Raw genomic sequence first — 56,417 nt, forward strand, 5'->3', positions numbered from 1 at the left:
AGTCACCAGCCTGCGACTGACAAACTTGCCGAATATGAATGTGGTTTTCCCGCATTCGAAGCGCCGCGTAATCAGTTCGATGTGCGCTTCTATCTCGTCGCGATCCTGTTCATCATCTTCGACTTGGAGGCGGCGTTTCTGTTTCCATGGGCAGTAAGCCTGGAACATACAGGCTGGGCCGGGTGGATCGGCATGATGGTTTTCCTGTTCATCCTTGCGGTGGGCTTTGCATATGAATGGAAGAAGGGAGCTCTCGAATGGGAGTGAACGAAAACATCCCCGCAGCACAACCCGGTGAGGTAAAGCAGCCTGACACGGACTATTTCAACGCGCTCCAGACAGAGGTGAATGACAAGGGATTCCTCGTCACCAGCACCGAAGATCTGTTCCAGTGGGCGCGTACCGGCTCCCTGTGGTGGATGACATTCGGTCTGGCGTGCTGCGCGGTGGAGATGATCCACGTCAACATGCCGCGTTACGATATGGAACGTTTCGGCATCGCCCCGCGCGCCAGCCCGCGCCAGTCTGATGTGATGATCGTGGCAGGTACGCTGTGCAACAAGATGGCGCCCGCACTTCGCCGTGTTTACGACCAGATGTCGGAGCCGAAATATGTGATTTCGATGGGCAGCTGCGCCAATGGCGGCGGCTACTATCATTACAGCTATTCCGTAGTGCGCGGTTGTGATCGCATTGTGCCGGTAGATATCTACATTCCCGGGTGCCCGCCAACGGCAGAGGCGCTGCTGTACGGCGTAATGCAATTGCAGCGCAAAATCCGCCGCAGCGGGACGATTGAACGATGACGGTCGTTCATTCCGCCCCCAGGATCGCTTCCAATGAAGGTGTACGCGATGCGCTGACAAAAGTGCTTGGCGCGCATGTGTTGGGCTCTTCCGAAAATCACGGCGAGATCATCATCACCGTGCAGCGCGATTCCATAGAGGACGTGCTGCGCACCCTGCGTGACGAGCACGCTTACCAGCAACTCGTTGAAATCGCTGGTGTTGATTTTCCGGGCCGGACAGAGCGGTTTGAAGTAGTCTACATGCTCCTCAGCCTGACCAAGAACCACCGTGTCATGGTGAAGGTCAGCACGGACGAAGATACGCCCGTTCCCACTGTCACAACGCTGTGGCCGGTGGCTGGATGGCTGGAGCGCGAAGTGTTCGACATGTTCGGCGTCACTTTCGACGGCAACACTGATTTGCGCCGCATCCTCACCGATTACGGCTTTGAAGGGCATCCTTTCCGCAAGGACTTCCCGCTGACGGGGTACACCGAACTGCGCTATTCCGAGGAGGAAAAGCGCGTTGTTTATGAGCCGGTGGAACTGGCGCAGGATTTCCGCACTTTCGATTTCACCTCGCCATGGGAGGGTGCCGATTACGTCCTGCCGGGCGATGAAAAGGCCGATATGCCGGATGTCGATAAGCCCAAGACGACCGAAAGCGAAAAGCAGACCGGCGCGGGCGCGAAAACCGATGACAAGGCGGCGGAAGGCACCAAGGCTGATCCGCCCGCTATGATGACCAAGGGGGACGGCAAATGAGCGGCCTCACACTCGAAGAATCGCCCACCACAGACGGCGAGGAAATCTCCAACTACACGATCAACTTCGGCCCCCAGCACCCTGCCGCGCACGGCGTTTTGCGCATGGTCATGGAACTGGACGGCGAAATTATCGAACGTGTCGATCCGCATGTCGGCCTGCTGCATCGCGGCACCGAAAAGCTGATCGAATACAAGACCTATTTGCAGGCGCTGCCGTATTTTGACCGGCTCGATTACTGTTCCCCGCTGGCGCAGGAATACAGCTATGTCCTCGCCATCGAGAAGCTGCTGAATGTCGAAGTGCCCGAACGCGCGCAATATCTGCGTGTGCTGTTCGCGGAGCTGACGCGCATCTGCAATCACATGCTCAATATCGGCGCGCATGTGATGGACGTTGGCGCCATGACGCCAAACCTGTGGGTGTTCGAACTGCGTGAGGACTGCCTGAACTTCTTCGAACGTGCCTCCGGCGCGCGCATGCACTCTGCCTATTTCCGTCCCGGCGGCGTCCATCAGGATGTGCCGCTGAAGCTGCTGACCGACATCGGCGACTGGGTCGATACGCGCCTACCCGAACTGTTCGGCGATGCGATGAGCCTGGTGATCGACAACCGCATTTTCAAACAGCGCAATGTCGATATTGCATTGGTTTCGAAAGAAGACGCGATTGCCTGGGGCTTCTCCGGCCCGATGATCCGCGCGGCCGGCGTGCCGTGGGACCTGCGCAAATCGCAGCCCTATGATGTGTATGACCGCATGGACTTTGAAATCCCGGTCGGCACCAATTCCGATTGCTACGACCGCTTCATGGTCCGCGTGGAAGAAGTCTACCAGTCCGCCCGCATCATCAAGCAATGCCTCGCCGAAATGCCCGAAGGCCCGATTGCGACGGACGACCGCAAGATCGCTCCGCCCAAGCGCGCCGAGATGAAGCAGTCGATGGAAGCGCTGATCCATCACTTCAAGCTCTACACCGAAGGCTTCCACGTTCCGGCGGGCGAAGTCTATGTCGCGACGGAAAGCCCAAAGGGCGAATTCGGCGTCTATCTGGTGAGCGACGGGTCAAACAAACCCTACCGCTGCAAGATACGCCCGACCGCGTTCTCGCATTTGCAGGCGATGGACTTCATGACGAAGGGCCACATGCTGCCCGACGCAACGGCTATCCTCGGCGCGATCGACGTGGTGTTCGGGGAGTGTGATCGGTGATTCTTGAGCGTTTAGATCGTGCTCGTCACATTATTTTCCCTCTCACTGCAGTCGTTGCTTTGCTGGCAATGCATGACGTTACCGGGGTAAGTCGCTGGATATTGATCGTTCCGGTTCTATTGGCAACTTTCGCGCTCGTTGCGGTGTGGGATCGTGTCAAATGATCCTCCGCGAATTCTTCATTATCGTCGCAGCTTTCGCCGCATTCGCATCGGCCACTGCCGCATATCTCGCGGTCTTCCACGGGGAAGCGCCGCTCAAGGAAATCCTCTCCACCGCCTTTGCTGCGGTGATCGGCCTGTATGTGGGCCGCTATATCGAACGGAGACTGGCACATGGCCGGTAGACATATCGCCCCCGACACACCCGAATTGCGCGCGCAGTTTGGTGGCTGGACTTTCACGGATGCAAACCGTGAAAAGGCCGACTGGCATATCAAGAAATATCCCGAAGGCCGCCAGAAGAGCGCGGTGATGCCGCTGCTCGATCTGGCGCAGCGCCAGGTGGGCGAAGAGACGAATACGCAAGGCTGGTTGCCGCTCCCGGTGATCGAATATGTCGCCGAATATCTCGATATGCCGGTGATCCGCGTGCTGGAAGTCGCGACGTTCTACATGATGTATAACCTTGTTCCGGTTGGCAAATTCCACGTGCAGGTATGCGGTACCACGCCGTGCATGCTGCGCGGTTCGGACGAGATCATGGCGGCTTGCGAGTCGCGCGGAATGGATTTCGGCAAGGTGTCCGAGGACGGTTTGTGGACGCTCAGCGAAGTCGAATGCATGGGCAATTGCGCCACTGCGCCAATGGTCCAGATCAATGATGCCAATTACGAAGACCTGACTGCTGAACGTCTGGACGCCGTGCTAGATGCGCTGGCCGCAGGCGATCAGCCAAAGGAAGGCACGCAAGAACCGGGCCGGCACACGTCTGAGCCTTCGGGCGGCGTGACCAGCCTCAAGGAAATGGTCGACGCCAATCACGATTACCGGGAGGAGTGGTGATGGCCGTCACTCCTAAAAATGGTATGCAGGGCGTAGGGGTGATTTTCATCATTCTGGCGGCCGTGCAGATGTTGAAGGGTGATAGCTGGATCGTCTGGCTGATCCTCGGTTTCCTGTTCGGCGGGTTCGGCTATTTCTCTTCCAAGAAGCCGGGGGGCGATTTGTGATGGACCAGATATTCCCCATCATCATCGCGCTGATCCTCGTTTTCATCGCGTGGAAGGTGCTCAAGGGCATTATCAAGACAGTCGTTCTGGTCGCAATTCTCGCGGCGGCGGCAATTTACGTATTCGGAGTTGGCGCATGAGCCTTCAGGACAAGGATCGCATCTTCACCAACGTCTACGGCTTTCAGGACTGGGGCCTGAAAGCTGCTGAAAAGCGCGGTGATTGGGACGATACCAAGGCGCTGATCGCGCGTGGGCAGGACGCCATTATCGAAGAGATAAAGGCGTCGGGCCTGCGCGGGCGCGGTGGTGCTGGCTTCCCCACCGGCATGAAATGGTCCTTCATGCCCAAGGAAAGCAAAGATGGGCGTCCGTCATTCCTGGTAATCAATGCCGATGAATCGGAGCCGGGTTCGTGCAAGGACCGCGAGATCATCCGCCACGATCCGCACAAATTGATCGAAGGCGCGCTGGTCGCCGGTTTCGCCATGCGAGCGAGGGCCGCCTACATCTATATTCGCGGCGAATATATCCGGGAAGCCGAAACGCTTCAGGCCGCGATTGACGAGGCATATGACGCAGGCTTCATCGGCAAGAATGCCAGCGGCTCCGGCTTTGACTTCGATGTGTTCATGCACCGCGGTGCGGGCGCGTATATCTGCGGCGAAGAAACCGCGATGATCGAAAGCCTCGAGGGCAAGAAAGGCCAGCCACGCCTTAAGCCCCCGTTCCCGGCAGGCGCTGGCCTGTATGGCTGCCCAACCACGGTCAACAATGTCGAAAGCATCGCGGTCGTCCCCACGATCCTGCGACGCGGCGCGAGCTGGTTTTCCAGCTTCGGACGTGAAGGAAACAAGGGCACCAAATTGTTCCAGATCAGCGGGCATGTGAACAACCCATGCGTCGTTGAAGAAGCGATGAGCATCACCTTCGAAGAGCTGATAGAAAAGCACTGCGGCGGTATTCGTGGCGGGTGGGATAATCTTCTCGCGGTAATTCCCGGCGGATCGTCGGTTCCGCTCGTGCCTGCCGAGCAGATCCGCCACGCGCATATGGATTTTGACGGCCTGAAGGAACTTGGCTCCGGCCTTGGTACTGCGGGTGTTATCGTGATGGACAAGTCCACCGATATCGTCCGTGCGATCAGCCGTCTCAGCTATTTCTACAAACATGAAAGCTGCGGCCAGTGCACGCCTTGCCGTGAAGGCACAGGCTGGATGTGGCGCGTGATGGAGCGGCTTCGCACAGGTGAAAGCAGCTCTGAAGAAATCGACATGCTGTATCAGGTGACAAAGCAGGTTGAAGGTCACACGATCTGCGCGCTGGGCGACGCCGCAGCGTGGCCGATCCAGGGTTTGCTAAAGCATTTCCGCCCTGAGTTGGAGCGGCGGATTGCAGAGCGTGATGGCGTTTTGCAGGAGGCGGCAGAATGATCAGAATTCTTCATATCGCCATCGCGGGATTTATCGGACTCGCAGTCGCAGCTCCGGCACAGGCGCAGCAAGAGCGCAGCGAACGGATGCAGCGCCTTGCAGTTGCCGCGTGGACCGCCTGTATCGCTGACGAGTTTCCACAAGATGTGCACGATCTGCTGATCCTTGATTATCGCACAGACCGTTATCGCAGCCTTATTCGCGAGCTTGGCGAGCGCCGGGTGAGCGAGGAATGCTTCAACGCCATGCCGCGCGCCTATCGCCGGATCGAACTGGGCGGATTGCCATTTGCGGGCGGCCTTGCGGAACAGATGATCGAAATGGAAGCGCAAGAGCCTCTCGTCAAACGGCTTTCCATGGCTGTCATCGGCGAGCCGGTGACAACGCATTCCTACACTGATCAGGTTGCCAGTTGCATGGTGCTCGGCGCACCAAATCTGGCGGCGGACCTGTTTGCTACCGCGCCTGCGTCGGACGAGGAGACGGCTGCGTTTGCCCAGCTGGAACTGGTACAGGCTATCTGCACGCAGAGCGGCAGCGCAATCGAGGCAACGCCTCTGGCCATGCGATCGATGCTGGCCACGGCGAGCTTCCGTATTCTGGCAGCGCAGAACAGCGCTCCTGCAGAAAGTGACGACGATGCCTAAGGTAACCGTAGACGGACAGGAAATCGAGGTTCCCGCAGGCGCAACCGTGCTGCAGGCGTGTGAGCTGGCGGGCAAGGAAATTCCGCGTTTCTGTTATCACGAACGGCTAAGTATCGCTGGCAACTGCCGGATGTGTCTGGTCGAAGTGAAGCCTGGACCGCCTAAGCCGCAGGCTTCCTGCGCTTTGCCAGCCACCGAAGGCCAGGAAATCCGTACGGATTCCGAGATGGTAAAAACCGCGCGCGAAGGCGTGATGGAATTTCTGCTGATCAACCATCCACTTGATTGCCCGATTTGCGATCAGGGCGGCGAGTGTGATTTGCAGGACCAGGCGATGGCCTATGGCCGGGGCGGCAGCCGATATCACGAGAACAAACGCGCAGTGATGTCCAAGAACATGGGCCCGCTGATCAAGACGATCATGACCCGCTGCATCCACTGCACCCGCTGCGTCCGCTTCTCCGAAGAAGTGGCCGGTGTGGACGAAATCGGCGCGCTTTACCGCGGCGAAGACATGCAGATTACCACCTATCTTGAGCAGGCAGCCAAGCATGAGCTGTCTGCCAATGTGATCGATTTGTGCCCCGTCGGTGCGCTTACCAGTGGGCCTTACGCCTATGAATCGCGACCGTGGGAGCTGAAGAAGACGCTCGGCATCGATGTGTCGGACGCGGTTGGCTCCAACATCCGGATCGACAGCCGCGGGCGTGAAGTGCTCCGCGTGCTGCCCCGCATCAATGATGATGTGAATGAGGAGTGGATCTCGGACAAGGCGCGTTATCAGGTCGATGGCCTGACGCGCCGCCGTCTCGACAAGGTATTCCTGCGTAAGTCTGGCAAGCTCGTCGAGAGCACGTGGGACGATGCATTCAAGAAAATCGCCAAGGCCAAGCCAGGCAAGGCCATCGCTGCAATTGCGGGCGATATGGTCGATTGCGAAACAATGTTCGCGGCCAAGGCCCTGCTGAAGGCGAGTGGTTCTTCTCTGATCGAAAGCCGCCAGACCGGCATGGATTATGACGTATCCAGCCTTGCCGGCGTCAATTTCAACAGCAGCTTTGCCGGGATCGAGGAAGCGGACGCTATCCTTATCATCGGCAGCCATGTGCGCTGGGAAGCGCCGCTGGTGAATGTCCGTATTCGCAAGGCGGTGAAGCGCGGCGCGAAGGTGTTTTTGGTCGGGCCTGAGTGGGACACGACCTATAAAGCAGAATTCCTTGGCAGTGATGTCGGTATTCTCGGCAATTTGCCTGCCCATGTTCAGGATGCGCTGAAGGGCGCTGAAAAGCCTGCCGTCATTATCGGCGGGGCAGGGCTGGTTGCGGGTGCGCACGGCGCTGCGCTGCGCATCGCGCACGATTTCGGCATGGTGAAAGATGGCTGGAACGGCTTTAACGTGCTGCACTTCTCGGCCGCCCGCATGGGCGCGCTGATGCTCGGTTTTGCGCAAAAGGGCGGCATGGCGGATATCGTCAAGGCGGGGCCAAAGGTTGTTCTGGCACTTGGCGCGGACGAGGTGGATTTCACTAAGTTCCCCGATGCGCTGAAAGTCTACATCGGCCACCACGGTGATAAGGGCGCGCACGCGGCGGATATCATCCTGCCTGCCAGTGCCTACACCGAAAAGCCCGGCACTTATGTAAACACCGAAGGCCGCGTTCAGATGGCCGACAAGGCGATTTTCGCTCCCGGCGATGCACGTGAAGACTGGACGATCCTGCGTGCACTGGCCGATTCGCTGGGCGTGAGCGTCGGCTTTGACAGCTATCACGAATTGCGCAGCGCGATGACGGCGGAAGTGCCTTCGTTGGGTAATGAGGGCGAGATCGCGGATTATGGCGCTTTGCCCGCTGCTCCGGCAGGCTCGGCCCCTTCAGGCGAAATTAGCGGCTACCCGGTCAAGGACTTCTACCTCACCAATTCAATCGCTCGTTCGAGCGCGGTCATGCAGCAGTGTTCTGATGAATTGCTCAACGGCGATATGCTGAAGGAGGCTGCGGAATGACCGAATTTTTCATCTCTCAAGGCATGAGCGCGGGCTTTGCGCTCGTCCTCGCCTCCGTGATTGGCATTCTCCTGATCGCTCTGCCGGTGATGTTTGCCGTTGCCATGGTGATCTATGTCGACCGCAAGGTGCTTGGCGCAATCATGCTGCGGCGCGGGCCGAATGTGGTGGGTCCGTTTGGCCTGTTGCAAAGCTTTGCTGATGGGCTGAAGGTCTTCTTGCAGGAAACCATCATCCCCAGTGCGGCGAACAAGGGCATTTTCCTGCTCGCACCGATCATCACTTTCACCGTGGCACTGGTGGCGTGGGCAGTTATCCCGTTTTCCGAAACATGGGTGCTGGCGGATATCAATGTCGGCCTGCTGTACATTCTCGCGATCAGTTCGCTGTCGGTATACGGCATCACGATGGCGGGCTGGGCGAGTAACTCCAAATACCCGTTTTTCTCCGCCATGCGCGCCGCCGCGCAGATGATCTCTTACGAAGTTTCCATCGGCTTTATCCTGGTGTGCGTGGTGCTTTTTGCAGGCACGTTCAACCTGAATGACATCGTGCGCGCGCAGGAAGGCTTCGGACTTGGCGTGATTAACGCCTATGTCGTGCATCCGCTGCTGTTCCCGATGTGGGTGCTGTTCTTCATCTCCAGCCTTGCGGAAACGCAGCGCACGCCGTTCGACCTGACTGAAGCGGAAAGCGAGCTGGTGGCCGGTTATCAGACCGAGTACAGCTCCATGGCCTTCGCGCTGTTCTGGCTGGGCGAATATGCCAACATCCTGCTGATGTGCAGCCTCAACACGCTGCTGTTCTTCGGTGGCTGGCTGCCTCCGATTGACTGGGCGCCGCTGTATTATGTGCCGGGCTTCATCTGGTTCCTGCTGAAGACCTTCGTGTTCTTCTTCATGTTCAGCTGGATCTGGGCGACCGTGCCGCGTTACCGATATGACCAGCTGATGCGGCTTGGCTGGAAAGTGTTCCTGCCGATGAGCCTTCTGTTCGTCGTTCTTATTTCCGGGTGGCTGATGCTGACCCGTTATGGAGGTGCGGCATGACCGCTGCCCAACTTATAAAATCGTTCACGCTTTGGGAATTCCTCAAGGCCCACGCGCTGACGCTGAAGTATTTCTTCAAGCCGAAGGTGACGCTCAACTATCCGTTCGAAAAGAACTCGCTATCCCCACGTTTTCGCGGTGAGCACGCACTACGCCGTTACCCCAATGGCGAGGAGCGCTGCATTGCGTGCAAGCTGTGCGAGGCGGTGTGTCCCGCGCAGGCGATCACCATTGAAAGCGAACCACGTGATGATGGCAGCCGCCGCACCACGCGATATGACATCGATATGACCAAATGCATCTACTGCGGCTTCTGTCAGGAAGCTTGCCCGGTGGATGCTGTGGTCGAAGGGCCGAACTTCGAATACGCAACCGAAACGCGCGAAGAACTGCTTTACGACAAGACGAAACTGCTGGCGAACGGGGACAAGTGGGAGCGGGCGATTGCCGCAAACCTTGAAGCCGACGCGCCCTACCGCTAACCGCGCCGCAAGACTCGATAGGGGCATAATTTGACCGCGTTCGCTTTCTACCTGTTTGCCATACTCGTTATCGCCTCCGCGGCGATGACGATCCTTGCGCGCAACCCGGTGCATTCTGTGCTCTGGCTGATCCTGGCGTTCTTTAACGCGGCGGGCCTCATGGTCATCATCGGGGCCGAATTCCTCGCGATGCTGCTGGTCGTCGTTTACGTTGGTGCGGTCGCGGTATTGTTCCTGTTCGTCGTGATGATGCTCAACATTGATTTTGCAGAAATGCGCGCCGGTTTCATGAAAAACGCGCCGCTCGGTGTGGTGGTGGCGATCATCCTGCTGGCAGAGCTGGTGCTTGGTATCGGCGCATACCGCGCTGGCAAGCTGGATCTTGGAACGCCGCTGGGTGATGCAGCTCCGATGGCAGGAGCGAGCAATACCGAAGCTCTCGGCGTGCTGATGTACGGCAAGTATCTGTTCCTGTTCGAAGTGGCGGGCATCATCCTTCTGGTCGCCATGATCGGTGCGATTGTGCTGACCCATCGCGGGCAGCGCAGCACTCGCGGCCACCAGAACATCGCGAAGCAGAACGCGCGCCGTCCCGAAGACGCGACTATCAATGTGAAGCCGGAAATCGGCAAGGGGGTCGAGCTATGACCGGGATTTCAGGTATCGGTATCGAACATTACCTCGTCGTCAGTTCCATCCTGTTTGTGCTCGGTGTGCTGGGCATTTTTCTCAACCGCAAGAACATCATCGTCATTCTTATGGCGATCGAACTCATCTTGCTGGCGGTGAACATCAATCTGGTCGCGTTCAGTGCCTTTCTGGGTGATTTGAGCGGACAGGTTTTTGCCATGTTCGTTTTGACCGTTGCAGCGGGTGAAGCTGCCATTGGCTTGGCGATCCTCGTCATCTATTTCCGTTCGCGCGGCACGATCGCGGTGGACGATGTAACGCAGATGAAGGGCTAGGATCTTGCAGACCTCCATTCTGATTATCGTCTTCGCACCATTGCTCGCGGCTATCATCGCCGGCCTGGGCAACCGTATGCTCGGCAATTTTGCTTCCAAGCTGATCACAACGGGCGGGCTGTTCCTCGCCTGCGCCTTGAGCTGGCCGATCTTTATCGGGTTCCTCACCGGATCCGAAACCGCGACTGTTGTACCCGTGATGAAGTGGGTCGAAAGCGGCGCGATGAGCTTTGACTGGGCGCTACGCGTCGATACGCTCACCGCTGTAATGCTGGTGGTGGTGACCTCGGTCTCCGCGCTCGTCCATCTGTATAGCTGGGGCTATATGGAAGAAGACCCGGATCAGCCGCGCTTCTTCGCATACCTTTCGCTGTTCACTTTCGCCATGCTGATGCTGGTGACGGCCAACAACCTCGTCCAGATGTTCTTTGGCTGGGAGGGCGTGGGCCTTGCGAGTTATCTGCTGATCGGTTTCTGGTTCAAAAAGCCGAGCGCCAATGCCGCCGCGATCAAGGCTTTCGTGGTCAACCGCGTGGGCGACCTTGGCTTCATGCTCGGCATTTTCGGCACATTCCTGGTGTTCCAGACAACCAGCATTCCCGAAATTCTGGAAATGGCTCCGGCAATGAAGGGCGCAAGCTCCATCGGCTTCATGGGCATGCGTCTGGACACGATGACGATCCTTTGCATCCTGCTGTTCATCGGCGCGATGGGTAAGTCTGCACAGCTTGGCCTGCACACGTGGCTGCCGGACGCGATGGAAGGGCCAACGCCCGTCTCCGCATTGATCCACGCTGCAACCATGGTGACCGCAGGCGTGTTCATGGTGTGCCGCCTGTCACCGATGTTCGAAGCCGCGCCCGTGGCGCTTGCCTTCGTGACGGTGATCGGTGCCGCCACGTGCTTCTTCGCCGCGACAATCGGCACGACGCAGTGGGACATCAAGCGCGTAATCGCTTACTCCACCTGCTCGCAACTGGGCTACATGTTCTTCGCCGCAGGTGTGGGCGCATATGGCGCGGCGATGTTCCACCTGTTCACGCACGCCTTTTTCAAAGCGCTGCTGTTCCTTGGTGCAGGCAGCGTGATCCATGCGATGCATCACGAGCAGGACATGCGGTATTACGGCGGTTTGCGGAAGCAGATCCCGTTCACCTTCTGGGCGATGATGGCGGGTACGCTCGCGATTACAGGGGTTGGCGTTTATCACCTTGGCGCAGGCTTTGCCGGTTTCTGGTCCAAGGATGCGATCCTTGAGGTCGCCTATGCTTCAGCCGGTGCGTATTCCAACATGGCGTTCTGGCTCGGCACGTTCGCTGCGCTGCTCACCAGTTTCTACAGCTGGCGCCTGATGTTCCTGACCTTCTGGGGCAAGCCGCGCTGGATTGAGAGCGAGCACATCCAGCATGCTGTACACAAAACGCCTGATGAGGCTGGTGAGGACACGACTGGTGGATATCATCCGCACGAAAGCCCATGGACAATGCTGGTGCCGCTTGGTGTGTTGAGCGTCGGTGCGGTTTTCGCTGGCCAAATTTTCCATGACGCGTTCCTCGATCAGGAAAGCTTCTGGAACGGCTCTATCGCTTACAACGCAGCCCTGATGCACGCGATGCATGAAGTGCCGCTTCTGGTAAAATACGCAGCGTTCATCGTGATGATCCTAGGCTTTGTCGGCGCCTGGTATGCCTACATCCGCAACACGGACGTGCCGCGCCAAACCGTAGAGCAACTCGGCCCGATCCATACCTTCGTTTATCGCAAATGGATGTTCGACGAACTGTACGACAACATATTTGTGAAGCCCGCCTTTTGGCTCGGCCGCTTCTTCTGGAAGCGCGGCGATGAAGGCACGATCAATCGGTTCGGCCCTGACGGGGCGGCGTGGGTCGTGCTGCAAGGCTCCGGCCTCGCGAAGAAATTCCAGTCCGGACTTCTTACGAGTTACGCTTTGATCATGCTTATCGGCCTTGTCGCCGCTGTCACCTGGGTGCTGTTCTAATGGGCGGCTTCCCGATCCTCTCCGCCATGCTTGCCGTGCCGCTTATCGGCGCGATTGCCTGTTTGTTCGTCGGCGCGAATTCGGCCCGCATGATCGCCTTGGTCGCCACGCTGGCAAACCTCGCGCTCGGTATTGTGCTGTGGGTGAATTACGACATCGGCGGGGCGCAATGGCAGTTCCAAGAATATCACGCGATCTTCGCAGGCTTTGCGTATGCCTTGGGCATTGATGGTATTGCGCTGATGCTGATCATGCTCAGCGTGTTCCTGATGCCGATCTGTATTGGCGCAAGCTGGACCGCGATCACAAAGCGTGTCGGCGAATATATGGCCGCATTCCTGTTTATGGAAACGCTGATGATCGGCGTATTCGCAGCGCAGGATCTGTTCCTGTTCTACATTTTCTTCGAAGCCGGCTTGATCCCGATGTACCTGATCATCGGCGTGTGGGGCGGCGACAACCGGATTTACGCCAGCTACAAATTCTTCCTCTACACGCTGCTCGGCTCCGTCCTGATGCTGATCGCGATGCTGTGGATGGCGAATGCGGCGGGCACGACTTTCATACCATATCTGATGGAATATGACTTCGCGGCAGAAGCACAGACCTGGCTGTGGCTAGCGTTCTTCGCCAGTTTCGCTGTTAAGATGCCGATGTGGCCAGTCCACACGTGGCTGCCCGATGCGCACGTTCAGGCGCCGACTGCTGGCTCCGTAATCCTTGCGGGCGTCTTGCTGAAGCTGGGTGGTTACGGCTTTATCCGTTTCAGCCTGCCGATGTTCCCCGATGCAAGCGCGCAGTTCGTGTGGCTCGTCTGGGGCCTCTCCATGATCGCGGTGGTTGTCACCAGCCTGATTGCGCTGGTTCAACATGATATGAAGAAGCTGATCGCCTATTCCTCAGTCGCCCATATGGGCATCGTGACGGTCGGCCTGTTCGCTTTCAACGTGCAAGGGATTGAAGGCGCGATGATGATCATGCTGGGACACGGTCTGGTGTCAGCGGCATTGTTCCTGTGTGTTGGGGTGATTTATGATCGGCTGCACACCCGGGAAATTTCCCGCTACGGCGGCCTCAGCATCAACATGCCAGCCTATGCCACCCTGTTCCTGCTGTTCACCATGGCCAGTGTCGGACTGCCGGGGACTAGCAACTTCGTCGGTGAATTTCTGGCGCTAGCGGGCATCTATCAAATCAACAGCTGGGTCGCCTTTGTCTGCACCACCGGCATCATTCTGGGCGCAGCTTACATGCTTTATCTCTATCGCCGTGTCTGTTTTGGCCAGCAGGTCAACGACGATGCGGCCGCTATGCCGGATTTATCCAAACGCGAATATCTCCTTCTGGCCCCAATCGCTGCGGCGGTATTGTGGATGGGCGTGTATCCTGAAAGTTTCCTCGCTCCTATGCGGGCAGATATCCAGTGGCTCGACGAGCGGCTTGCTGCGGCAGAGCCAGAGAGCGACGCACACCTTGTGGTTGGCGAGCCGCTTCCGGTGACTGAAACCGAGCACGATGTCGCTGAAGGGGAGGCGCACTGATGGACTTTGCACCTTCCTTCGCGCTGATCGCGCCTGAGCTGGTTCTCGGCATTACCGGCCTCACGCTCGTGCTGGTTGCTGCCTATGGCGGCGATAAGTTCGCGCGCCTTTCCAGCATCATCGCTGCTGTCGCCTTTGGCGGAGCCTTTGCTCTGGTCGCTCCTGCCGTTTGCGCTGGCGCTAGCGGACCGGATACGCTTGCGTTTGGCGGGCTGTTCCGCGCCGATGCCTTTGCCGGGATCGCCAAGCTGATGATCTTCGCTGCATCCGGCGCAACGTTGGTGATTGCGCCGCGATTCTTCGAGAAGATCGGGTGGATGAAGACGGAATTTCCGATCCTGATCCTGTTTGCAGCGCTTGGCATGAGCATCATGGTTTCGGCAAATGATCTGCTGACGCTGTACATGGGCCTGGAGCTGAATTCTCTGTCTGCTTATGTGCTTGCTGCCATGCTCCGCGATGATGAGCGTTCTGCCGAAGCGGGCCTGAAATATTTCGTGCTGGGCGCGCTCGCCAGCGGTATTCTGCTGTTCGGGATGAGCCTGATCTACGGCTTTACCGGGACGACCAATTTCGAAGGCATCGCTGTTGCGGTATCGGGCGGGCTTAACACAGGCATGCTGTTCGGTCTAATTTTCGTGCTGGCAGGGCTGGCATTCAAGATCAGCGCCGCGCCGTTCCATATGTGGACGCCCGACGTTTACGAAGGCGCGCCAACGCCGGTGACGATGTTCTTCGCCAGCGCACCAAAGGTTGCCGCAGTGGTATTGCTCACGCGCGTTTCCATGGAAGCGTTCGGAACGCAGGCCGCTGCATGGCAGCAGGTCGTGATCGCGGCTGCCTTGCTCTCAATCATCATCGGTGCATTGGGCGCGATCGGCCAGACCAATATCAAACGGTTGCTGGCGTACTCCTCCATCAACAACGTCGGCTTTATCCTGATCGGTCTTGCTGCGGCGACGGCTTCCGGCATTAGCGCGCTGCTTGTCTATCTGGCGATCTATGTCGTGATGACAATCGGCAGTTTTGTCGCAGTGCTGCTGATGCGCGATGCAGACGGCAACCAGCTTGAAGGCATTTCGGATCTTGCCGGTCTTGCCACAACACGCCCGGCGCTTGCCTGGTCGCTGATGGCGCTGATGTTCAGCCTTGCTGGCATTCCGCCGCTGTTCGGCTTCTGGGGCAAGTTCGTGGTGTTCCAGGCTGCTGTTCAGGCGGACATGCTGGCGCTCGCTGCCATCGGTATTGCAGCCAGCGTGATTGGTGCGTTCTATTATATCAAGATCGTCAAGGTGATGTTCTTTGATGAGGCTGCGGACACGATCAAGGGCGAGGGCGACAGACCCCATTGGGCGCTGCTTCTGATCTGCGCTGCGATCATTTCGCCTTTGGGCTACTTCCTCACACCTTGGCTCGGCAATCTGGCGGACATGGCGGCGACATCGCTGGCGCTACCTGCGTAAGGCAGGCCCCCGCTTGATAGAAACTGTTCCCGAAACTGGCAGCACGAATGCAGATCTGCTCGCGCGTATTGCGTCGGGGTCAGGCATCGAAGAAGATTTCTGGCTGAGGGCTGAGCGGCAGACATCGGGCCGCGGGCGAATGGGCCGTAAATGGGTCAGTTCTCCGGGCAATCTTTTTTGCAGCACTGCCATAGTCATCGCGCCAGGTGATCCTTCACCAGCCAGCTTGTCTTTTGTAGCGGGGCTGGCGCTCCACGATGTTGTCAAAGGGTGCCTGTTCGATCACACGCCCATGCTGCTGAAATGGCCGAATGACCTGCTTGTGCGGGAAGCCAAAATTGCCGGCATCCTGCTGGAGCGGCAAGGCGATCATGTGGTTGCCGGATTCGGTGTTAATGTGTCTCATGCCCCCGAGATCGCTGACCGCAAGACAACGCATATCGGCTATGAAAACGGCAAATTTGGCAATGGGCCGGATGGTGTTCTTGATTTGCTCGCGCCCGCGATGGCGCAGCGCCTGCAGGACTGGCGCAACTTGCCGTTATCCCACACGCTTGCAGAATGGCTGGTGCGCAGCCATCGCTTTGACGACCGTTTGCGTGTGGTCGATAGCGATGGAGAGGTTCTGTGCGGCAGTTTTCGCGGTCTTACGCCAGACGGTGCCTTGCGCTTGCAGCCTATCGGCGCGGCGGAATGCGCGGTACACGCAGGCGATGTGCTGTTGGACTGGCACGATAACAATGAGGACAGATAATGCTGCTGGCGGTTGATGTCGGAAACACCAATGTGGTTTTCGCCCTTTTCGAAGGTGCCGAGATCAAGACGCGCTGGCGCATTGCGACCGATCCGCGCCGTACGGGCGATGAATACGCCACGTGGCTGATGCAGCTGCTGGCGATGGAAGGACTGGATCGCAGCTCTGTCGACCAGATAATCTATTCCTCAGTTGTCCCGCGCGCGGACCACAATCTTACGGTGCTTGCGAACAAGTATTTCAACGTGGATCCCATGTTTGCGGGGCAGGGCGCTGCAGCATGGGATTTCGAGATCGACGTCGAGCAACCAAACACGCTTGGGGCCGACCGCGCGCTCAATTGCATAGCCGCGCACGAATTGGTCGGCGGCGACATGATCGTGGTCGATTTCGGCACTGCGACCAAATTCGAAGCAGTCGATTTCAATGGAGCCTACAAAGGCGGGATCATCGCGCCGGGCATCAATCTTTCGCTGGATGCTTTGGTTGGCAAGACTGCAAAGCTCCCGCGCATCGCCATTCGCGCACCAGATAACGCCAGTGTAATTGGTCGAAATACCGAAGACCAGATGTTGATAGGCGTATTCTGGGGCTATGTTGCGATGATGGAAGGCCTGATTGAACGTATGAAAGCGGAAATAGGTAGGCCTGTAACGGTTGTAGCGACGGGCGGGCTCGCCATATTGTTTGATGAGAAAACTGACATCTTCGATCGGATAGATGCCGATCTAACAATTCGCGGCCTGCAGATCCTTGCAGACAGGGCTTCCCGCCGCGCAGGAGCATAATGAAAAAAGATTATACCCCGCAGGACGAGCTCCTGTTTCTGGCTTTGGGCGGATCCGGCGAAATTGGCATGAATGTCAATCTGTATGGCTGTCAGGGCAAATGGCTGATGGTCGATCTGGGCATGAGCTTTGGTGCTAATGAATACCCCGGTACCGAACTGATGTTCGCCGATCCGGAATTCATCGAGGAACGGGCAGACGATCTGCTCGGTATCGTGCTGACCCATGCGCATGAAGATCATATTGGCGCGATTCCCTATTTCGCGGGCGAATTGGGCGTGCCGCTTTACGCAACGCCATTCACCGCCGATCTGATCCGCCGCAAGCTGGACGAGGCGGGGTTGACCAAGTCCATCGAACTGAACGTGATCGATGATGACCACGGTAGTTTCGATATAGGGCCATTTGGCATCACCTACTTGCCGCTCGCCCACTCGATTGCAGAAGGCAATGCCCTGCTGATCGAGACGCCGTACGGCAATGTGTTCCACACAGGCGACTGGAAGCTGGACGAAGAACCTATCATCGGCGAACCAACCACTGAAGAAGAACTGATAGAAATCGGTGACGACGGCGTTCTTGCGCTGGTGTGCGATTCCACCAATGTCTTCAATCCAGAACCCTCTGGCAGTGAAGGCGCGGTCTATCGCGGCTTGCTTGACGAGGCGAAGAAGCACGGCGGCAAGCGAATCCTGGTAACAACCTTCGCCTCCAACGTGGCGCGATTGCAGACTTTGGGTGAGGTGGCGAAGGAAACCGGGCGACAGCTGTGCGTTGCCGGACGTTCGCTCGACCGGATTATCGAAGTGTCCAAGGCTAATGGTTATTTGCGCGACTTCCCCGATGTCGTGCGGTTCGACGAAGCGATGGGGGTCCCGCGCGGTGAGTTGATGATCCTGGCCACCGGCGGGCAGGGCGAGCCGCGTGCGGCGTTAAGCCGCATCGCGGATGACAATCACCCGCTCAAACTGGTTAGAGGCGATGTCGTGCTGTTCTCAAGCCGTGTGATACCCGGCAATGATCTTGCGATCGGGCGGGTCCAGAACCAGCTGGCGGAACGTGGCATTCAGATGGTGACTGATCGCCAAAGTGAAATTCATGTCTCCGGCCACCCGGGAAGGCCTGAACTCGAAGCACTGTATGGCTGGCTGCGGCCGGATATCCTTGTGCCGGTCCATGGTGAAATTCGTCATATGCAGGAACAGACCCGCGTTGGCCGAGCTAGCGGCATCGAGCACAATGTTTTCCAGAAAAACGGCGATATTGTTCGCCTTGCCCCTGGCAAGCCTGAAAAACTTGCACAGATCCACACGGGCCGGCTTGTGCTTGACGGCGACATAATTGTGCCTGCCGATGGCGATGCCGTGACAATGCGTCGGCGGCTTTCTCGCGATGGTATGTTGATCGTAGTGCTGGACGGCGAAGGCGGGGTGGAGATCGAAGGCGTCGGTCTGCCGCTCGATGAAGATTATCCCAGCTTCGTGGCTGAGGCGAAGGCCGATGTTGTCGATGCGCTGTTGAAATTGCGCAAGGGCCGCAAGGATGACCCTGACGCGATAAAGGAAGCCGCGCGCCTCGCGGCGCGCAGGGCAGCCCAAAGGTGGTCTGGCAAGAAGCCGCAAACCCGTGTCATTGCCCTTGGCGAACAATAACGGGTACTTCGCGTGAAGCTGACGTCCATAATTGCAATTTATGCCCTGTTCTGGGTGATGAGCGCTTTTCTGCTGCTGCCTTTTGGCGTGCGTACGGCGGATGAGGCGGGCGAGAAGAAAGTGCCAGGCCAGGCAGATAGTGCGCCTGTAAATTTCCGTCCCGGCAAGATCGCCTTGCGCGCCACCATTCTGGCGGCTGTGCTTTGCGCTCTGTATATCGCCAATTATTTTGAAGGTTGGATCACTGTGGATGACATCAACATATTCGGTACACCGCCAGGTTACGGCTCTCCCGAGAGCTGAACCGCGTTAGTTGCGCAGCCGTTCAATCGCCTGTGCAAGCGCGACGTAAAGCTTACCGGTGTCACTTGATAACAGCGTAACGGCAAGCGCATTGCCGTCGCGGGTGGACAGAACTTCCCGCAGCATCGCCTCGAAATCATGGATGAAGCGATTGACCGTTTCACGGAATTCGCTGTCCTCGCCGTAAACCTCTGCCACATTGCGTGAGTCATGACGGCTGAGAAGGCGCACCGCACGGCGCGTGAAAATACCCCGGTCACCGCGCAGGTAATTGGCCCATTGCGTGTCGGAAACCTCTGTGTCGAAGGCCTTTGCGATGTCGATGGCTGACGAATTCAGCGATTCCGTGATCAGCGCCATCCGCCGGGAGAAATCACTGTCGATCTTCTCCTCAGCCCGTTCTCGCGCCGTCGTGATGCGCTGCTCAAGATTACCAGTCAATTCATTCACCAGCGCGAGCTGATCGCGCAGGTCCACAGTGGTTTCGCGCCCCCGCGCGGCTGCCTGAGAGACAGCCTCTTCCAGTTCTTCTATCGAAGCGGTCGTGTGGTGCTGGATGGCTTCTGCGACGCGGATACGGCTGTCTTCAGCGATGCGGTTTGCGATCTCTTCAACAACTTCGCGGTGATTGTCGCGTAAGCTCTCGATTGCATGGGTGGATGACCCTGCCAGCAGATCAATCGCTTCGCGCAATTGCCCCGAAGTATGATCGGCCAGTTTCGCGCTCTCAGCGGCGACGAGCCCGATATGCGCTTCCAGCGCCTGCATATCTGCCAAAGTCGATGCGCCGCTTTGCTGCGCGGAACCAATATGCGATGCCAGAGATTCTCCGCGCGCCTCTGCCTGGGTGACCAGATCGTGCAGACGGCTCGCCTCTTCACCAAACCTTGCCAGTCGCGCTTCAGCTTCACCAACTGCGTCTGACAATGCGCCTTGTGAATGATCTGCACCGGAGCGAATGATTTCCAGAAGACGAACACCATCGTCGGTCAGGCGGGCAATATGGGCTGTATTTTCGTCAAGCAATTCACGGCTTTGGGTAAGGCGCGCTGCAAAAGATTCGGCTGCTGTATCAAGAGAGCCAGTGGTATCTTCCCCATCCTGCGCGAGCCTGCGGAGATCGGAGTCGATCCTATTGATACGAGCGGCAAGCTCTTCACTGCGCTCACCCAGCGAATTCAGCAGAGCAAGATAGTCGTCCTGCCGCCGCGCCAGCTTCGCATCATACGTTGTCAGCCGCGACTCCATGTCGTCCAGCGCTTCTGTCTGCATCCGAGCGGCCGATTCCCGCCGGTGCTGCAATTCGCTATCGAAAGACACAAGGCTTGCCGATATGCGCATTTCGACTTGCGCGGCTTCTTCGGACAAGGCGGCAAGGCGGCGGCGTGCGCTTTCCATCGCCTGCTCATCCGTTTGCGCAACTTCGGCAATGGCTTCTGCCATGCGCGTTTCAAGGGCGCTGACCGCTTCGCTCCAAGCACTGACCGCATGTTCGCGGCCATCAGCAAGCGCGCCGAGCAACCGCTCCCCTTCGCCGGTAAGCGTGGCGATCTGGTTGCGTAACGCGGCCAGTGCGGCATCCTCTGCCTCCCGCTGTTCTGTCTCCCGTTCTGCCAGCAGGCCCGCCATTTCGTCAGCGCGGACCCGAATGGATTCGAGCGCAGCATCCTCGGACTCGACCATGTCGGTGCGGAACGCCTCGCTTACATCGCGGAGCTTCCCGAAGCGCGCCTGTGTAACCTCCCCCAAGGCAGCGATCTGCATATCGAACGCATCGAGAGTTGCAGTGACCTTTGCGCTGATGGTTTCGACGTGTTTCTCGCCAGCTTCGCCAAACTGGTTGAGCCGGTCAAACCCGCTCACCAACGCTTCTATCTGGCCATGAGCAACATTTCCGGCGTTGCCGATCTGGTTGCTCATATCCCGCGCTGCGTTTGAAAGCACGGGCAATTGATCGCGCAGACTTTCCATGTTGGCCAAGGCGCTAGTGCTTACCGAACCGAGGGTTTCGACCTGCGCACCATTATCGCTGATGAGTTCCTGCAGCCGTGCTGCATTGGTAGATAGCCGCTCTGTCGCGACGCGGCCGAGAGACTCAAGGTCACGCGACTGGGAAGCAATGAAATCCCTTGCGAGACTCAGCTCTCTGTTGACGATCGTCAAACGTGTTTCAAGCTGACCTGACTCATATGCAAGCGCACGGGCCGCATCGGTAAACCGGTTGGCTTCGCGGCGGCTGTTGCGCATCGCCAGCAACCATAAACCGATCACGAGAAGAACTGGCACCGACCACGTTGAAATCCACTGAGACCACTGCTGGGCACTAGCACCTGCAAGTATTTCCTGATGATGGACCCAGCCAAAAAAACCTGTCCAGCCAAGCACCGCAGCAATGGCCAATGCAGGAACAATCCATGTGCCACGCGGACTGGCAGGGATTTCCTCTTCATCCCAATCAGCTCCAGCTGGTTCTTCGAATGCTATTTCCGCATTCGTCAATTCCAGAGTTATTTCGTCTTCGTTCCGGCCGAAAGTCGGCTCGATATTGATATCGTTTCCCTCTTCAGAGGGCAGGATGCTGCGTCGTCGTGTCATAGCGGGACAATTAGCACATTGAAGGGTGCATGAAACCCCGCCTTAACCGGTTCTGCCCCATGGCTTTACGAATGGCATATGCACACGGCGATTTCGAACTGACACTCACCGCTGCCGCTGGGGATGATCCAGCGCTTTTTGCGGAATTGCGCGCCTGTTTCGTGGAGAGCCTCGCGATCCAGATCGATTTGTTGAAACGCGCGCGGTGTGACGGGAACTGGACAATGGCGGCGCAGCGCCTGCGCGGACTTGCTGCCAGCTTTCATTCCGGCGACCTCGTGGCGCTGGCTGATGAAGCCCTGGACGGCGCCCCTGGCGATCCGGCAGTGTTGCGCAAACTCGGCGCTTTTGCCGACGGATTTTCTTCACAGTCATAATCACACCGCTTGGCAGCATGGAGCGCGATCACTAGCTTGATGGCTCAAACCCGCTGTCAGGAGCATTACCACTTGCGAGCCGCATTGATCAGCCTGCCGCAGCCGGGGGAGGACGCGCAGCCCTCCCTCGCAGGCAAAACCATCGCACAGCGGCAATTGCTGTTCGCGCGGGAGTGCGGCTGCACAATGGTAATCGCTCACGGTGGCGGCGCTTCGGAGGATGCTATTGCCATGCGCCACGCGGCAGAAAAGGCGGGCATGCGCTATCAGGTGATTTCCAATACACACGCTTTATCCGGCGCGATTGGCAATAACGACACCTTGCTGGTGTTGCAGCCAGGCCTGTTGCCGGAAGCGAAGCAAGCTCTTGATTTGCTTCGCGCAGAGGGCGACCGGCTGCTGATAGTGTCCGCCGGACCGGGTGCCGCGGCAGGTCTGGAACGGATCGACCTTGACCGCGCGTGGGGCGGGGCGATGACATTGCCGGGTAGCTGGCTTGAACGTCTCGGCGGGTTGCCCGAAGATGCGGCCCCGCATGCGGCATTGCTGCGAATTGCGCTGCAGCAGCGCCTGCCTGAAGCACGAATGGCCGATACTGTGCTGGATGATGGCCGCTGGATGATTGTCGACAGTGAAGAGACTGCAAGATGGCGGGAAAAGGGGTGGTTGCGAGACCACCTTGGGGATTCGTCTTCAGGGCAGTTTTCCCGCTGGATCGCGCAGCAAACAATTGGCCGGGCAGGGTCATGGTTGGTGGAGCGCGCATGGTCACGGCCAGCTTTTTTGGGGTTTGCGGCAGTCTTGCTCGGCAGTTCGGTCGCGGCAGCCATCTACGATAGCCCGGTTGCCGCTTTTGCCCTGGCAGCGCTATCTGTGCCGGTTCTTGAAGCTTTTTTCGCCCTGTCCCGGCTGATCGCCGCACCTTTTGGCCGGACCAGACGGTTATACTTGTTGCGCCATGCGGTCGATGCAGCGCTTCTAACTGTCAGCCTGCTTTCTATCGACAGTCTGTGGTACCGTGCCGCTTTTCCGTCTTTCGTCTTGATAATTGCTCTTGTGTTGCTGGATCGCGGCGTAGTCAGGCCGTTGATCGAACCATTGTGCGACAGAGGCCTAGTCGCCGTATCGATAGCTGCGTTGGCGGTTCTGACTTCGTCTGAAATTGCCATAATGCTGGTTGCATTCGTCGTATTGGCCGCCAGACTTTCGCCCGATGCAAAAAATAGCGGCTAACGCGGAATTAACGGTAACAGGGTAAGCCGCACGCATGAGCGAACATGGTCAACCCGGCGCCCCGGCGGAAACGTTAGAAGTCGTGCTACGTGCAGAAGTGGCGCATGGCGACGCTATAATCGCCACTACTGGCCCGGTCTTGCATCACTTGCTGGTGAATGATGACCAGACGCTCTTCAGCGATCTGGTGATTGCCCGGGTACGCGGCATGATGGCGGACATCGCAAGGCAATTGCTTTTCGCTGTAGCCGAAGAGAACGGCTATTCGGATAAATCCGCATTTACGGCAGAACATGCAAACGATTTGGCTGTGTCCTTGCTGGCACAAGCAGATTTGCTCTCGCATGCCCACGCCTTGACGATCGAGGCGCAGACTACAGACCGGCTTGCCCAGCGTAACGGGATTGACCCTGTCCTTCCCTCGTTACTGCAAGAGCTTGCATCATCATCGGATGCAGAAGTTGCCGGAAGTGCCATGCGGGTTCTGGCATCGCAGGCACGCTTCATGCAGCAACAGCGCCGCATGAGCCTGCCTCTAAACGAACTGCCCGAAGACTTGCTTGATCTCTGCCTGTCTGTTCTGCGCAGCATATTTCCCGAGAGCGAGAGCGCCTTGACCCGAACCGAAACGCACATTCGCGGCGGCTATGACCCTGCAGCGCGCCGCGTTGGTCTGATCGGACAGCTCATTACAAACATGAAGCAGGACGCGGTCCGCACCATTGACATCGACCGCGCGGGCGTCGCAATTTTCGCCACCGGACTTGCTATGGCAACTGGTCAGTCACGCGATAAGACCATCCTGACGCTGGGTGAAAAGCAGTGCGCGCGCCTTTCTTTAAGCCTGCTGTCGGCGGGTCTGAAGCATACCGATGTTGAGGACCAGTTTCTGTTCCTGCATCCCGAAGTCGAATTGCCTGAGGGATTTCAAGCCCTGACCAAAGATCGTGCAGCAGCCATGTTGGCAGTAGCACGCCCGGAGGAAATGCGCTGACCAAATGGTTTCTTCCAACATCTTGACTGCAAGAGCACGCACCGATGGCGATGACCGCCTGATCGAAGCCGAGGAGCCATTGGCGAGCTTTCACTTGCGTGCCGGAGGAGAATTGCCGGGACCGATAGTTACGCCCGCTCTCCTCGATCTTGTGCGCAAGGCCAGAGAGCGCGGCAAGCGGATATCCCGTGCAATCCGCGCCCAGGATTCGGTAGAGCAAATTTCGGCCTGGGCAGAGGTCATACCGGGCAAATCCGGCACGATCATCAATATCAGCACATGGACAGCAGAGGACATTGTCCCCAATGCTTCTGTGTCTGAGAACTACCAGCGTCTGGCGCTAGTCCGGCATCTTTCAGGCCTTACTGCGCGCCTTGGTCCGGATCAGGAACTGTTGGCTGTCGACTGGACAGCCCGTGATCTGGATGCGCTTGGTGACGCCATGATGGAAGGTGCCGGACAGCCGTGGACGGACTTTGCGGTACCCGTCGGCAACAACCACCAACAACCGATGCACTGGCGGCTTCTGGACGGTGTGCAGGTTACAATTCCAGATTCCCCTCGTGCGTGGGCGGTGCAACTTGTGCCCCTTGGCCGAAACGAGCCGGGCAGCGATGGGTTTGAACTGTATCTTGTTCCGGACAAGCCCCTTTCCGAAACAGCGCCGGCACGATCACGCAAACCGGATCGTTCGGCCGGGATCGGACGCGATATCGCGCCCGTGCTTCGTCAACCGGTCAGCCGCATCATTGCAAACGCCGAGACCATTCGTACGCAGCTGGCAGGGCCATTGGCTGACGAATACAGTGCATACGCCGCTGACATTGCCTCTGCAGGAGAGCATTTGCTCGCCTTGATCGACGATTTGACGACGTTGGAAATGGTGGAAGACGAAGACTTTTCGCCAGCACCGGACAATATCGACCTGGCCGATGTCGCAAGGCGCGCAGCTGGCATTCTGGGTGTTCGTGCCAAGGACCGCGGAATAGTACTCGTTGCTCCAAAAGCCGATGAAAGCGTACCCGCGATAGGCGAATTCCGCCGCACGTTGCAGGTCCTGCTCAATCTGGTGGGCAATGCGATCCGCTATTCACCTGAAGGCGGCGAGGTCTGGATACGCGTTGAAGAGGCAAGCGGCCGCGCGCGCGTTACCGTTGCGGATCAAGGAGAGGGTCTCGGGGAAGAAGAGCAGGCGAAGGTATTTGCCAAGTTCGAACGGCTGGGCCGTAGCGGCGATGGCGGTTCCGGCCTTGGCCTGTATATCTCACGCCGCCTGGCAGAGGCGATGACTGGCAGCCTGACTGTAGAGAGTGCGAAGGGGCAGGGCGCCCGCTTCACCCTCGAATTGCCCGGTGACCCCGAGGCATAGCCCCGGGGCACCTTTTTTAGCGTTCGCTTACCGGTACATAATCGCGCTGCGTCGGCCCCGTATAGAGCTGGCGCGGGCGACCAATGACCTGGCCGGGATCGGAAATCATCTCATTCCACTGTGCAACCCAGCCTACGGTGCGTGCCAGCGCGAACAGCGCGGTGAACATCGTCGTCGGGAAGCCGATAGCGGACAGGATGATGCCGGAATAGAAATCGACGTTCGGGAACAGCTTCTTCTCCTGGAAATACGGATCGCTCAGTGCAATCTCTTCGAGGCGAAGGGCGGTTTCGAAGACCGGATCCTTTACTTTCAATGCGTCAAATACTTCGCGCACCGTTTTCTGCATGACCACAGCACGTGGATCATAATTCTTATACACCCTGTGGCCGAAACCCATCAGGCGGAACGGATCATTCTTGTCCTTTGCCCGCTCGATATAATGCGGGATCCGGTCCGGCGTACCGATCTCGCGCAGCATGTTAAGTGCCGCTTCGTTCGCGCCGCCATGCGCGGGGCCCCAAAGACAGGCAATCCCGGCAGAGATACAAGCGAACGGGTTGGCGCCCGAAGAACCGGCAAGCCGCACTGTTGATGTAGAAGCGTTCTGTTCGTGATCAGCATGCAGGATGAAAATGCGGTCCATCGCCCGTTCGACTTCAGGAATGACTTCATATTCTTCTGCAGGAACACCGAAGGTCATGCGCAGGAAGTTGCCAGTATAGCTCAAGGAATTGAGCGGCTGCATGAAGGGTTGGCCGACCGAATATTTGTACGCCCACGCAGCAATTGTCGGCATCTTGGCGATCAATCGGTGGCTACTGATTTTCCGGTGCTCAGGATCGGAAATATCGGTGCTGTCATGATAGAAAGCAGACAATGCGCCGACTACGCCGCACATAATAGCCATCGGGTGCGCATCACGGCGAAAGCCCTGATAAAACTGCCGCATCTGATCGTGCAGCATCGTATGATAGGTAATCGTGTGAGTGAACTCGTCGAGCTCGTCCTTGGTGGGAAGCTCTCCGGTCAGCATCAAATGGCTGACCTCCATGAAGCTGGAATGTTCAGCAAGCTGGCCGATTGGATAGCCGCGGTGCAACAGCACGCCTTCCTGGCCATCAATAAAGGTCAGCGCGCTCTCGCAGCTGGCGGTCGATTTGTAGCCCGGGTCAAACGTGAACTTACCGGTATTGCCATAGAGCTTGCGGATATCGATGACATCCGGCCCGCAGCTGCCTTCCAGCGTCGGGAAACTGTAGTTTTCGCCGCCAACTGTCAGTTCTGCTTGCTTGTCCGCCAAGGGGGTTCTCCTTCAAGAATTCAATTTGTATTAAACGACCCGTCAGGCTGCGGCCTGCGCGTCAATCCGCGCGAGACTTTCCTCTCTGCCGAGGAGGACCAGCACGTCGAAAATTCCAGGCGAGGTTGTTTGCCCTGTTAGTGCCGCACGAAGCGGCTGCGCAAGTTTGCCAAGCCCCAGCTCCAGCTCTTCCGCATATGCTTTTAGATTGGCCTCCAAAGCCTCGATTGTCCAGTCCGTTTCGCCCTTCAATCGCGCTGAAATGGTCGAAAGTGTCGCACGCGCGCCATCATCGAGAAGCCCGGCAGCCTTTTCATCCATTTCAAGCGGACGCTGCTTGAAAAGAAATGACGCGCCCTCGGTCAATTCGTTCAGATCCCGCGCGCGTGTTTTCAATACCGGCATGGCTTCGGTCAGCAATGCTACATCTGCGTCCGAACCGATCTTCTCGGCTACAAGGCCCGCAAGACGCGCATCATCGGCCGCACGTATGTAATTACCGTTCATATTCAGCAATTTCTTCATGTCGAACCGGCTTGGGCCTTTGTTCACCGCACTGATATCAAACAGTGCAATGGCTTCTTCCATCGTGAATTCTTCCTGATCTCCATGGCCCCAGCCAAGGCGCAGCAGGTAGTTGAACAGCGCTTCGGGGAGGATACCCATTTCGCGGTAATCGCGCACACCCAGCGCCCCGTGACGTTTGGACAGCTTGGCCCCGTCATTACCGTGGATCAGGGGGACGTGGGCGTATGTCGGGCGTTCCCAGCCATCCTCAACACCTTGCATGGCATCAATTACCTGGATCTGGCGGAACGCGTTGTTGAGGTGATCGTCGCCGCGAATGATGTGGGTGCAGCCCATATCCATGTCGTCCACCACAACGGCGAGCATATATGTCGGGCTGCCATCGGCGCGAAGCAAAATGAAATCGTCAATTTCGCGGTTATCGACCTTTACGCGGCCCTGCACCGCGTCCTCTATTACAGTTTCACCACCTTCGGGCGTCTTGATGCGGATAGTGTAGGGTGTGCCTGACGCGGCTTCTGAAGGATCGCGGTCGCGCCAGCGGCCATCATATCGCATCGGCTGTTTCGCGGCCCGCTGCGCCTCGCGCATTTCGGCCAGCTCCTCAGTTGTTGCGAAGCATTTGTAAGCCTTGCCTGCATCGAGGAGTTTCTGGGCAACTTCTGCGTGACGGCCGGCGCGTTCACTTTGGAAAACAGTCTCGCCGTCAAATTCAAGGCCGAGCCAATCGAGACCATCAAGAATGACATCGATAGCTTCCTGGGTGCTGCGCTTCTTGTCGGTGTCTTCGATCCGCAACAAAGCCTTGCCGCCGAAGTGGCGGGCGTAAAGCCAACTGAACAACCCGGTTCGGGCGTTACCAATGTGCAGAAACCCCGTTGGACTTGGAGCAAAGCGGGTCACCACCGGACGCGTTGATGTGTCACCATTGCCATCCGAACTTGCCATAAGCTGTTGTTTCCTGTCCTGTATATTTCATGGCAACGCAGCAGCCGCCACTGGTCCCGATGGGGGACGACGATCATGATGTTGCGTTGCAGCGCACGCATTGGCGAAAGCGTGCCTCTTTGTCCAGCTTGGCGGAGGTTGCCGACACATTTCTGGGCAAGGCTGGATTTGATCGCGGCCCATGGATGGCAGTGGCGCTGGCGAGCGGGATCGGAGCCTGGTTTGTTCTTCCAACAGCAGCAGGCTGGGTTGCCTGCCTTGCGGTTGGCCCTTTGCTTGCACTGGCGGCGCTCGCCACTTGGAAAGGACGCGCAGATCGCACCCATCTCGTCACGGCCCTAGTGGCTGTGGGGATTCTGTTCACTTCCGGCGCAGGATTGATCTGGGCACGGTCTGCGGCGGTCGGGGCGGAAGCGTTTGAGCGGCCAACTTCGGATTTGATCGAAGGCCGTGTGCTCCAAAGGATTGAACAACCTGCGCAGGATCGCATTCGCCTGGTCCTGGCAATACGCAACCCGGCGAATGGCGAAGCAGTACGGATCAGAGTCAATGTTCCCCTGGAAAAGGCAACAGCGGCCATGGGGGAGGGAGCGCTCGTTAGGGCGCAGGCGCGGTTGATGCCGCCCGCTGCTCCGATGCTGCCCGGAGGGTACAATTTCGCCCGCCGTGCCTGGTTTGACGGTCTGGCAGCCACCGGTAGCCTGCAAGGCGATATCGAGGTGCTGGAGCCTGCACCTCCAAACGAAGCCATGATTGCCGGCATCCAGCGCCGCCTTTCGTCCCATGTACGGGGCGAGCTCGGCGGATCGGCAGGGAGCATCGCTGCGGCATTCGCCAGCGGAGATCGCGGCGCAATCTCCGGAGCGGACGAATTGGCGATGCGCGATTCCGGACTGACACACTTGTTGTCCATCAGCGGATTGCACGTCAGCGCGGTTATCGGTGCGGCATATCTGATTGCGATTAAGCTGCTCGCCCTGTGGCCTTGGCTTACCTTGCGTGTGCGCTTGCCCGTGATGGCGGCAGCGGTCGCCGCGCTTGCCGGAATATCCTATACGTTATTGACGGGGGCGCAGGTGCCTACTGTGCGCAGCTGTATCGGCGCGCTGCTGGTGCTGATCGCCCTGGCCCTTGGACGAGAGCCATTGTCCCTCAGAATGGTCGCCGTTGCTTCGGTTGCAGTGATGCTGGCGTGGCCGGAAAGCCTGGTTGGACCGAGCTTCCAGATGAGCTTTTGCGCTGTCATAGCCATCGTCGCCCTGCACAATGCAGAACCAGTGAAGAGATTCTTGGCGCCGCGTGAAGAAAGCTGGCTGGCGCGGCTCGGTCGGCGAACCACCATGCTGTTGATAACCGGACTGGTGATTGAAATTGCCCTGATGCCGATCGTGCTGTTTCACTTTCACCGCGCAGGTATTTACGGCGCACTGGCAAACGTGATCGCTATTCCGCTTGTGACGTTCATTTCCATGCCCATGATCGCGATAGCTCTGGTGTTCGACATTGTCGGTGCAGGCGCACCTTTCTGGTGGCTGACCGGCAAGTCGCTGGATTTGCTTATCGGTATCGCTCATTTCACGTCCTCGCAGCCCGGGGCGGTCAAACTTGTGCCCCAAATGACTTTGGCCACAGTCCTGCTTTTTTCCGCAGGGGGACTTTGGCTCGCGCTATGGAAGGGAAATGCACGGCTGCTGGGGCTTTTGCCTGCTGCTTGCGCCACGCTGCTGCTGATGGCTACTCCGATCCCCGACGTCCTCATCTCAGGTGACGGTCGGCATGTCGGCATTACAGGAGAAGATGATCGACTGCTTGTTCTGCGCGATACTAGAAGCTCTTTCACGCGCGACAATCTGCTCGAACTTGCAGGTGTTGAAGGCGAGCCTATGCCGCTCGCGGCATGGCCCGGTGCACGGTGCAGTCCCGATTTTTGTGCGATCAGATTGGATAGGGGCGGGCGCGACTGGCACATTCTGATGAGCAGAAGCGGCGATAATGTGCCCGAAAGAGCCTTGGCTGCTGCCTGTGAAAGAGCCGACATCGTCGTTTCTGACCGCTGGCTCCCGCGCAGCTGCGAGCCTCGCTGGTTCAAGGCTGATGGAAGAATGCTGTCAGCAACCGGCGGATTGGCGATCGACCTTGAAGGACAATCTTACCGTACGGTCGCCCAAAGCGAAGGCGATCATGGTTGGTGGCGCGGACGGCGCGAAGACTGAAAGCCCCTTACGCCGTCCGTACGGTCCAATTAGTGGTAACGGCGCAGAAGCCCGGCGAGCTTGCCCTGAACTTCCACCTGACTGTCTGCATAGATTTGCGGGTCGTAAGAAGCATTGGCCGGATCAAGGCGGATCTTGCCGCCATCGTGGAACAGGTACTTCAATGTTGCTTCTTCACCGTTGACGAGCGCAACAACGATGTCGCCATCGCGCGCGGTATCGGCCTTTTTGACAAGCGCGAAATCGCCATCGAAAATGCCAGCTTCAATCATCGAGTCGCCCGATACTTCGAGCGCGTAATGCTCCCCGCTTCCAAGCAAAGCTGCAGGAACCGGCAATGTCTGGCTTCCTTCAAGCGCCTCTATAGGGACACCCGCAGCAATTCTTCCATGGAGCGGAATTTCTATAACGTCATTGGCCGGTGCCGGCTGCGAAGCCGGTGGTGTCGTCGCCCTGATGACTGGATCGTTACCTGAAAGATTCTCGGGCATCTTCACCACTTCAAGCGCGCGTGCCCGGTTGGGCAGACGCCGGATGAAGCCCCGTTCTTCCAATGCTGAAATAAGCCGGTGAACACCAGATTTGCTCTTCAAATCGAGCGCTTCCTTCATCTCTTCGAAACTGGGAGAGATCCCTGTTTCTTCAAGACGGCGATTGATGAATAGCAGCAATTCGTGTTGCTTGGCTGTCAACATCGAAACAATCCTTCTGCAATGTTCCGTTATGGAACGAATACGGAACAATTATGAAACAGATTTGCCAAAGTCAAGCTATACCGCCATTTTGGAGCGGATAGACGAGGACTGCTTCACCAGCCTTCGCTGCAGGCGTGCCTGCCTGTCGCATGATGAGGGCATTCGAAGCGGCAAGCGTGCGCAGGGCGCTGCTATCCCTTTGGGCGAGAGGGCAGACAGAACCATTCGCCATCTGCGCCCGAATGAACTCGGTGCGCGGACCGGTCTGCGCAATAGGCTCCGATAGTGGCACTGAAAGGCTTTGCGGCATCGGTTCTCTCGCGCCCGCCAAATGGCGCAGGAGCGGTAACAGGAAAAAGAAGGCCGTGACGTAGCTCGAGACAGGATTGCCCGGCAAACCTAGTACAATCTGGGTTCCTTTACGCGCGACCATGAGTGGCTTGCCAGGCTTCATGGCGATGCGCCAGAAATCAAGCGTCGCGCCCCATTCTTCAAGTGCGGGCCGGACAAGATCGTGATCGCCAACCGAGGCGCCGCCGCTTGTTACGATAATTTCGGCATTTCCGGTGCGTTCAAATGCTGCGATCAACGCGGACTTTTCATCCGCAACCGGCCCGATGCCTTGGCAATTCGCCGCGAACGGTGCGGCCAATGCGGCAATCATTGCCCGGTTGCTGGCAGGTACTTGATGGGGAGCAACATTGGTTGGATCACTCGCCAGTTCGTCGCCGCTGTCGATTACACATAATTTCGCACGTCGTCCGACCGAAAGCGTGGCGTGGCCTGAAGCGATGGCAAGGGCCAATTGCGCAGGACCAAGGGCAGATCCACTTTCAAGAAGTTTATCGCCCATTGCAAAATCAAATCCTGCACGGCGGATATATGCAGATGTCGCGGCGTCTGAACCAGCAAGGCAGAGTGTCTTACCTTCCAATGCGGAATTTTCCTGAATCAATATCGCGCCAGCACCATGAGGCAGCAAGGCTCCGGTGGAGATGCTCACCGCTTCTCCGGCGGCTAGCGACCCTTCGAAAGGGTGTCCCGCGGCGCTCTCTCCTATGACATGCCACGGCCCGGCCAGATTAGCCCCGTGTACAGCGAACCCGTCCATCGCCGAAAGGTCGCCGGATGGCTGGCTCCGCCGTGCGATAATATCAGCGGCGAGATAGCGCCCGGCGGCCTCCTCAACCGGCACTATCTCTGAGGTCAGTGGCCTTGCAAGATCGATAAGGTGGGCTTGCGCCTCTTCCAGCGGGATAGGGGTAGCAAGTGTCACGCCGGCACACCGTCCGCGGACCAACCTCCACTTTTGCCACCAGTTTTTTCGAGCAACCGGACATGTTCGATCACCATGCCTTTTTCCAGCGCTTTGGCCATGTCGTAGATTGTGAGCAAGGCGATGGTTGCCGCGACAAGCGCTTCCATTTCCACCCCGGTCTTGCCGGTCAATGCTGCGCGAGAGGTGACCCGTATTCCGCTATCTTCAAAGGCAAAATCAACCTGGACGGTTTCCAGAGGCAGAGGATGACAAAGCGGAATGAGCTCTCCGGTTTTTTTGGCTGCCATGATCCCCGCAATACGTGCAGCAGCAATTACATCGCCTTTGGGGCCGCTGCCATCACGGATAGCGGAGAGCGTTGCCGCATCCATCCGAATGCACCCTTCGGCGATGGCAGAGCGCACCGTTGCAGCTTTTCCCCCAACATCGACCATGCGGGCCGCACCGCTTTCATCAAGATGGGTCAGCTTTGTCATTGCAGTTCACCTGTCATTGAAAACACGCATCGGGGATTTTCATACGAAAACGCCCCGCCATGCAGCCAGTGCAGGCGGGGCGTTTTTGCGGAGAATTGCAGTCTGGCGAAGATCATCATCGATCTTTGCCACAGACAGCAATCGCAGAACAAGTGGTCCTTAGTCGCGCAGGCTGGCCGGAACATTGCCGCCAGCAGCAGCCAGCTTTTTCATTACTTCCTTGTGCAGCCAAATGTTTTCCTCGGCTTTGCCGGAATAATCGGTATCGCCAAGTTCGGTGGCGAGCTCCTTGCGATTTTCGTAGCTCGGGTCGAGATCGACCAGCTTCATCAAATCAACGATCGACGTACGCCAGTTGAGCTTGTCCGCACCTGGCTTGCTGTTCAGCTTCGCTTCTACATCGACTTCGCTGACAGCTTTCGAAGAGGCGCGGTTGAAACCGGTGGCCTTTGGCGCAGCGGTTGTCGCTGGTGCCGCTTCTGCTTTGTCTTCACCAAAAATCGCGTTCTTGATAGAGCTGAAAATTCCCATGGTGGTATTCCCCTTCCAATAATTGCAGCCAGTTATGGCCAGATATGTGTTCTACGCTTGAAGCGCTGAAAAGTTTTGTAAAAATTTATTTCCCGAGCAAACTGCGTGTAGCGGACTCGACATCATCGGCGCGCATCAGGCTTTCCCCGACGAGGAAGCAGCGAACACCTGCTGCCGCAAGTCGCTGGCAGTCGTCATGCGAATTAATTCCGCTTTCTCCCACCAACAAGCTGCCTTCAGGGGCGAGCGGGGCGAGCCGCTCTGTCGTCGCAAGACTCGTCGTGAAGGTGCGCAGATCGCGGTTGTTGATCCCTATCAGGCGCGATTTGAGATGGGCCACGGCCCGCTCCAGTTCGGCCTCATCATGCACTTCGACAAGTACATCCATACCGCGCTCTATCGCTGCTGCTTCAATCTCTGCCATTGCGCCATTTTCCAGCGCAGCGACAATGATCAGAATTGCATCAGCCCCGATCATGCGGCTTTCTGCAACCTGCCACGGATCGACCATGAAGTCCTTGCGTAGCACCGGCAGATCGACAGAAGCGCGCGCGTCCATCATATAATCCTCGTGCCCTTGGAAGTACGGCGCATCGGTGAGCACAGAAAGGCACGCTGCACCGCCTTTCGCGTAATCCATCGCGTGTTGGTGAGGCCTGAAATCTGCGCGGATAAGGCCTTTGGAGGGGCTGGCTTTCTTGATCTCCGCAATCAAGGCAAACCCGGTGGCCGCCTTTTCTTCAAGCGCGCGGCGAAATCCACGTGGGGGCGATGATTGCTGCGCTATCCGGTCGCAATCCGCGATTGTCTTTTCCGCTTTACGCGCCGCAACTTCTTCGCGCTTGGTAGCGCAGATTTCCTGCAATTTGTCGGTCATTTCGCAGTCGCGATCCAGCATTCTAGCAGCGCTTTGGCGAGCCCCTTGTCGATGGCTTCGGCAGCTTCCTCTACGCCGTCCGTCCAGCTTTCCACCTCGCCAGCAACGATCAAGGCGCCAGCGGCATTGAACAACACTGCATCGCGGTAGGGGCCAGGGGCACCCATGAGCAGCGCTTGAAGCGCCTTGGCATTGTGAACGGCATCGTCACCGCGGATAGCTTCGACAGGCGCGTGTTGCAGGCCCGCCTCGCTGGCATCAACACGGCGCATCGTCACGTCGCGGCCTTTCACGTCAGCAATTTCATTGCCTTCATCGAGGCTGAGTTCGTCGAGCCCTTCATCGCCGGACACGATGAAGGTGCGCTGCGTGCCAAGACGCGCCATCGCATCGGCATAGATCGGCACATAGGCCGGACGCGCAATGCCAATAAGCTGGCGGCTCACCTTGGCCGGGTTGGACAGCGGCCCCATCAGATTGAAGATCGTGCGCTTTGCCAGTTTCTGCCGGATGGGCTGGATCCGCGCCATTGCAGGGTGGTGGTTCTTGGCGAACAGGAAACAAATGCCGATTTCCGCCAGCGTCTTTTCCGCCGTGCGTCCGGCTGCATCCATGTCCAGCCCAAGCGCTTCCAACGTATCTGCCGCGCCCGCCTTTGAACTTGCAGCACGGTTACCATGCTTGGCAACCGGCACACCGCAGGCCGCGACAACAAGGCTGACCGCGGTGGAGACGTTCAGCGTATGATGACCGTCGCCGCCGGTGCCGCACACATCAATCGCATTGTCCGGGGCTTCAATAGGGATCAACCGCTTGCGCATTGCCAGTGCGGCGCCGGCGATTTCCTCGGCTCGTTCACCGCGATCGGAAAGATCGGATAAGAACCGTGCGATCTCCTCCTCCGAAGGTTTCCCGTCGAGCATATCGCCAAAGGCGCGTTCCGCATCGGCTTCAGTCAGGGCGATATCGGCAGGAGGCAATACGCCGTTCATTCAGGCACCTTCGCGGCAATACCGCACAATTCGAGGAAATTGGCGAGCAGGGCGTGCCCATGCTCGGTCGCTATGCTTTCAGGATGGAACTGCACGCCGTGAATGGGCAGGCTTTCGTGCCGGAAGCCCATGACGCAAGTGTCGTCCAACCCCGGCGTTTCACTGGTGGCATTTACCAGCAAACAATCCGGAATCTTATCCACGATCAGAGAGTGATAGCGGGTGGCATTGTAGGGCGAGGGCAGGCCGGCAAACACACCGGTCCCGTCATGCTTCACCGGCGAGGTCTTGCCATGCATCAGCCCGCCGCGCGTCACACGGCCACCAAAATGCTGGCCGATTGCCTGATGACCCAGGCAGACGCCCAGCAGCGGCAGCTTTGCCCCAGCGCAGGCCGCCACCATCTCAAGTGTTATGCCGGCTTCGTTCGGTGTGCATGGCCCGGGTGAAATCAGCACGCCTGCCGCGCCCGATGCCATCGCCCTGTCCACGCTGATCGCATCATTGCGCACAACATCGACCTGTGCACCCATTTCCATCAGGTAATGGACGAGGTTGAAGGTGAAGCTGTCGTAATTGTCGATGACGAGGATCTTGCTCATTCCTCAGCCTCTGCCCGATTTCTCACGACGATCAAGGGGCCAATGTCAGGGCCGGTATCGAGCCGTTCATTCGGCACGTCCCAGATTTGCGACACGCTGCCGTCAAGAAACAGGGCATTGTCTACTTTAAGGACATCGCGGTAATATCGGGCCAGTTTCCCGAAACTTATCGGCGCTTCGCTCATCACGAAATGTGCGCGGCCTGTTGCATCGACGCCTACAGCGTTGCGGATCTTGCGCGAATCCCCATCCGGATCGAACGCGGGATGAAGCTCTCCATTGATCACCAGCATGGGGCCGGACTGGGTTGCAAAATCGGGCCGGTCTTCGATCTGGTCGGCAAAGGCATCTGTTTCCAGAACCCGCCATGGCCCATTTGCCTGACCGAAAAATACGCCGTTTGGCATCAGATGAAAATTGCCCGGACCTTCGTTCTGATTGAGCACCGTTAACCGCTGCCCGTCTTCTACATAATAACCAATGGGCTGACCTTCGGCATCGAACATGCCGGCGTTCATTGCGAAAACGACAGGATGCTCGGCGTTGCGGGGTTCGCGCGAATAAGCGCGCAGGGAACGATACGGGCTATCCGTCTCTTCCGGAGACAGGTCCGTACCGATCGTGTGCCGGATGGTCTCAGCCAGGCAATAGGTAAGCGGGGTATCTTCAAACATGACGGGCTGACAGATTGACGCCAGTTCGGCAGGAACGTCACCTTCGAAATGCACGTCGCAGGCGGTCAGAAGCAAGGCGCTGCATACGATAACCGCCCCGCGCATCACTGCCCGAACTCCGGCTCCGCAGCGATGGCGACAGCCTCTTTTGCGGCAGCGATCAGCGCGCCAGCCTTGTGACGGCATTCGGCGGCTTCATAGGCAGGATCGCTATCTGCGACGATGCCTGCGCCAGCCTGCACATGCATCATTCCGTCCTTCACCACGGCCGTACGCAGGACAATGCAGCTATCTACCGAACCATCGGGCGCGAAATACCCCACGCCGCCCGCATAGGCGCCGCGCGTTTCCGGCTCCAGCTCGGCGATGATTTCACAGGCCCTGACCTTCGGTGCCCCGCTGACGGTGCCCGCCGGGAAGCCTGCAAATAGCGCATCAAGCGCGTCCTTTTCTCCCGCCAGTTCTCCCACGACATTGCTCACTATGTGCATCACATGGCTGTACCGTTCGACGGTAAAGCTGTCCGTCACAGTCACGCTGCCTTGGGCCGCGACGCGGCCGACATCATTGCGGCCCAGATCGAGCAGCATGAGATGTTCTGCGCATTCCTTGGGATCGGCCAGGAGGCTAGCTTCGTTCTCGCGGTCTTCGGCATCCGTGGTCCCGCGCGGGCGAGTTCCGGCGATGGGCCGGATTGTTACTTCGCCATCACGAACACGGACCAGAATCTCTGGTGAGGAGCCGACCACAGCGAAACCAGGCAGGTCCAGGAAATAGAGGAACGGTGACGGGTTCACTCTTCGCAGCGCACGGTACAGCGCGAGCGGCGGGAGCGGGAAAGGGCAGGTAAAGCGTTGGGCCAGCACCACCTGAAAAATATCCCCGGCGGTTATATATTCCTTCGCACGCAGTACCATCTGTTGGTACTCTTCCGGGTCCATCACCGGGTTCAAATCGCAATCCGGCATGTCGCCCAGACGCACAGCTTCCGGCACCTTTTCAGCAAGGCGGCGCAAGGCATCATCGATGCGATCACTGGCCCTTTCTACCTTGGCCGCTGGATCACCTTCACTGGCCCAGAGCGGCGCAATGAGAAACAGCCCGTCTGTCAGCCGGTCGAATACCAGCACGAGCGCGGGCCGGGCAAACAACATGTCCGGCAGTGCCAGATCGCTTTGCGGAGCGCGAGGCAGCTTTTCCACAAGACCAATTGTCTCATATCCAAAATAGCCGACGAGGCAGGCGAGAGCCGGAGGCAGTGCTTCCGGCACGTCGATCCGGCAGGCCTGAACCAATGCACGCAGTTCAACCATACTGTCGCCGGGCAGCGGTTCGAAGGCCTCCCGGTCACGGCGCCATTGCCGATTGACCTCAGCCTTGGCGCCGGTGGCGCGGAACAGGAGATCAGGATCGAGCCCCAGCAGGCTGTAGCGCCCGCGAATTTCACCGCCCTCAACCGATTCCAGCAGAAAGTCGCCGCGACCTTCCTCGATAAGTTTGAGAGCGCCACCGACAGGCGTTTCGGTATCTGCCACGACCCTGCGCCAGACAAGCGTGTTGCGCCCGTCAGCCAGTGCATCGAGCGCCTCTTGCGCGTTATTCACAGTCGCGGTGGTTGCAGCGGCGCTCAGGCCCGCCTCCCTTATCTGATCGCGCCGGTCAGCTGGGCGCGAACTGCGTCAATCCCGGCTTCGTTGCGTTCGATTTCTACCGATGCTTCGGCTGCAGCGACAAATTGCTCCACATATTCCTGACCCAGCGAAGCAGACAGCTGCGCCGACGTGTTCAGGAAATCAGGGCTGTCGGCATCCAGATCGGCAAGTTCGATATCGTCCAATGCAACCACGAACCATTGGTTCGCTTCCTGCACGGCAACCCGTTTGACCGTGCCTTCTGCCATCGAGAAGAACAGGATGGTCGCGCGGGTAATCTGCCCTTGCTGCGCAAGTTCGCGGCGGTTGATGCGCAGCGCTTGTGCGGGGGGCAGATCAGCATCTTCCTGCCGCAAAGCATCAGCCAACGAAGCGCCGCCCTCTACCCGCTCCAGCACGCGCGCAGCCGCCTGTCCTGCAGCAGCCATGCCGCGATCACGGCGCCACTGGGCGACCAGTTGAGCGCGGATTTCTGCCATCGGGGCCGTGGCGCTGCGGGTGATGTTTTCCACATCGAAAATCATGAATACCTGACCGGGCACCAATTCAGAGATTTCAGGGCGATCGGGTTCCATTTCAAAAGCGAAATCAACCACGCGGGCCAATTCCGCAGGCGCTTCACCTGTCTGGCCATAGACCTGGCCCGTTGCCAGAATCGGGGGTGTCGTTTGAATTTCGACACCAAGTTCGGCAGCGGCCTGTTCAAGCGTGCGGCCACGCGAAAATTCAGTTTCAAGCCGCTCTGTCAGCTCATTCAAAGCTTCACGGCGACGTTCTGCAACCAGCGTTTCGCGAATTTCATCGCTGACATCGGCCAATGATCGTGCAGGAACGGGCGCGACATCACTGATCCGCAGAACGTACCAGCCAAGGGCACCCTGAACGGGGCCCACCAGAGCACCCTCGGCTCCGGCAAAACCGGCTGCCGCAACTGCTTGTGATGCGGTGGAAGCGTAATCAGGGCGCTCAACCTGGCTGACCGTCGTAGTTGCAAGACCTTTAGACTGGGCGGATGCCTCAAGCGAAATACCACCGGCAACTTCGTCGATTACCGCCTGTGCAGCGGCCTGTGTAGGAACGACCAACTGGGTGAAGGAGCGCCGCTCTGTCGCGCGGTAAAGGACAGCGTCAGCTTCATAGCGCGCGGCTATCTGCTGGGGCGTTACTGGCGGGAGGTCACTAACTGCATCTTCTGTGAACGCTGCATAACGAATGGTGCGGCGTTCGGGCCGGATGTATCGTGCGCGGTTATCGTCATAATATTCCTGGATTTGGGCATCCGTCGGATCACCCGCCGGGGCAAACGCCTCTGCCGGAAATACAGCAGCTGTTCCGCTGCGGGTGTCATTCAGCAATTGCGCATAGGTCCGCGCCATGCTGTCGGGCAGGCGCGCGCCAAGGGTAATCGGAACGACAGTTTGCTGGGCGAGCAGACTGAGCGAGAGATCGTCACGGACGATGCTTTCTGTCAAACTGCGCTGGCGCAAGGAAGCGCGGAAGGCGTCCATATTGAACGTACCGTCGATGCCCTGAAAGCCCGGAGTGCTTCTGATCTCGCTATCGACCAAGGCCTTGCTCGCGCGCAGGCCCATCATCTCTGCAAATTCGGCGATCGCGGCCCGGCTCAGCATTTGCGAAAGCACATCATCAAAGCCGCCCTGCGCCACGAAGCCTTCCATCGAAAGGGTCGGATTGCTTTCACGCGATTGCTGCAGGGCGTTGTTGGTGTTTTGAGTCAGGTCCGCAGTCGAAATCGTGCGGTCACCCACAACGGCCACGCGGTCTCCGCCAGCGACACCTCCGAACATGCCGGTATTGGCCACGTCGGAACTGGCAAAAGCAACGGCGATAAGGCCGAGAAAGCCCAGTGTGACAACGATGCCGACCTTGGACTTAAAGAAATTGCGGAAAATCTGGAACATGCGCGATCAATTCTGCCTTAGCCCAGCGGGCTGGTTGTGCGGAGCAGGGCAACACCCGTTGTAGATGGTGCCCCTTTGCAAAGATCAAGCGCTTTATCCCGCATGCGACCCTGCCGCAACAGGGCGTGCACGGTTTCGTACATTGTGGACAAGCGGCTTTGACAAGATGGGCAGGTGGCACTAGCGCGCAATCTACCGCACCACTTGTGTCGATATGTAAATCGAAGGCAAGTTACGGATATTACAGGATATTTTATGACCACTCGGCCCTATATTGTTGGCAATTGGAAGATGAACGGTACCCGCGCAATGCTTTCGGAAGCACGCGCAATCGACCGCGCGGCAGAGCGTCTGATCAAGGTCGAGGTCGCTATTGCGCCGCCTTACACGATGATTCACGCAACCCGTAAGGAAGCGACGCTGATCTCTATCGGTGCGCAGGATTGCCATCCTGCCGATGGCGGTGCGCATACGGGTGATGTTTCTGCGGCCATGGTCAAGGATGCCGGAGCTGGGTTCACAATCGTAGGTCATAGTGAACGCCGCGCCGATCACGGTGAAACAAATGCCCTGGTCAAACAGAAAGCCCACGCGGTAATCGAAGCTGGCATGAATGTGATTGTCTGTGTTGGCGAGACAGAGACAGAGCGTGACGCCGGAAAGGCGCACAGCGTTGTTTCAAAGCAGCTCAAGGGTTCCTTGCCAGAAGGCGAAGGCGTGGCCGACAAGGTCACCGTGGCATACGAACCTGTTTGGGCCATCGGCACGGGCCGCACTCCGACAGCTGAAGATATTGCCGCAATGCATGAACATATCCGTTCGGACTTGCAGACGATCTACGGCGAGGCCGGCGTGGATGTACGGATTTTGTACGGCGGTTCGGTAAAACCTGAAAACGCTGCAGAATTGTTGTCCGCAAAGGAAGTTGGCGGCGCATTGGTTGGCGGTGCCAGCCTGACGGCAGAAAGTTTTCTGGGCATCATCGTCGCTGCCACAGAGACAAACGAAGACTAGGTGGATTGCAGAGCCGCGTTGCGCGCCCTCTTGTGGGAAAGCGTGGCGGGGCCTACATGCGCCTCTCGCAACATCAATTCACCGACCGAATGACTGACCAACCATGACACTTTTCAATTTCCTGTTCGTGATCCAGGCCTTTGTGGCCGCGGGGCTCGTGATTCTTGTGCTCATGCAGCGTTCTGAAGGTGGCGGCCTTGGTATTGGCGGTGGCGGCAGCCCTGGCGGCGTAATGTCTGCCCGCGGTGCGGCAGACTTTCTGACTCGCGCAACGAAATGGTTCGCCGTGGCTTTTGTGGGCCTCGCCGTTGTTCTTGCAGCAATCGCGGTTGATGCGACCGGGCAGGGTGAACTTGACGACTCGCTCGATCGTTCGGTCAGCACAAGCGAGGCGGTGGCAGATCCGCTTGCTCCCGCAGTTGCTGGCACAATCGGGGAAACTCCCGCTGAAGATTCGGCACCTGCCGAAGACGATCCTCTTGCCGGTGTTGCCGAATAATTTGCGTTAATCGCGGGTTCCGGCCTTAAACCGGGGAAAATTCGCTATCTTCCGGTGAATCTCATCGCATTGTCCTTGCGCCGAATCCGGTCGTGACCTTAAGGCTCAACTCCCATGGCGCGGTACATTTTCATCACCGGCGGCGTGGTCTCTTCGCTCGGCAAAGGTCTCATGGCTGCCTCACTGGCAGCACTCCTTCAGGCGCGCGGGTACAAGGTTCGTATCCGCAAGTTTGATCCCTACCTTAATGTCGATCCAGGCACGATGAGCCCGTATCAGCACGGAGAAGTCTACGTCACCGATGACGGTGCGGAGACTGATCTCGATCTCGGCCACTATGAACGCTTTACCGGCGTATCAGCGCACCAGAACGACAACATCACATCGGGCCGCGTATATCGCGACATCATCACGAAGGAACGCCGCGGCGATTACCTTGGCGCGACAGTCCAGGTGATCCCTCACGTTACCGATGCGATCAAGGAATTTGCGCTCCAGGATCAGGGCGACCACGATTTCATCCTGTGCGAAATTGGCGGCACGGTGGGTGACATTGAAAGCCTGCCGTTTATCGAAGCCATCAGGCAACTGCGCAATGAACTCCCGCAGGAAGAAACCTGCCTGATCCATGTGACGCTGGTGCCATATCTCTCGGCAGCCGGGGAGCTGAAAACGAAGCCGACCCAGCATTCTGTCCGCGAATTGACCAGTCTGGGCGTGCAGCCGAATGTGCTGCTAACGCGCTGCGAACACCCTCTGCCGGAAGGTGAGCGCCGGAAGATCGCGCTGTTCTGTAATGTCCGGCGCGAAGCTGTAATTCCCGCTCTTGATGCCAGCAGCATCTATGCCGTGCCGCAGCAATACCATGACGAAGGCCTCGATCGCGAGGTGCTGCGCCATTTCGGCATGCTGGACCAGTCCCGCGCGCCAGATATGGCACGCTGGGAAGATGTCGTTGACCGGTTTGAAAATCCCGAAGGTGAGGTCACCATTGGCGTAGTAGGCAAGTACGTCGGTTTGCCCGATGCCTACAAATCGCTGAATGAGGCGCTTGTCCATGGCGGTATGGCCAACCGGACCAAGGTCAATATCCGCTGGATAGATGCCGAGGTCTTCGAGCAGGATGAAGGCGACATTCTCTCCCAGCTGGAACCGCTGCACGCAATTCTTGTGCCTGGCGGTTTCGGAGAGCGCGGCAGCGAAGGCAAGATCGCCAGCATCCGTTTCGCCCGTGAGCGGAAAGTGCCTTTCCTCGGCATCTGCCTGGGCATGCAAATGGCCTGCATCGAAGGTGCACGGAACATGGCGAACATTCCCACTGCATCGTCCACCGAATTCGGCGAAACGCCGGAGCCGGTGGTGGGTATCATTACTGAATGGATGAGTGAGGAAGGCCTGCAACAGCGTTCTGCCGATACCGACATGGGCGGCACGATGCGCCTAGGCGCGTATCAGGCCAATCTTGCGGGTAATAGCCATGTTTCGCAGATTTACGGCGGAGCAACCGAAATCTCGGAGCGTCATCGCCATCGCTATGAAGTCAATTCTGCATATAAGGAAAAGCTGGAAGAGGGCGGCCTGATATTTTCGGGAATGTCACCGGATGGCCTGCTGCCCGAAATCGTCGAGCGCCCGGATCACCCCTGGTTCGTGGGGGTCCAATTTCACCCGGAACTGAAGAGCCGTCCTTTCGATCCGCATCCCCTTTTCTCAGGGTTCATCGCGGCTGCGCTGGCGCAATCCCGTCTAGTTTGATCTATAGTTACTTTCAGGGTTCGATTTACCGAAAAAATACTTGCATTTGTTAGTATTTCCCGCGAAACCATCTCGCACAGGGGCTTGGGGGTTGGCTCTTTTACACGAAGAAACGACGCGGCAGCGTCGGGCCAGCTTCGGCACCCATACGAAATTGACTGACTGCGCCTGAGAATCAAGCGTCTCTCTGCGCAATCTATTCGGTCTTGCTGGTGTGACTGGCTGTCTCTTGCGACCCGGACAGCTAATCATGCTAGCCTGTCGGCGCTTTGCGTCGAGGGGGCGAGCTTTAGCGGGCTCGCCCCCATTACGTTTAATCAAACTAAGGTTAGAAAATTTTTCGGGATCAGGCAGCGTCGGCCTGACCACCTTCCTTCTTGTCACCTTTGACGACTTCAAGGGTGTTGCCGCCAATGGCGATCTTCTTGGGCTTCATCGCCTCTGGCACCTCACGCACCAGATCGATCACAAGCAAGCCATTCTGCAAGTCGGCGTTTTCAACCCGTACATAGTCAGCCAATTCAAACCGGCGTTCAAAACCGCGGTTGGCGATGCCCATATGCAGCATCTCTCCATCAACGGCCTCGTCGCGCTTGCGGCCTTGCACGGTCAGCAGGTTCTGCTGCGCGGTGATATCGATGTCGCCTGCACGAAAACCTGCTACGGCAATGGTAATGCGGTATGCATCGTCATCGCGGCGCTCGATGTTAAAGGGTGGGTAATTGTCGCCCGAAGATCCGCGGTTGTTATTTTCCAGCAGATCGAACAGCCGGTCGAAACCGACGGTGGAGCGGCGATATGGTGTTAGATCAAAACGGTTCATTTGAAACAAATCCTCCTGTGAGCAATTTGACATATTACGGACCCATAACGGGCGTCCGCAGAACCAGAGATAGTTGGCCTGCGGCGCGTTTCAAGTTTATGATGAAGCCAGATAAGGACATGATGTGAGCACACCGAAAGTCGAAATCTACACCAAGGCCTTCTGCGGCTTTTGCACCAGGGCGAAGCGGCTGCTTGACGAAAAGGGCGTCGATTACACCGAATATGATATCTCCATGGGCGGCGAAAAGCGCGATGAGATGATGGCGCGCAAACCCGACGCGATGACAGTGCCGCAAATCTTTATCGGTGAAACGGCAGTCGGCGGATCCGATGATCTCGCCGCGCTGGAGCGTGAGGGCAAACTCGACGCTCTTCTGGGCCTTTAAGGTGCTGCAGTAATGCCCAAAATTGCTGTCCTGCAGATGACATCGGGGCTGGACCCTGAGGCCAACTCCAAAATTATCTGCGATGCTGCCGAATTGGCCGCAGGGCAGGGCGCCAAGATGCTTTTCACCCCGGAAATGGCCGGATTGCTGGACAAGGACCGAAAGCGGGCGGCGCCCAGGATTGTTCCGGAAGGCGAAAATGATCTTGCCAGATCAGTCGGTCAAGCTGCGGGCGATGCAGGCATCTGGATTGCCCTGGGGCTGCCCGTGGCACGCGAAGATGGTCGATGGGCAAATCGCACAATCATTTATGACGACCATGGCGCAGTCGCAGCCCGATACGACAAAATCCACATGTTTGACGTGGATTTGGCTAACGGCGAAAAATGGCATGAATCAAACGCATACGTACCGGGTGATGCTGTGGTAAGCTGCGCCTATACTCCGGTGGGCAAGCTCGGCTTGACGATCTGCTATGATTTGCGTTTTCCAGCATTGTTTGAAGAGCTTGGACGGCAAAGCTGCGAGACTATCGCGATCCCCGCCGCCTTCACCGTACCTACCGGCAAGGCGCACTGGCATGTTCTCCAGCGCGCGCGCGCGATCGAATCATCAGCTTTCGTGATAGCCGCCGCCCAGGTTGGCGCGCACGAGGACGGCCGCCGGACCTACGGACATTCCCTGGTGATAGACCCATGGGGCGAAGTCCTGCTTGATATGGGCGGCGAACAGGCTGCCCTTGGCTTTTGCGACATAGATTTGTCACGCATTGCCGAGGTGCGCCGGCAACTTCCCAGTCTTGCCAACAAGCGTGATATCCCTACATCGCGGCAATAATGATCGTATTCGACCTTTCTTGCGCCAATGGCCATCGTTTCGAAGGCTGGTTCGGCTCTTCCGATCAATTTGCTTCACAGCAGGCGGATGGGTTGCTGATGTGCCCCGCGTGCGGCACGCCTGATGTTGCAAAGGCTCCGATGGCGCCTTCAGTCGGTCGCAAGGGCAACAGCGCCAGCTCTCACCCCGAATTGCCGCTTGCCCAGCAAGGTGCCGAAACCGGCGCATCACGTCCGGTGTCCAACGCGCCCATGCCTGCCGAAGTAGCCAAGGCGCTGGCGAAACTGGCTGATGCCCAGGCCAAGGCCCTGAAGGATAGCAAGTGGGTGGGGAGGGGCTTTGCCGAGCAATCGCGCGCGATGCATTACGGCGAGCAGGAGCACGCGCCGATCCATGGCGAAACAAGCCCGGCGGAGGCGCAAGAACTGGTGGAAGAAGGCGTGCCAGTTGCACCTCTACCATTCCCGGTAGCTCCGCCGGAAAAGCTGAATTGATTGCAACTATCATGCGGGTTTAATAGGAGCGCCGAGGCGCGCCCGTAGCTCAGTCGGATAGAGCATCGGATTCCTAATCCGGAGGCCACAGGTTCGAATCCTGTCGGGCGCACCAAAAAGGGGACGACCTCGATGTGAGGCGTCCCCTTTTGCGTTTCTCGATGTCTGGGATCAGGCGTCGATGTTCAGAACGCCGCGGGCAACCTGGTCACGTTCGATGCTTTCGAACAGCGCTTTGAAGTTGCCTTCGCCGAATCCTTCGTCACCCTTGCGCTGGATAAATTCGAAAAACACCGGGCCAACCTGTGCCTCGGCAAAAATCTGTAACAGCAAGCGGGGTTGACCGCCTTCTGTAGTGCCGTCCAGCAGGATGCCGCGCATTTTCAGCTCATCTACAGGCTCGCCGTGGCCGGGCAGGCGCCCGTCCAGCATTTCGTAATAGGTTTCTGGCGGAGCGGTCATGAACGGCACGCCGAAATCTTTCAGCCGGTCCCATGCCTTCACCAGATCATCGCAGATCAGCGCAATATGCTGGATACCTTCGCCATTGAATTCGCGCAGGAATTCCTCGATCTGGCCCTTGCCGCCTTCGCCTTCTTCGTTGAGCGGAATACGGATCTTGCCGTCAGGCGCGGTCAACGCCTTGGACGTCAGGCCGGTATATTCGCCCTTGATATCGAAGAACCGGATCTCGCGGAAGTTGAACAAGGTTTCGTAATAATCTGCCCAGTAGGCCATGCGGCCCGTGTAAACATTGTGCGTCAGGTGATCGATGATATTGAAACCGGCGCCAAAGGGATGTTTTTCAACACCGTCGAGATATTCAAAATCAATATCGTAGATCGAAAGTCCTTCGCCGTTTTCATCGGGATAACGGTCGATCAGGTATACTATTGCGCCGCCAATGCCGCGGATTGCCGGAATGCGAAGTTCCATCGGGCCGGTGGTAAGCTCTACCGGCTCCGCACCGCGGGCAATCAATTCGTCGTAGGCCTTGGCCGCGTTTTTCACGCGGAATCCCATGCCGCATGCAGAGGGGCCGTGTTCCCGAGCGAAGAACCATGCGGCGCTGCGCGGCTCATAATTGGCGATGAGGTTAATTTGGCCCTGGCGCCAGAGCTGCACATCCTTTGACCGGTGCCGGGCAACCTGTTTGAAGCCCATGGCTTCGAAAACAGGTTCTATCTGGCCCTTTTCAGGAGCGCAGAATTCGACAAATTCAAAGCCATCAAGGCCAATCGGGTTTTCAAACAGGTCAGTCATGGTTTCATATGTAACTTGTTTGAGGGAAATGGGCAAGCGGAGGATGCGACCATATCTCATGATCTATCGGAATGTCCGCAGGTTCCGGCGCAAGGCGCTTGAATCCAAAGCCAAGCTATGATTCAAGGGCACCATGAACGGGACACGCAATCGGCGGGAATTGGTGCGGGAAAGAGTCGGCAACGCAATGGCGCTGCTGTTGCTGATTTTGATCGGTATGCTCGCCTTCATGGGCCCCAACGGCCTGATATCCTGGAGCGACAATGCAGCCAAGCTTGACGGGCATAAAGAACGCATTGCCGCGCTGGAAGAAGAACGCGCCGTACTGGCGAACCGGGTTGAATTGCTCGACCCTGAAAACGCTGATCCTGATCTGGCTTCCGAATTGGCACGGCGCGATCTGAACGTTGTCCATCAGGACGAATACGTGGTGGAACTTGACCAACAGCCGTGATTGACACTGGCTTTGGTGAAGCCGCCATACGAATCTAACCACCTTGGCAAAATTCGTATGCACGGCGTTGCCAGCGAAACAATTCCCTGCCTATAGGAATTGAACTTTTAGAACACTGAATGCCTATAAAGGCATATCGAGGGGAAACGCATTGGCCAAAGCCTCCACATCCAGTTCCGCGAAGAAGCGTGCACCGGCGGACAAGAAAGCCGTGATCGCAACAGCCGCTGATCATCCTGAATTTGCGCTGCGAAACCTTCAGGAGCTTCTGGATGCGGACAAGCGTTTCGCTGCCTCGGACGAGCAATTGCTGCATTTTTATGAGCAGATGCTGCTTATTCGCCGCTTCGAAGAAAAGGCCGGCCAGCTTTACGGTCTCGGTCTGATTGGCGGCTTCTGCCATCTGTACATCGGTCAGGAAGCCGTCGCCATCGGCCTGCAGTCTGCGCTCGACAGCGATGTCGACAGTGTGATCACCGGTTACCGCGATCATGGCCACATGCTTGCCTATGGCATCGATCCCAATGTCATCATGGCAGAGCTCACGGGCCGTGCTGCCGGCATTTCCAAGGGGAAGGGCGGCTCGATGCATATGTTCAGCACCGAGCACAAATTCTACGGCGGCCACGGCATCGTGGGCGCGCAGGTATCGCTTGGCGGCGGTCTTGCCATGGCGCACCAATACCGCGGTGATGGAGGCCTTTGCCTTGCCTATTTCGGTGACGGTGCGGCGAACCAGGGGCAGGTTTACGAAACGATGAATATGGCTGCCTTGTGGAAGCTGCCGATGGTGTTCGTGGTCGAAAACAATCAGTACGCAATGGGTACAGCTGTAAACCGTTCCTCTGCCGAAACCGAATTCTATCGGCGCGGCACGGCTTTCCGCATTCCCGGCATGGAAGTGAACGGCATGGATGTGCTGGAAGTGCGACAGGCAGCGGAAATTGCATTCAAATATGTGCGCGAGGGTAATGGTCCGGTGCTGATGGAGTGTAACACCTATCGCTATCGCGGGCATTCCATGTCCGACCCCGCCAAGTACCGCACCCGGGAAGAGGTGCAGGATCAGCGCGAGAACCACGATCCGATCGAGCGGTTGAAGAAAGAACTGAACACAGCCGGACTGGATGATGCCAAATTGAAAGAGATCGACAAGGGTATCCGCGCGGTAGTGTCTGCCGCCGCCGATTTCTCTGAAAGCAGTCCAGAACCGCAGCCGGGCGAACTCTACACCGACGTTCTGGTGGGGGAGTATTAAGCCATGGCTATTGAACTGAAGATGCCTGCCCTCTCGCCCACCATGGAAGAAGGCACACTCGCCAAATGGCTGGTCAAGGAAGGCGACACTGTTGCTGCCGGAGACGTGCTGGCGGAAATCGAAACCGATAAGGCCACGATGGAATTTGAATCTATCGATGAAGGTACCGTCGGCAAGATCCTTATCGCCGAAGGTACCGAAGAAGTGAAAGTCGGCACCGTCATCGCCGTATTGATGGGCGAGGGTGAAGACGCATCCGATATCGCAGCGCCTGCCGCTTCGGATGAAGTGAAGGACGTTCCGGGTGAAGGCAAGGACGTTGGCCAGGATGCCAGCGAAGCTGAAGTCACCAAGCCACAGCCTGCTGCGCGCGCCGATGATCCGGCAATTCCCGCGGGCACCAACATGGTCAAGCTCACAGTGCGTGAAGCCTTGCGTGACGGTATGGCCGAAGAAATGCGCCGCGATGACCGCGTGTTCATTATGGGCGAGGAAGTCGCCGAGTATCAGGGCGCGTACAAGGTTACGCAGGGCCTGCTCGATGAATTCGGCCCGAAGCGGGTGATCGACACGCCGATTACCGAATACGGGTTCGCCGGTATCGGTACCGGTGCCGCGATGGGCGGACTTCGGCCGATCGTGGAATTCATGACATTCAATTTCGCCATGCAGGCGATTGACCACATCATCAATTCCGCCGCCAAGACCAACTACATGTCTGGCGGACAGATGCGTTGCCCCATCGTGTTCCGCGGTCCGAATGGCGCGGCAAGCCGCGTGGGCGCGCAGCACAGCCAGAATTACGGTCCTTGGTACGCCAGCGTTCCCGGGCTGATCGTTATTGCGCCGTATGATGCGCAGGATGCAAAGGGCCTGATGAAGGCCGCCATCCGTAGCGAAGATCCCGTGGTCTTCCTGGAAAACGAATTGATCTACGGCCAAAGCTTCGAAGTCGCCCAGCTGGACGACCATGTCCTGCCGATTGGCAAGGCACGGATCATGCGGGAAGGCTCTGATGTAACGATCGTGACCTACTCGATCGCTGTCGGGATTTCCTTGCAGGCCGCCGATGAACTGGCGGAGCAAGGCATCGAAGCCGAAGTGATCGATTTGCGCACCCTGCGTCCGCTCGACAAGGAAGCTGTGCTTACGTCACTGGCAAAGACGAACCGCGTCGTGGTGGCAGAAGAAGGCTGGCCAACATGCTCTATCGCGTCGGAAATTGTGGCGATTTGCATGGAAGAAGGTTTCGACCATCTCGATGCGCCGGTGCTGCGCGTGTGCAATGAAGACGTGCCGCTGCCCTATGCCGCCAATCTCGAAAAGCTCGCGCTGATCGACAAGGCCCGCGTCGTGGCTGCTTGCAAGAAGGTGTGTTACGCAGACTAGGTTGCTGGTTGCTCCAGGGCGAGGCTGGATCCTTGATAGATGTTGCACCGGGCAACATCATCGGGCGCCGACGGATCGCGTTGGTAAATCTGCGTGAGGTCGCGGTCGTCGCGTACATTGAAACTGGCAATGGCCGTGATTTCATGGGTGCCAAAGCTCAGGGCATCCCCGACTATCGGCTGGTAGTCATACGCTACTTCGACAAACATCACGGCATCGTCCTCAAAGGCGAGGACCTCTTCGCCCGCGGGGCCCATGCCGGCGAAATTACCGGCAAGTCCGTCGCCTTCTTGGCCGTAGCTGCTGTCATATTGCTTCGTGCCCATGCACCGCTGCCATTCGATGTATTGCTGGTCTGTGGTTCCGGCAACAACTTGCTGGCTGCTTAGGATCACGCGGCCATGCGAAAAGATGTCCAGCGCCGCGCTGCTTTGCAAATGAGCGCCGTAAAACAGATCATTGATGTCAGCTTCGTAAATCTTCCGATTTTCCAGAAGTGATGTGTCGCCGATGCGTGACGCATTGTCCGCAATCTGGACGGCCAACTGCGATACCTGCATCTGGACCAGTGCACGGTTTGCCGTCTCCAGCCCCATGAGGCCCACGCCCAGCAGAAACGGCAGCGTGAGAGCGAATTCGGTCATGGCGACGCCGGAAGTTTCCCGGCACAGGCGGCGCATGTTGGAGGCGACTTTCGTGATCATGCGCAATTCCCGACAATCGGCTCGTTGTCCTGGATAGAGAAAGGCTGGTTCCGCAAGATTGTCCGCGCGGAAACAGTTACAGTGTCCTCAAAGCCGATCAGTTCGGCCAAAGGAAACTTGCGATCATAGGTCGCATTCACTTCATACATCACGGTATCGCGCGCTCCGTTCGTGTCTTCCCGAGCACGGGTGGGGTCCCACAGACCATTGCCGTTCAAATCTTCAAACGGTTCGTTGGCGTTGCACACACCGTCCGCATTCGTGTCGGTAAATGCTTCAGCACGTCCGATATCGGAATAGTCCGAGTAGGCAGTCCGCACAAAACCGACGTCGGCAGACGGGACCACCTTTCGAACGGCACCTGCTACCTTGGTATCCAGCGCGGCAGGATTGTTCGCGTAGCTTTCAACTGTGGAGAAGCGCGCTGCCTTTTGCACCGCACCTTCGATCATGGATTCAGCATAGATGTTGTACGAAAAATCAAACAATCCCATCAGCGTCATCAGCAGAACTGGCGCAATAAGTGCGAATTCCACAATAGTCGCACCGGTTTCATCGCGAGCGATCGAGGAGCAGAGGGAGCGTATCATCGTGATATTCTCAATTCGCTCATGGAGCTGGCGATTTCCTGGAAGACGTCGCCCAGTTCGTCTGCATTGGATGCCTGAAACGTCCGGCCCGGGCCGCCACATTCTTCCATGATCGGGTTTAAGACCGTGCCGAATGCCACCACCCAAACGGTGATGTTGCGATTCTTCACCTGTTCACAGGCAACACCAAACCGCTGTTCTACAGTTTGCGATAGCGATGTGCTGCCACCTGGCTGCCAGCGGCGCTGGTCCAGCCCGTCTATTCCGTAAACGCCATAGGCGAGATCGTAAGGCTCCGTCTGGCCATCGGTCAGCCAGATCATGTGCCTGCCCCGCGTGCGACCAATTGTGTCTGCATTGTCGGCGGCAAATAACCCTGTGGGTGATAGAAGCCTTCCACCCCAAATCATGCCGATGTCATGATAGGTTGCGCCGTAAGGGACCAGCGTATCCAGATAGGTATCGAGTTCTGCAGAAGACAATTGCGCCAGGCGCTGCGCCGCCGGAGGGCAATCGGAAAACCACCAGGTTCCGCTGGAGACATATTCATCCGAGGTTGTTTTCGCCTGGGTCGCGAAGGTGCCGGTTCCATCGGTTTTGATCTGCCGAACGTAGATTTCCTCAGGATAGCGCGGCCGCCACTGCGTTGACGGATTGCCCGCATCGGGAATTAAATCGATATCCAGATCTAGCGCACGGCTAAAATCCACGTTGTCAAAATCGTCAATCGGATACGTATCACGCTCTTCGATGCATCCGTCCTGTTCGCTACGCCAACTGCTCACGTCATGCGTGATCGGCTTGTAACGCCACATCGTTCGCTCGATCGAGGGGATCACCTGAACCTTCTCGTAACTCTGCACGTAGCCGGAGTCAGTGCTTGCCTCTATATTGCACGTATCGCCATTGCGAACGGTCCGATAACGCGTGCCATTGTGCGTTTTCTGGCCGTCGACAATTCTGAGAATTGCGGGAGGTTCAGCCTGTACCTCCGTTCTTTCAGACGCCTCGTCATCGACGTTCTGGGTTGACCACGAATTTGCTGGTTGGGTTCCTTCGCAGGTATACGTGCCTGGCTCGTCCGGGTTGGGTGATGGGTTGAATGTCGCCGCATAGGATGACGAAACTGCCCATTCATCGCGCGTACCCGACACATCCTGCCAATTGCGATAGTAGGTATAGCTTATCTCTTCAGACGGAACCCGGATGCCGGTGTCTTCGCGACCCTGATAGGTCCAGGCGTCCACGATCCAGTCATCTGACAGCAAGTGCCCCACATTCACATTCGTGGCATAGGGCACGAAACCATACCGGATTTCGGTATTGGGCGCCTTGTTTGCATCGATCGTTGTGTAAAAATCGCGGATCACCTGCTTCAATGATTCCAGCCGTGAAAGCGTATCGCCAGCATTGGTATGCCGCATGGATCCGGTCGTATCGACCACCATCATGATGTCGAGATTGTTGAAGCTCTGGATAGAACCGCAAGACACCTCGACCGGCATTTCAGTGTATCCAAATACAGCCATCAAAGTCGTCGGCACGTCCACAGTTGCCACGGCGGTCAGGCTGTAATCATTCTCCAACGCCATGGTGAAGGTGCGGTTTTCGGTGCCATAGGCGCCATCGCGGAAGTTGATATTGAAGAAACGCCGGCCTGTTTCGGCCACATCCGCCGGGACAATGCCGTCTACTGCAACGCTGCTGCCCAACCGCTTGCGAGCGGCCAGCGTACCGGCATCACACGCCTGTTGCAGGCGTGACTGCGCAAGGTAGCCGCGCCCCATATCAATTCCGCCCCCGATAAGTGCCATCAGGGGGAAGAGCGATGCTGCAATCATGGCGATTACGTTGCCTGATTTGTCCCGGCTTAATCGGGACAGAAAACGATCTTGCGGTGAAGTATTGGAAGGGGTTGGCGTTATCATAGCGCCGTCGATAGGGGCGGGGCATGATATAAGTGCAAACGGGTTTGGTTAAGAACTTCATTCTTTTCGGCAGGGCCTGGATCAGCGTGAAACGCGCAAATCCCCCAATGCCGCAGGAGACATTGGCCGTCCGCCCCAGATCATCCCGATGTCGTGATGGGTAGATCAACTGAGGGAACGACCAGGTATTATGGTTAAGTCTGCCCTGATCATGCAAGTCTTGGGAAACGCGAGAGAAGCGAGGGGTACCGGCCTTTATTGCGCCAGCACACTTCGACAGTGATTTTGAAAACAACACACAGCAAAACCCGCGGCAAGCGCGGGTTACGCAGCCGGACTATGTACCGGGATCATTCGTCGATCAGGAAGACCGGGCGTGCAAAATCGAGTGTGGGGCCTTCAATATCGATGAATTCCAGCACGCTGGTGATTTGGTATGTAACCGTAAGGCGCAGTTCCTTTGCACCCGCCACGCGCTGCGTGCCCGCATCGGCCACAGTCACGCCAAGGCGATCCGGATCGAGCAAGTAAGGCGCGCCTCTTGCATGGTTGCGCGTCCACGATCGGATCTGCGAATTCGAAATATCGTTGCCGGTCTGATATTGTACAACGGAGTAGCGCGCCACGTCGGCAGAAAGGCTGCGCAACGCGTTATAGCTCTGCAATCCCAGGCCGACCTGCAGCACGCCAAGCATCATGACGAGAAAAGCCGGGCCAATCAGCGCAAATTCAATCGCAGCAACGCCGGAGGCGTCTTGGCGGAGGCGGGCAAGAAGCTTTTGCATAATCATCCGATCTGTACCGTGCGGCTGATGTTGTAATCAAAACCCGATGTGATCCCGAACTTCGTCCAGATCGGGGAATATGTGTCGGTCAGATCCACCTTGATGAATTTGTATTCGGTGCCGCTACCGCAGCTGTCGGCATTCGTGACATAATTTGCCGATGTGCCGCAGCGATAAACTTCGCTGATCGTCACCTGCTCGTCAGTCAGGCCCGCCGAAGTGACGAGAATATCGTGCACGGTTGTTCGTTCTGCCTCGGTTTCGGGAATGACCGCCCGAACCACCGCGGCAGCTTCTGCCGCAGCGCTCTGCAATTCTGTCTGGCGCGCGATCATCGTGCTGACTTCAAAGCCGCCCAAGGCAAGCACCAGCAGGATCGGCGCAACAAAGGCGGTTTCGATTGCCATTGATCCATCTTCATTACGGCGGATCTGCGCGATTCGGGCGAGGCGGGACATCATGCGACCAACCGCACTTTCGCAGCCGTCGACACGACAGTTGTTTCTTCGGAAGAGCCCGCCGGACAGAAGGTTTCCATATTCGTCGTGCCGGTAATGGTGATATTGTTCGCCGCGATCATGAGGCACTGGCTTGTTACGCCCACCGTGCCCGCAAAGGACACCTCGCTGACAGGGAAATACAAGGTCCCGTTGAGGATTGTGCTCGCATTGCCGTTCAGCTTCGTTTGGCCACTGCCCGGAGAATCGCGGTCCTCGAATACCAGCATTCCGGCGAGACGGTTTGCCTCCTCTGCGCCTACGCCCACACCCATAAGGTCGGATGCCTGCATGGCCGTAAGGTTGATGTCGGCGCCGCCAGCGATATCGATGTAGGCACCATCATACAGTACGAACATGACGGCAGAGCCGGTGACTTCATACTGACCTGTAATCTTCAACCCGCCGCCAACAATGTTGTAAACGCCAGGTGCAAAGGCCGTGTCGCAGCCGATATGTATGCTGCTGTATGTTCCGGGACGGACACTGCCCGCCTGCGCGCCGCCTTCGGTCTGGATGTCTGAATAGGTGGTGTAGACCGTTTCAGTCTTGCGTTCCCACTTCGTATTCTGACCACTTCCGCCCAGCTTCGTCCACGACACAGTGCTGGATTCCACCATGCCTTCGACAGTCGTGCTAGGCACGGATTGATCATCGGCATTGACCGTCAGATCGGTGTTCTCTTTGCTGTTGTCCTGCGAGTTGCTCCAGCCGACCGCATTACGCTGGGTCGAACCCTGGAAATAGTCATACGATGTAACCGTACGCGTGCTGACATCGGCTGTCTTGAAAGTCGGCTCCGCAGAACAGCTGTAATTGCGGGCAACCTGTGTCTCGGTTGGATTTGGCGGGTTCAGCTCTTCAAACGGGTCATACATGCCTTCCACGTTTTCAAGGATGATATCGTCGGTGTTGTCCTTCAACCATTGATCAACGCCGCCGGCGGAAAGAATCCACCCCGCGCTGACGGTTGGGCTTCCGTTGACCTTGATAGCCAGTTCATCGGTCGACAGGGCGGCAAGGCCGCAGCTTGCTGTCAGGATGGAGTTACCACCCAGAGTAATTGCACCTTCATCGTCGTCATCCAGCGCGATCAGGCAACTGGTGAAGGTCGTACCTTCTTCGAAGCTCGCCTGCGCATAGGCGTAGATTACCGTATCTCCTCCAGTCAGAAAGCTGGAGAAGGGAAGGGCTTTTGATGCTGTAGCGGACACGGCAACCGAATTTAGCGACCCGCCTGCGTAATCGGCGAGTTGCACTGAAGGGTCCGCGTTGAAATCGTCGGTAGCGGAAAGGTTGGCGTTGAATTCCTGCGTTGCACGAAGCTGATACGTCATTTCCGTATCGCTTTCAGCGCGCGCCCAGGCTCCGGCTATCGCCGCCTGATCGACCGCGAACTGCAATTCGCGTTTCCACATGTACCACTGCGTGACATCAACACCGAGACCTGCGCCGCCGATGA

Annotated in this window: 57 protein-coding genes and 1 tRNA gene (2 of these 58 cut by a window edge); 37 read left to right on the forward strand and 21 right to left on the reverse strand. The window is 57.7% G+C overall.

Annotated features, from left to right (window positions below):
* The 22 genes from ndhC to AB731_RS06700 all read left to right on the forward strand — a co-directional run.
* Positions 1 to 267 carry the 3' portion of an NADH-quinone oxidoreductase subunit A gene (ndhC, locus tag AB731_RS06605; RefSeq protein WP_047093796.1) on the forward strand. 120 nt of this gene lie to the left of the window's left edge, so 267 of the gene's 387 nt are visible here — the last part of the coding sequence; the start codon falls outside the window, past its left edge; its stop codon occupies positions 265 to 267.
* Positions 258 to 806, forward strand: a complete 549-nt coding sequence (locus tag AB731_RS06610) for a NuoB/complex I 20 kDa subunit family protein (RefSeq protein WP_047093795.1) — start codon at positions 258 to 260, stop codon at positions 804 to 806. The genes ndhC and AB731_RS06610 overlap by 10 nt, the downstream gene beginning before the upstream one ends.
* On the forward strand, positions 803 to 1,552 hold the full coding sequence (locus tag AB731_RS06615; RefSeq protein ID WP_047093794.1) for an NADH-quinone oxidoreductase subunit C: 750 nt from the start codon (positions 803 to 805) through the stop codon (positions 1,550 to 1,552). The genes AB731_RS06610 and AB731_RS06615 overlap by 4 nt, the downstream gene beginning before the upstream one ends.
* Complete coding sequence (locus AB731_RS06620; protein ID WP_047093793.1) at positions 1,549 to 2,763, forward strand: NADH-quinone oxidoreductase subunit D; 1,215 nt, start codon at positions 1,549 to 1,551, stop codon at positions 2,761 to 2,763. Before AB731_RS06615 ends, AB731_RS06620 begins: the two co-directional genes overlap by 4 nt.
* A gap of 160 nt (positions 2,764 to 2,923) precedes the next feature.
* A complete protein-coding gene (locus tag AB731_RS06625) occupies positions 2,924 to 3,109 on the forward strand; it encodes a hypothetical protein (protein WP_047093792.1) in 186 nt (61 codons plus the stop codon).
* Positions 3,099 to 3,767: an NADH-quinone oxidoreductase subunit NuoE gene (nuoE, locus tag AB731_RS06630; RefSeq protein WP_047093791.1), complete on the forward strand. Its 669-nt coding sequence runs from the start codon at positions 3,099 to 3,101 to the stop codon at positions 3,765 to 3,767. The genes AB731_RS06625 and nuoE overlap by 11 nt, the downstream gene beginning before the upstream one ends.
* Positions 3,767 to 3,934, forward strand: coding sequence for a hypothetical protein (locus tag AB731_RS14110; RefSeq protein WP_164474696.1), 168 nt, complete (start codon positions 3,767 to 3,769; stop codon positions 3,932 to 3,934). Before nuoE ends, AB731_RS14110 begins: the two co-directional genes overlap by 1 nt.
* The gene (locus AB731_RS14115) at positions 3,934 to 4,074 is read left to right on the forward strand and encodes a hypothetical protein (protein ID WP_164474695.1); all 141 of its coding nucleotides are present in this window, start codon (positions 3,934 to 3,936) and stop codon (positions 4,072 to 4,074) included. Before AB731_RS14110 ends, AB731_RS14115 begins: the two co-directional genes overlap by 1 nt.
* A complete protein-coding gene (gene nuoF / locus AB731_RS06635; protein WP_047093790.1) occupies positions 4,071 to 5,366 on the forward strand; it encodes an NADH-quinone oxidoreductase subunit NuoF in 1,296 nt (431 codons plus the stop codon). Before AB731_RS14115 ends, nuoF begins: the two co-directional genes overlap by 4 nt.
* On the forward strand, positions 5,363 to 6,013 hold the full coding sequence (locus AB731_RS06640) for a hypothetical protein (protein WP_047093789.1): 651 nt from the start codon (positions 5,363 to 5,365) through the stop codon (positions 6,011 to 6,013). Before nuoF ends, AB731_RS06640 begins: the two co-directional genes overlap by 4 nt.
* Positions 6,006 to 8,018, forward strand: a complete 2,013-nt coding sequence (gene nuoG / locus AB731_RS06645) for an NADH-quinone oxidoreductase subunit NuoG (protein ID WP_047093788.1) — start codon at positions 6,006 to 6,008, stop codon at positions 8,016 to 8,018. The genes AB731_RS06640 and nuoG overlap by 8 nt, the downstream gene beginning before the upstream one ends.
* Positions 8,015 to 9,067: an NADH-quinone oxidoreductase subunit NuoH gene (nuoH, locus tag AB731_RS06650; protein WP_047093787.1), complete on the forward strand. Its 1,053-nt coding sequence runs from the start codon at positions 8,015 to 8,017 to the stop codon at positions 9,065 to 9,067. Before nuoG ends, nuoH begins: the two co-directional genes overlap by 4 nt.
* Positions 9,064 to 9,549, forward strand: coding sequence for an NADH-quinone oxidoreductase subunit NuoI (gene nuoI, locus AB731_RS06655; RefSeq protein WP_047093786.1), 486 nt, complete (start codon positions 9,064 to 9,066; stop codon positions 9,547 to 9,549). Before nuoH ends, nuoI begins: the two co-directional genes overlap by 4 nt.
* Positions 9,550 to 9,579: 30 nt before the next feature.
* Positions 9,580 to 10,197 carry an NADH-quinone oxidoreductase subunit J gene (locus AB731_RS06660; RefSeq protein ID WP_082126405.1) on the forward strand — a complete coding sequence of 206 codons (618 nt, stop codon included), beginning with the start codon at positions 9,580 to 9,582 and terminating at the stop codon, positions 10,195 to 10,197.
* The gene (nuoK, locus tag AB731_RS06665) at positions 10,194 to 10,514 is read left to right on the forward strand and encodes an NADH-quinone oxidoreductase subunit NuoK (protein WP_047093785.1); all 321 of its coding nucleotides are present in this window, start codon (positions 10,194 to 10,196) and stop codon (positions 10,512 to 10,514) included. Before AB731_RS06660 ends, nuoK begins: the two co-directional genes overlap by 4 nt.
* A gap of 4 nt (positions 10,515 to 10,518) precedes the next feature.
* Entirely contained in the window at positions 10,519 to 12,516 is a 1,998-nt protein-coding gene (gene nuoL / locus AB731_RS06670) for an NADH-quinone oxidoreductase subunit L (protein ID WP_047093784.1), read from the forward strand.
* Positions 12,516 to 14,057 (forward strand): NADH-quinone oxidoreductase subunit M, encoded by a 1,542-nt coding sequence (locus AB731_RS06675; protein WP_047093783.1) that lies wholly within the window; start codon positions 12,516 to 12,518, stop codon positions 14,055 to 14,057. Before nuoL ends, AB731_RS06675 begins: the two co-directional genes overlap by 1 nt.
* Positions 14,057 to 15,520 (forward strand): NADH-quinone oxidoreductase subunit NuoN, encoded by a 1,464-nt coding sequence (gene nuoN, locus AB731_RS06680; RefSeq protein WP_047093782.1) that lies wholly within the window; start codon positions 14,057 to 14,059, stop codon positions 15,518 to 15,520. Before AB731_RS06675 ends, nuoN begins: the two co-directional genes overlap by 1 nt.
* Positions 15,521 to 15,533: 13 nt before the next feature.
* Entirely contained in the window at positions 15,534 to 16,274 is a 741-nt protein-coding gene (locus tag AB731_RS06685; protein ID WP_047093781.1) for a biotin--[acetyl-CoA-carboxylase] ligase, read from the forward strand.
* Positions 16,274 to 17,062 carry a type III pantothenate kinase gene (locus tag AB731_RS06690; RefSeq protein WP_047093780.1) on the forward strand — a complete coding sequence of 263 codons (789 nt, stop codon included), beginning with the start codon at positions 16,274 to 16,276 and terminating at the stop codon, positions 17,060 to 17,062. The genes AB731_RS06685 and AB731_RS06690 overlap by 1 nt, the downstream gene beginning before the upstream one ends.
* Positions 17,062 to 18,714, forward strand: coding sequence for a ribonuclease J (locus tag AB731_RS06695; protein WP_047093779.1), 1,653 nt, complete (start codon positions 17,062 to 17,064; stop codon positions 18,712 to 18,714). Before AB731_RS06690 ends, AB731_RS06695 begins: the two co-directional genes overlap by 1 nt.
* Positions 18,715 to 18,726: 12 nt before the next feature.
* Positions 18,727 to 19,017: a DUF1467 family protein gene (locus tag AB731_RS06700; RefSeq protein WP_047093778.1), complete on the forward strand. Its 291-nt coding sequence runs from the start codon at positions 18,727 to 18,729 to the stop codon at positions 19,015 to 19,017.
* 6 nt (positions 19,018 to 19,023) lie between these two features.
* Here AB731_RS06700 and AB731_RS06705 read toward each other — a convergent pair whose 3' ends face one another.
* On the reverse strand, positions 19,024 to 21,612 hold the full coding sequence (locus AB731_RS06705; protein WP_052769005.1) for a coiled-coil domain-containing protein: 2,589 nt from the start codon (positions 21,610 to 21,612) through the stop codon (positions 19,024 to 19,026).
* A 71-nt stretch (positions 21,613 to 21,683) separates the two neighbouring features.
* Between AB731_RS06705 and AB731_RS06710 the strand changes: the two genes are divergently transcribed.
* From AB731_RS06710 to AB731_RS06725, 4 genes are read left to right on the forward strand one after another with little or no spacing between them, the layout of a single operon-like run.
* Complete coding sequence (locus AB731_RS06710; RefSeq protein ID WP_047093777.1) at positions 21,684 to 21,989, forward strand: hypothetical protein; 306 nt, start codon at positions 21,684 to 21,686, stop codon at positions 21,987 to 21,989.
* A 39-nt stretch (positions 21,990 to 22,028) separates the two neighbouring features.
* Positions 22,029 to 23,222, forward strand: a complete 1,194-nt coding sequence (locus AB731_RS06715; protein ID WP_156167404.1) for a hypothetical protein — start codon at positions 22,029 to 22,031, stop codon at positions 23,220 to 23,222.
* Between the two features lie 34 nt (positions 23,223 to 23,256).
* A complete protein-coding gene (locus tag AB731_RS06720) occupies positions 23,257 to 24,216 on the forward strand; it encodes a hypothetical protein (protein ID WP_047093775.1) in 960 nt (319 codons plus the stop codon).
* 4 nt (positions 24,217 to 24,220) lie between these two features.
* Entirely contained in the window at positions 24,221 to 25,585 is a 1,365-nt protein-coding gene (locus AB731_RS06725; protein ID WP_047093774.1) for a sensor histidine kinase, read from the forward strand.
* Between the two features lie 16 nt (positions 25,586 to 25,601).
* Here AB731_RS06725 and AB731_RS06730 read toward each other — a convergent pair whose 3' ends face one another.
* A complete protein-coding gene (locus AB731_RS06730; RefSeq protein ID WP_047093773.1) occupies positions 25,602 to 26,888 on the reverse strand; it encodes a citrate synthase in 1,287 nt (428 codons plus the stop codon).
* Between the two features lie 42 nt (positions 26,889 to 26,930).
* Positions 26,931 to 28,364 carry a glutamate--tRNA ligase gene (gene gltX, locus AB731_RS06735; protein ID WP_047093772.1) on the reverse strand — a complete coding sequence of 478 codons (1,434 nt, stop codon included), beginning with the start codon at positions 28,362 to 28,364 and terminating at the stop codon, positions 26,931 to 26,933.
* Positions 28,365 to 28,393: 29 nt separating this feature from the next.
* On the opposite strand from gltX, the gene AB731_RS06740 reads away from it, so the two are divergent.
* Positions 28,394 to 30,577, forward strand: a complete 2,184-nt coding sequence (locus AB731_RS06740) for a ComEC/Rec2 family competence protein (RefSeq protein ID WP_047093771.1) — start codon at positions 28,394 to 28,396, stop codon at positions 30,575 to 30,577.
* A 29-nt stretch (positions 30,578 to 30,606) separates the two neighbouring features.
* On the opposite strand, the gene lexA is transcribed toward AB731_RS06740, so the two are convergent.
* From lexA to AB731_RS06790, 10 genes are all read right to left on the reverse strand, one after another.
* On the reverse strand, positions 30,607 to 31,272 hold the full coding sequence (gene lexA / locus AB731_RS06745) for a transcriptional repressor LexA (protein ID WP_047093770.1): 666 nt from the start codon (positions 31,270 to 31,272) through the stop codon (positions 30,607 to 30,609).
* A 70-nt stretch (positions 31,273 to 31,342) separates the two neighbouring features.
* On the reverse strand, positions 31,343 to 32,548 hold the full coding sequence (locus tag AB731_RS06750; protein ID WP_047093769.1) for a molybdopterin molybdotransferase MoeA: 1,206 nt from the start codon (positions 32,546 to 32,548) through the stop codon (positions 31,343 to 31,345).
* A complete protein-coding gene (moaC, locus tag AB731_RS06755) occupies positions 32,545 to 33,027 on the reverse strand; it encodes a cyclic pyranopterin monophosphate synthase MoaC (protein WP_047093768.1) in 483 nt (160 codons plus the stop codon). The genes AB731_RS06750 and moaC overlap by 4 nt, the downstream gene beginning before the upstream one ends.
* Positions 33,028 to 33,186: 159 nt before the next feature.
* Positions 33,187 to 33,558, reverse strand: a complete 372-nt coding sequence (locus AB731_RS06760; RefSeq protein WP_047093767.1) for a DUF3597 domain-containing protein — start codon at positions 33,556 to 33,558, stop codon at positions 33,187 to 33,189.
* Between the two features lie 85 nt (positions 33,559 to 33,643).
* The gene (gene trpC, locus AB731_RS06765) at positions 33,644 to 34,435 is read right to left on the reverse strand and encodes an indole-3-glycerol phosphate synthase TrpC (RefSeq protein WP_047093948.1); all 792 of its coding nucleotides are present in this window, start codon (positions 34,433 to 34,435) and stop codon (positions 33,644 to 33,646) included.
* Positions 34,432 to 35,427 (reverse strand): anthranilate phosphoribosyltransferase, encoded by a 996-nt coding sequence (trpD, locus tag AB731_RS06770; protein WP_047093766.1) that lies wholly within the window; start codon positions 35,425 to 35,427, stop codon positions 34,432 to 34,434. The genes trpC and trpD overlap by 4 nt, the downstream gene beginning before the upstream one ends.
* Complete coding sequence (locus tag AB731_RS06775; protein ID WP_047093765.1) at positions 35,424 to 36,029, reverse strand: anthranilate synthase component II; 606 nt, start codon at positions 36,027 to 36,029, stop codon at positions 35,424 to 35,426. Before AB731_RS06775 ends, trpD begins: the two co-directional genes overlap by 4 nt.
* Positions 36,026 to 36,808 carry a phosphodiester glycosidase family protein gene (locus tag AB731_RS06780; RefSeq protein WP_047093764.1) on the reverse strand — a complete coding sequence of 261 codons (783 nt, stop codon included), beginning with the start codon at positions 36,806 to 36,808 and terminating at the stop codon, positions 36,026 to 36,028. Before AB731_RS06780 ends, AB731_RS06775 begins: the two co-directional genes overlap by 4 nt.
* Entirely contained in the window at positions 36,808 to 38,307 is a 1,500-nt protein-coding gene (gene trpE, locus AB731_RS06785) for an anthranilate synthase component I (protein WP_047093763.1), read from the reverse strand. Before trpE ends, AB731_RS06780 begins: the two co-directional genes overlap by 1 nt.
* Before the next feature lie 38 nt (positions 38,308 to 38,345).
* On the reverse strand, positions 38,346 to 40,277 hold the full coding sequence (locus tag AB731_RS06790; protein WP_047093762.1) for a peptidylprolyl isomerase: 1,932 nt from the start codon (positions 40,275 to 40,277) through the stop codon (positions 38,346 to 38,348).
* Positions 40,278 to 40,532: 255 nt separating this feature from the next.
* Here AB731_RS06790 and tpiA point away from each other — a divergent pair, with 255 nt between their 5' ends.
* From tpiA to AB731_RS06805, 3 genes are all read left to right on the forward strand, one after another.
* Positions 40,533 to 41,291 (forward strand): triose-phosphate isomerase, encoded by a 759-nt coding sequence (gene tpiA / locus AB731_RS06795; RefSeq protein ID WP_047093761.1) that lies wholly within the window; start codon positions 40,533 to 40,535, stop codon positions 41,289 to 41,291.
* Between the two features lie 103 nt (positions 41,292 to 41,394).
* Entirely contained in the window at positions 41,395 to 41,790 is a 396-nt protein-coding gene (gene secG / locus AB731_RS06800; RefSeq protein ID WP_047093760.1) for a preprotein translocase subunit SecG, read from the forward strand.
* A 114-nt stretch (positions 41,791 to 41,904) separates the two neighbouring features.
* Positions 41,905 to 43,545: a CTP synthase gene (locus AB731_RS06805; protein WP_047093759.1), complete on the forward strand. Its 1,641-nt coding sequence runs from the start codon at positions 41,905 to 41,907 to the stop codon at positions 43,543 to 43,545.
* A 346-nt stretch (positions 43,546 to 43,891) separates the two neighbouring features.
* Here AB731_RS06805 and AB731_RS06810 read toward each other — a convergent pair whose 3' ends face one another.
* A complete protein-coding gene (locus AB731_RS06810; RefSeq protein WP_047093758.1) occupies positions 43,892 to 44,368 on the reverse strand; it encodes an Hsp20 family protein in 477 nt (158 codons plus the stop codon).
* Positions 44,369 to 44,492: 124 nt separating this feature from the next.
* Between AB731_RS06810 and grxC the strand changes: the two genes are divergently transcribed.
* From grxC to AB731_RS06830, 4 genes are all read left to right on the forward strand, one after another.
* Entirely contained in the window at positions 44,493 to 44,756 is a 264-nt protein-coding gene (gene grxC, locus AB731_RS06815; protein ID WP_047093757.1) for a glutaredoxin 3, read from the forward strand.
* Positions 44,757 to 44,768: 12 nt separating this feature from the next.
* Positions 44,769 to 45,593, forward strand: coding sequence for a carbon-nitrogen hydrolase family protein (locus tag AB731_RS06820; RefSeq protein WP_047093756.1), 825 nt, complete (start codon positions 44,769 to 44,771; stop codon positions 45,591 to 45,593).
* Complete coding sequence (locus AB731_RS06825; RefSeq protein WP_047093755.1) at positions 45,593 to 46,087, forward strand: DUF1178 family protein; 495 nt, start codon at positions 45,593 to 45,595, stop codon at positions 46,085 to 46,087. Before AB731_RS06820 ends, AB731_RS06825 begins: the two co-directional genes overlap by 1 nt.
* A gap of 38 nt (positions 46,088 to 46,125) precedes the next feature.
* Positions 46,126 to 46,202, forward strand: a tRNA-Arg gene (locus AB731_RS06830).
* A 56-nt stretch (positions 46,203 to 46,258) separates the two neighbouring features.
* Here AB731_RS06830 and hppD read toward each other — a convergent pair.
* On the reverse strand, positions 46,259 to 47,350 hold the full coding sequence (gene hppD / locus AB731_RS06835) for a 4-hydroxyphenylpyruvate dioxygenase (protein ID WP_047093754.1): 1,092 nt from the start codon (positions 47,348 to 47,350) through the stop codon (positions 46,259 to 46,261).
* Positions 47,351 to 47,483: 133 nt separating this feature from the next.
* On the opposite strand from hppD, the gene AB731_RS06840 reads away from it, so the two are divergent.
* The 3 genes from AB731_RS06840 (at position 47,484) to AB731_RS06850 (ending at position 50,451) form a co-directional block, all read left to right on the forward strand.
* Positions 47,484 to 47,804: an FtsB family cell division protein gene (locus tag AB731_RS06840; RefSeq protein ID WP_047093753.1), complete on the forward strand. Its 321-nt coding sequence runs from the start codon at positions 47,484 to 47,486 to the stop codon at positions 47,802 to 47,804.
* A gap of 211 nt (positions 47,805 to 48,015) precedes the next feature.
* Positions 48,016 to 49,062: a pyruvate dehydrogenase (acetyl-transferring) E1 component subunit alpha gene (gene pdhA, locus AB731_RS06845; RefSeq protein WP_407921642.1), complete on the forward strand. Its 1,047-nt coding sequence runs from the start codon at positions 48,016 to 48,018 to the stop codon at positions 49,060 to 49,062.
* A gap of 3 nt (positions 49,063 to 49,065) precedes the next feature.
* Positions 49,066 to 50,451: a pyruvate dehydrogenase complex E1 component subunit beta gene (locus AB731_RS06850; protein WP_047093751.1), complete on the forward strand. Its 1,386-nt coding sequence runs from the start codon at positions 49,066 to 49,068 to the stop codon at positions 50,449 to 50,451.
* Here AB731_RS06850 and AB731_RS06855 read toward each other — a convergent pair.
* The 6 genes from AB731_RS06855 to AB731_RS13650 all read right to left on the reverse strand — a co-directional run.
* Entirely contained in the window at positions 50,448 to 51,155 is a 708-nt protein-coding gene (locus tag AB731_RS06855) for a TadE/TadG family type IV pilus assembly protein (RefSeq protein WP_047093750.1), read from the reverse strand. The genes AB731_RS06850 and AB731_RS06855 overlap by 4 nt on opposite strands.
* Positions 51,152 to 51,745, reverse strand: coding sequence for a TadE/TadG family type IV pilus assembly protein (locus AB731_RS06860; protein WP_047093749.1), 594 nt, complete (start codon positions 51,743 to 51,745; stop codon positions 51,152 to 51,154). The genes AB731_RS06855 and AB731_RS06860 overlap by 4 nt, the downstream gene beginning before the upstream one ends.
* Positions 51,742 to 53,673, reverse strand: coding sequence for a pilus assembly protein (locus AB731_RS06865; protein WP_082126409.1), 1,932 nt, complete (start codon positions 53,671 to 53,673; stop codon positions 51,742 to 51,744). The genes AB731_RS06860 and AB731_RS06865 overlap by 4 nt, the downstream gene beginning before the upstream one ends.
* 350 nt (positions 53,674 to 54,023) lie before the next feature.
* Complete coding sequence (locus AB731_RS06870) at positions 54,024 to 54,458, reverse strand: TadE/TadG family type IV pilus assembly protein (RefSeq protein ID WP_197076219.1); 435 nt, start codon at positions 54,456 to 54,458, stop codon at positions 54,024 to 54,026.
* Positions 54,459 to 54,460: 2 nt separating this feature from the next.
* Positions 54,461 to 54,919 (reverse strand): TadE/TadG family type IV pilus assembly protein, encoded by a 459-nt coding sequence (locus AB731_RS06875; RefSeq protein ID WP_047310201.1) that lies wholly within the window; start codon positions 54,917 to 54,919, stop codon positions 54,461 to 54,463.
* A protein-coding gene (locus AB731_RS13650) for a pilus assembly protein TadG-related protein (RefSeq protein WP_082126410.1) crosses the window boundary here: on the reverse strand, positions 54,916 to 56,417 show its 3' portion. Its footprint extends 91 nt past the window's final position; only the last 1,502 of its 1,593 coding nucleotides appear in the window; its start codon lies off the right edge, out of view; its stop codon occupies positions 54,916 to 54,918. The genes AB731_RS06875 and AB731_RS13650 overlap by 4 nt, the downstream gene beginning before the upstream one ends.

The sequence above is a fragment of the Aurantiacibacter marinus genome (genome assembly GCF_001021555.1).
Lineage (GTDB): Bacteria > Pseudomonadota > Alphaproteobacteria > Sphingomonadales > Sphingomonadaceae > Alteraurantiacibacter > Alteraurantiacibacter marinus.

What these genes read in the sequence shown, in the direction of transcription:
- AB731_RS06610 (WP_047093795.1), top strand. Translation starts at nt 258, where the DNA reads ATGGGAGTGAACGAAAACATCCCCGCAGCACAACCCGGTGAGGTAAAG.
- AB731_RS06615 (WP_047093794.1), top strand. Translation starts at nt 803, where the DNA reads ATGACGGTCGTTCATTCCGCCCCCAGGATCGCTTCCAATGAAGGTGTA.
- AB731_RS06620 (WP_047093793.1), top strand. Translation starts at nt 1,549, where the DNA reads ATGAGCGGCCTCACACTCGAAGAATCGCCCACCACAGACGGCGAGGAA.
- AB731_RS06625 (WP_047093792.1), top strand. Translation starts at nt 2,924, where the DNA reads ATGATCCTCCGCGAATTCTTCATTATCGTCGCAGCTTTCGCCGCATTC.
- nuoE (WP_047093791.1), top strand. Translation starts at nt 3,099, where the DNA reads ATGGCCGGTAGACATATCGCCCCCGACACACCCGAATTGCGCGCGCAG.
- AB731_RS14110 (WP_164474696.1), top strand. Translation starts at nt 3,767, where the DNA reads ATGGCCGTCACTCCTAAAAATGGTATGCAGGGCGTAGGGGTGATTTTC.
- AB731_RS14115 (WP_164474695.1), top strand. Translation starts at nt 3,934, where the DNA reads ATGGACCAGATATTCCCCATCATCATCGCGCTGATCCTCGTTTTCATC.
- nuoF (WP_047093790.1), top strand. Translation starts at nt 4,071, where the DNA reads ATGAGCCTTCAGGACAAGGATCGCATCTTCACCAACGTCTACGGCTTT.
- AB731_RS06640 (WP_047093789.1), top strand. Translation starts at nt 5,363, where the DNA reads ATGATCAGAATTCTTCATATCGCCATCGCGGGATTTATCGGACTCGCA.
- nuoG (WP_047093788.1), top strand. Translation starts at nt 6,006, where the DNA reads ATGCCTAAGGTAACCGTAGACGGACAGGAAATCGAGGTTCCCGCAGGC.
- nuoH (WP_047093787.1), top strand. Translation starts at nt 8,015, where the DNA reads ATGACCGAATTTTTCATCTCTCAAGGCATGAGCGCGGGCTTTGCGCTC.
- nuoI (WP_047093786.1), top strand. Translation starts at nt 9,064, where the DNA reads ATGACCGCTGCCCAACTTATAAAATCGTTCACGCTTTGGGAATTCCTC.
- nuoK (WP_047093785.1), top strand. Translation starts at nt 10,194, where the DNA reads ATGACCGGGATTTCAGGTATCGGTATCGAACATTACCTCGTCGTCAGT.
- AB731_RS06675 (WP_047093783.1), top strand. Translation starts at nt 12,516, where the DNA reads ATGGGCGGCTTCCCGATCCTCTCCGCCATGCTTGCCGTGCCGCTTATC.
- nuoN (WP_047093782.1), top strand. Translation starts at nt 14,057, where the DNA reads ATGGACTTTGCACCTTCCTTCGCGCTGATCGCGCCTGAGCTGGTTCTC.
- AB731_RS06690 (WP_047093780.1), top strand. Translation starts at nt 16,274, where the DNA reads ATGCTGCTGGCGGTTGATGTCGGAAACACCAATGTGGTTTTCGCCCTT.
- AB731_RS06695 (WP_047093779.1), top strand. Translation starts at nt 17,062, where the DNA reads ATGAAAAAAGATTATACCCCGCAGGACGAGCTCCTGTTTCTGGCTTTG.
- AB731_RS06705 (WP_052769005.1), bottom strand. Translation starts at nt 21,612, where the DNA reads ATGACACGACGACGCAGCATCCTGCCCTCTGAAGAGGGAAACGATATC.
- AB731_RS06710 (WP_047093777.1), top strand. Translation starts at nt 21,684, where the DNA reads ATGGCATATGCACACGGCGATTTCGAACTGACACTCACCGCTGCCGCT.
- AB731_RS06715 (WP_156167404.1), top strand. Translation starts at nt 22,029, where the DNA reads ATGGCTCAAACCCGCTGTCAGGAGCATTACCACTTGCGAGCCGCATTG.
- AB731_RS06720 (WP_047093775.1), top strand. Translation starts at nt 23,257, where the DNA reads ATGAGCGAACATGGTCAACCCGGCGCCCCGGCGGAAACGTTAGAAGTC.
- AB731_RS06725 (WP_047093774.1), top strand. Translation starts at nt 24,221, where the DNA reads ATGGTTTCTTCCAACATCTTGACTGCAAGAGCACGCACCGATGGCGAT.
- gltX (WP_047093772.1), bottom strand. Translation starts at nt 28,364, where the DNA reads ATGGCAAGTTCGGATGGCAATGGTGACACATCAACGCGTCCGGTGGTG.
- AB731_RS06740 (WP_047093771.1), top strand. Translation starts at nt 28,394, where the DNA reads ATGGCAACGCAGCAGCCGCCACTGGTCCCGATGGGGGACGACGATCAT.
- lexA (WP_047093770.1), bottom strand. Translation starts at nt 31,272, where the DNA reads ATGTTGACAGCCAAGCAACACGAATTGCTGCTATTCATCAATCGCCGT.
- moaC (WP_047093768.1), bottom strand. Translation starts at nt 33,027, where the DNA reads ATGACAAAGCTGACCCATCTTGATGAAAGCGGTGCGGCCCGCATGGTC.
- AB731_RS06760 (WP_047093767.1), bottom strand. Translation starts at nt 33,558, where the DNA reads ATGGGAATTTTCAGCTCTATCAAGAACGCGATTTTTGGTGAAGACAAA.
- trpC (WP_047093948.1), bottom strand. Translation starts at nt 34,435, where the DNA reads ATGACCGACAAATTGCAGGAAATCTGCGCTACCAAGCGCGAAGAAGTT.
- trpD (WP_047093766.1), bottom strand. Translation starts at nt 35,427, where the DNA reads ATGAACGGCGTATTGCCTCCTGCCGATATCGCCCTGACTGAAGCCGAT.
- AB731_RS06775 (WP_047093765.1), bottom strand. Translation starts at nt 36,029, where the DNA reads ATGAGCAAGATCCTCGTCATCGACAATTACGACAGCTTCACCTTCAAC.
- AB731_RS06780 (WP_047093764.1), bottom strand. Translation starts at nt 36,808, where the DNA reads ATGCGCGGGGCGGTTATCGTATGCAGCGCCTTGCTTCTGACCGCCTGC.
- AB731_RS06790 (WP_047093762.1), bottom strand. Translation starts at nt 40,277, where the DNA reads ATGTTCCAGATTTTCCGCAATTTCTTTAAGTCCAAGGTCGGCATCGTT.
- tpiA (WP_047093761.1), top strand. Translation starts at nt 40,533, where the DNA reads ATGACCACTCGGCCCTATATTGTTGGCAATTGGAAGATGAACGGTACC.
- secG (WP_047093760.1), top strand. Translation starts at nt 41,395, where the DNA reads ATGACACTTTTCAATTTCCTGTTCGTGATCCAGGCCTTTGTGGCCGCG.
- AB731_RS06805 (WP_047093759.1), top strand. Translation starts at nt 41,905, where the DNA reads ATGGCGCGGTACATTTTCATCACCGGCGGCGTGGTCTCTTCGCTCGGC.
- AB731_RS06810 (WP_047093758.1), bottom strand. Translation starts at nt 44,368, where the DNA reads ATGAACCGTTTTGATCTAACACCATATCGCCGCTCCACCGTCGGTTTC.
- AB731_RS06820 (WP_047093756.1), top strand. Translation starts at nt 44,769, where the DNA reads ATGCCCAAAATTGCTGTCCTGCAGATGACATCGGGGCTGGACCCTGAG.
- AB731_RS06825 (WP_047093755.1), top strand. Translation starts at nt 45,593, where the DNA reads ATGATCGTATTCGACCTTTCTTGCGCCAATGGCCATCGTTTCGAAGGC.
- hppD (WP_047093754.1), bottom strand. Translation starts at nt 47,350, where the DNA reads ATGACTGACCTGTTTGAAAACCCGATTGGCCTTGATGGCTTTGAATTT.
- AB731_RS06840 (WP_047093753.1), top strand. Translation starts at nt 47,484, where the DNA reads ATGAACGGGACACGCAATCGGCGGGAATTGGTGCGGGAAAGAGTCGGC.
- AB731_RS06850 (WP_047093751.1), top strand. Translation starts at nt 49,066, where the DNA reads ATGGCTATTGAACTGAAGATGCCTGCCCTCTCGCCCACCATGGAAGAA.
- AB731_RS06855 (WP_047093750.1), bottom strand. Translation starts at nt 51,155, where the DNA reads ATGATCACGAAAGTCGCCTCCAACATGCGCCGCCTGTGCCGGGAAACT.
- AB731_RS06860 (WP_047093749.1), bottom strand. Translation starts at nt 51,745, where the DNA reads ATGATACGCTCCCTCTGCTCCTCGATCGCTCGCGATGAAACCGGTGCG.
- AB731_RS06865 (WP_082126409.1), bottom strand. Translation starts at nt 53,673, where the DNA reads ATGATAACGCCAACCCCTTCCAATACTTCACCGCAAGATCGTTTTCTG.
- AB731_RS06870 (WP_197076219.1), bottom strand. Translation starts at nt 54,458, where the DNA reads ATGCAAAAGCTTCTTGCCCGCCTCCGCCAAGACGCCTCCGGCGTTGCT.
- AB731_RS06875 (WP_047310201.1), bottom strand. Translation starts at nt 54,919, where the DNA reads ATGATGTCCCGCCTCGCCCGAATCGCGCAGATCCGCCGTAATGAAGAT.